The 45,900-nt window shown below is 74.0% G+C and carries 31 protein-coding genes (1 of these 31 cut by a window edge); 13 read left to right on the top strand and 18 right to left on the bottom strand.

Features of this window, described 5'->3' with window-relative positions:
* Positions 1 to 384 precede the first annotated feature (384 nt).
* Positions 385 to 1,026, top strand: a complete 642-nt coding sequence (locus CLV28_RS12900) for a GNAT family N-acetyltransferase (RefSeq protein ID WP_100423719.1) — start codon at positions 385 to 387, stop codon at positions 1,024 to 1,026.
* Here CLV28_RS12900 and CLV28_RS12895 read toward each other — a convergent pair.
* The 5 genes from CLV28_RS12895 to CLV28_RS12875 form a co-directional block, all read right to left on the bottom strand.
* A complete protein-coding gene (locus CLV28_RS12895; RefSeq protein WP_100423718.1) occupies positions 966 to 1,970 on the bottom strand; it encodes a sugar phosphate isomerase/epimerase family protein in 1,005 nt (334 codons plus the stop codon). The genes CLV28_RS12900 and CLV28_RS12895 overlap by 61 nt on opposite strands.
* Before the next feature lie 36 nt (positions 1,971 to 2,006).
* Complete coding sequence (locus CLV28_RS12890; RefSeq protein WP_239073328.1) at positions 2,007 to 3,179, bottom strand: Gfo/Idh/MocA family protein; 1,173 nt, start codon at positions 3,177 to 3,179, stop codon at positions 2,007 to 2,009.
* A 91-nt stretch (positions 3,180 to 3,270) separates the two neighbouring features.
* Positions 3,271 to 4,335, bottom strand: a complete 1,065-nt coding sequence (locus CLV28_RS12885) for a substrate-binding domain-containing protein (RefSeq protein WP_100423717.1) — start codon at positions 4,333 to 4,335, stop codon at positions 3,271 to 3,273.
* Between the two features lie 50 nt (positions 4,336 to 4,385).
* A complete protein-coding gene (locus tag CLV28_RS12880; RefSeq protein WP_100423716.1) occupies positions 4,386 to 5,432 on the bottom strand; it encodes an ABC transporter permease in 1,047 nt (348 codons plus the stop codon).
* Complete coding sequence (locus CLV28_RS12875; RefSeq protein ID WP_203968252.1) at positions 5,429 to 6,952, bottom strand: sugar ABC transporter ATP-binding protein; 1,524 nt, start codon at positions 6,950 to 6,952, stop codon at positions 5,429 to 5,431. The genes CLV28_RS12880 and CLV28_RS12875 overlap by 4 nt, the downstream gene beginning before the upstream one ends.
* Positions 6,953 to 7,128: 176 nt before the next feature.
* Between CLV28_RS12875 and CLV28_RS12870 the strand changes: the two genes are divergently transcribed.
* Positions 7,129 to 8,331 (top strand): ROK family protein, encoded by a 1,203-nt coding sequence (locus CLV28_RS12870; protein ID WP_100423715.1) that lies wholly within the window; start codon positions 7,129 to 7,131, stop codon positions 8,329 to 8,331.
* Positions 8,328 to 8,990, top strand: a complete 663-nt coding sequence (locus CLV28_RS12865; RefSeq protein ID WP_100423714.1) for a ThuA domain-containing protein — start codon at positions 8,328 to 8,330, stop codon at positions 8,988 to 8,990. Before CLV28_RS12870 ends, CLV28_RS12865 begins: the two co-directional genes overlap by 4 nt.
* A gap of 16 nt (positions 8,991 to 9,006) precedes the next feature.
* Here the strand turns inward: CLV28_RS12865 and ligA are convergent, their stop codons facing one another.
* Positions 9,007 to 11,442 (bottom strand): NAD-dependent DNA ligase LigA, encoded by a 2,436-nt coding sequence (gene ligA / locus CLV28_RS12860; protein WP_100423713.1) that lies wholly within the window; start codon positions 11,440 to 11,442, stop codon positions 9,007 to 9,009.
* 183 nt (positions 11,443 to 11,625) lie between these two features.
* A complete protein-coding gene (gene adhE / locus CLV28_RS12855; protein WP_100423712.1) occupies positions 11,626 to 14,328 on the bottom strand; it encodes a bifunctional acetaldehyde-CoA/alcohol dehydrogenase in 2,703 nt (900 codons plus the stop codon).
* A 137-nt stretch (positions 14,329 to 14,465) separates the two neighbouring features.
* Here adhE and CLV28_RS12850 point away from each other — a divergent pair, with 137 nt between their 5' ends.
* Complete coding sequence (locus CLV28_RS12850) at positions 14,466 to 16,532, top strand: prolyl oligopeptidase family serine peptidase (RefSeq protein WP_203968253.1); 2,067 nt, start codon at positions 14,466 to 14,468, stop codon at positions 16,530 to 16,532.
* A 19-nt stretch (positions 16,533 to 16,551) separates the two neighbouring features.
* On the opposite strand, the gene CLV28_RS12845 is transcribed toward CLV28_RS12850, so the two are convergent.
* On the bottom strand, positions 16,552 to 17,577 hold the full coding sequence (locus CLV28_RS12845) for a uroporphyrinogen decarboxylase/cobalamine-independent methonine synthase family protein (RefSeq protein WP_100423710.1): 1,026 nt from the start codon (positions 17,575 to 17,577) through the stop codon (positions 16,552 to 16,554).
* Positions 17,578 to 17,670: 93 nt separating this feature from the next.
* Between CLV28_RS12845 and CLV28_RS12840 the strand changes: the two genes are divergently transcribed.
* The gene (locus CLV28_RS12840; RefSeq protein ID WP_100423709.1) at positions 17,671 to 18,099 is read left to right on the top strand and encodes an ester cyclase; all 429 of its coding nucleotides are present in this window, start codon (positions 17,671 to 17,673) and stop codon (positions 18,097 to 18,099) included.
* Here the strand turns inward: CLV28_RS12840 and mnmA are convergent.
* Both mnmA and CLV28_RS12830 read right to left on the bottom strand, forming a co-directional pair.
* On the bottom strand, positions 18,090 to 19,244 hold the full coding sequence (gene mnmA / locus CLV28_RS12835) for a tRNA 2-thiouridine(34) synthase MnmA (protein ID WP_100423708.1): 1,155 nt from the start codon (positions 19,242 to 19,244) through the stop codon (positions 18,090 to 18,092). The two genes, CLV28_RS12840 and mnmA, sit on opposite strands and share 10 nt — an antisense overlap.
* Entirely contained in the window at positions 19,241 to 20,407 is a 1,167-nt protein-coding gene (locus CLV28_RS12830) for a cysteine desulfurase family protein (protein ID WP_100423762.1), read from the bottom strand. Before CLV28_RS12830 ends, mnmA begins: the two co-directional genes overlap by 4 nt.
* Positions 20,408 to 20,544: 137 nt before the next feature.
* Between CLV28_RS12830 and CLV28_RS12825 the strand changes: the two genes are divergently transcribed.
* Positions 20,545 to 21,693, top strand: coding sequence for a phosphotransferase family protein (locus tag CLV28_RS12825; RefSeq protein ID WP_100423761.1), 1,149 nt, complete (start codon positions 20,545 to 20,547; stop codon positions 21,691 to 21,693).
* Between the two features lie 3 nt (positions 21,694 to 21,696).
* Here the strand turns inward: CLV28_RS12825 and CLV28_RS12820 are convergent, their stop codons facing one another.
* Both CLV28_RS12820 and CLV28_RS12815 read right to left on the bottom strand, forming a co-directional pair.
* The gene (locus tag CLV28_RS12820) at positions 21,697 to 22,680 is read right to left on the bottom strand and encodes an electron transfer flavoprotein subunit alpha/FixB family protein (protein WP_239073329.1); all 984 of its coding nucleotides are present in this window, start codon (positions 22,678 to 22,680) and stop codon (positions 21,697 to 21,699) included.
* An 11-nt stretch (positions 22,681 to 22,691) separates the two neighbouring features.
* Positions 22,692 to 23,501, bottom strand: coding sequence for an electron transfer flavoprotein subunit beta/FixA family protein (locus CLV28_RS12815; RefSeq protein ID WP_100423707.1), 810 nt, complete (start codon positions 23,499 to 23,501; stop codon positions 22,692 to 22,694).
* A 98-nt stretch (positions 23,502 to 23,599) separates the two neighbouring features.
* On the opposite strand from CLV28_RS12815, the gene glgX reads away from it, so the two are divergent.
* Both glgX and CLV28_RS12805 read left to right on the top strand, forming a co-directional pair.
* On the top strand, positions 23,600 to 25,861 hold the full coding sequence (gene glgX, locus CLV28_RS12810; RefSeq protein ID WP_100423706.1) for a glycogen debranching protein GlgX: 2,262 nt from the start codon (positions 23,600 to 23,602) through the stop codon (positions 25,859 to 25,861).
* Positions 25,862 to 25,882: 21 nt separating this feature from the next.
* Positions 25,883 to 27,622 (top strand): FAD-binding dehydrogenase, encoded by a 1,740-nt coding sequence (locus CLV28_RS12805; RefSeq protein WP_100423705.1) that lies wholly within the window; start codon positions 25,883 to 25,885, stop codon positions 27,620 to 27,622.
* Positions 27,623 to 27,759: 137 nt separating this feature from the next.
* Here CLV28_RS12805 and CLV28_RS12800 read toward each other — a convergent pair whose 3' ends face one another.
* Together CLV28_RS12800 and glgP are read right to left on the bottom strand one after the other, a co-directional pair.
* On the bottom strand, positions 27,760 to 28,770 hold the full coding sequence (locus CLV28_RS12800) for a hypothetical protein (protein WP_157802641.1): 1,011 nt from the start codon (positions 28,768 to 28,770) through the stop codon (positions 27,760 to 27,762).
* Positions 28,771 to 29,000: 230 nt separating this feature from the next.
* Positions 29,001 to 31,598, bottom strand: a complete 2,598-nt coding sequence (gene glgP / locus CLV28_RS12795; protein ID WP_100423703.1) for an alpha-glucan family phosphorylase — start codon at positions 31,596 to 31,598, stop codon at positions 29,001 to 29,003.
* Positions 31,599 to 31,742: 144 nt separating this feature from the next.
* Between glgP and CLV28_RS12790 the strand changes: the two genes are divergently transcribed.
* Genes CLV28_RS12790 through CLV28_RS12780 form a run of 3 tightly spaced genes read left to right on the top strand, consistent with a single transcriptional unit; the run spans position 31,743 to position 36,959 of the window.
* Positions 31,743 to 33,761 carry an alpha-1,4-glucan--maltose-1-phosphate maltosyltransferase gene (locus CLV28_RS12790; RefSeq protein WP_239073330.1) on the top strand — a complete coding sequence of 673 codons (2,019 nt, stop codon included), beginning with the start codon at positions 31,743 to 31,745 and terminating at the stop codon, positions 33,759 to 33,761.
* A complete protein-coding gene (treS, locus tag CLV28_RS12785) occupies positions 33,758 to 35,500 on the top strand; it encodes a maltose alpha-D-glucosyltransferase (protein WP_100423701.1) in 1,743 nt (580 codons plus the stop codon). The genes CLV28_RS12790 and treS overlap by 4 nt, the downstream gene beginning before the upstream one ends.
* Positions 35,501 to 35,546: 46 nt before the next feature.
* Positions 35,547 to 36,959, top strand: a complete 1,413-nt coding sequence (locus CLV28_RS12780; RefSeq protein ID WP_100423700.1) for a maltokinase N-terminal cap-like domain-containing protein — start codon at positions 35,547 to 35,549, stop codon at positions 36,957 to 36,959.
* A gap of 73 nt (positions 36,960 to 37,032) precedes the next feature.
* Here CLV28_RS12780 and CLV28_RS12775 read toward each other — a convergent pair whose 3' ends face one another.
* Positions 37,033 to 39,717: a glycoside hydrolase family 2 protein gene (locus tag CLV28_RS12775; RefSeq protein WP_239073331.1), complete on the bottom strand. Its 2,685-nt coding sequence runs from the start codon at positions 39,715 to 39,717 to the stop codon at positions 37,033 to 37,035.
* 150 nt (positions 39,718 to 39,867) lie between these two features.
* Here CLV28_RS12775 and glgB point away from each other — a divergent pair, with 150 nt between their 5' ends.
* Positions 39,868 to 42,129 carry a 1,4-alpha-glucan branching protein GlgB gene (gene glgB, locus CLV28_RS12770; protein WP_100423699.1) on the top strand — a complete coding sequence of 754 codons (2,262 nt, stop codon included), beginning with the start codon at positions 39,868 to 39,870 and terminating at the stop codon, positions 42,127 to 42,129.
* 41 nt (positions 42,130 to 42,170) lie between these two features.
* Here glgB and CLV28_RS12765 read toward each other — a convergent pair whose 3' ends face one another.
* The 3 genes from CLV28_RS12765 to CLV28_RS12755 are packed head-to-tail and all read right to left on the bottom strand — an operon-like array spanning position 42,171 to position 45,492.
* Positions 42,171 to 43,115, bottom strand: coding sequence for a tetratricopeptide repeat protein (locus tag CLV28_RS12765; protein ID WP_100423698.1), 945 nt, complete (start codon positions 43,113 to 43,115; stop codon positions 42,171 to 42,173).
* A gap of 32 nt (positions 43,116 to 43,147) precedes the next feature.
* Complete coding sequence (locus CLV28_RS12760) at positions 43,148 to 44,155, bottom strand: DUF8094 domain-containing protein (RefSeq protein ID WP_100423697.1); 1,008 nt, start codon at positions 44,153 to 44,155, stop codon at positions 43,148 to 43,150.
* Positions 44,152 to 45,492 (bottom strand): hypothetical protein, encoded by a 1,341-nt coding sequence (locus tag CLV28_RS12755; RefSeq protein WP_100423696.1) that lies wholly within the window; start codon positions 45,490 to 45,492, stop codon positions 44,152 to 44,154. The genes CLV28_RS12760 and CLV28_RS12755 overlap by 4 nt, the downstream gene beginning before the upstream one ends.
* 308 nt (positions 45,493 to 45,800) lie before the next feature.
* Here CLV28_RS12755 and CLV28_RS12750 point away from each other — a divergent pair, with 308 nt between their 5' ends.
* Positions 45,801 to 45,900, top strand: the 5' end (the start) of a protein-coding gene (locus CLV28_RS12750) for a hypothetical protein (protein ID WP_100423695.1). It continues 1,379 nt past the right edge of the window; only the first 100 of its 1,479 coding nucleotides appear in the window; the start codon lies at positions 45,801 to 45,803; its stop codon lies off the right edge, out of view.

Raw genomic sequence — 45,900 nt, 5'->3', positions numbered from 1 at the left:
GCACCGTCCCGAACCGCCGAACCTCAGCGACCCGAACCCGGGGCAACTTCTCCAACTTACCAGACCCAGTCACCCAAGTCCAGCCCCACCCTCACGACCCCAGAAGGATCACAACCCAACCGGGCCCAGCTCAACCCACCAGAACCCGCACCAAAGCGCAGAAATCCCAGCAGAAGAAGAACCATGAGGGGGTGGTCACACCCACGGGACCGGCCACCCGTATCCGAACCGAAGTCCTTCGCGGTGTCCGTGCCTCCCTGTCGGGCTGACATCCAGAACATTACATGCCGCCAGCCCACGACACCAAATCCCCCCGACGTGACCGCGCACACGTCCCGCACCGACTCCCTCGCCGCGGCCCGCCGCGCGTCCTATCGTCGGAGGATGCCCCCCGTTCCCCGCCCTTCCGACCCTGCCCAGGTCGTCGTCCGCCCGGCGGTCGACGGTGACGTCGACGAGCTCGCTGCGCTCGCCGCTCTCACCTTCCCGCTCGCGTGCCCGCCCGGGACGGACCCGGAGGCCATCGCGCGCCATGTCGCGACCGAGCTCCCGCCGTCACGCTTCGTCGCGTGGCTCCACGACACGGACTCGCTCGTGCTGGTCGCGTCACGGGCCGGGTCGCCGGCGGTCCTCGGCTACACGCTCGTGCTGCGGGGCGTGGCGGCGTCCGCGGACGTCGCGCAGCTCGTAGGTGCCGGGACCACCGTCGAGCTCTCCAAGATCTACGTCCACCCCGACGAGCAGGGATCCGGGCTCGCGCGCGTGCTCCTGCACGAGTCGCTCGCCACCGCCGCGGACCGGTTCCGCACGTCGTCGGTGTGGCTCGGCACGAACGGCCAGAACCTTCGTGCGCAGGCGTTCTACCGCCGGCACGGGTTCGTCCTCGCGGGCCCGAGGACGTACCTCGTGGGCGGGCAGGCCCACGAGGACGTGGTCATGGTCGCCGACCTCGACCTCCCCGGTGCTCAGTCCGCGCCCGACGAGAACGCGGCGTCGAACGCCGCGCCCGGGGCGTCGAACGCCTGAGCACGCACGAACGCGAGTCCCTCGGGCGCACCCTGGAGCCGGTCCATGCCGGCGTCCTCCCACTCGACGGACAGGGGCCCGTCGTAGCCGATCGCGTTGAGCATGCGGAACGCGTCCTGCCACGGGACGTCACCGCGGCCCGTCGAGATGAAGTCCCAGCCGCGGCGGGGATCCGCCCAGGCCAGGTGCGAGCCGAGGCGTCCGCTGCGTCCGTCGAGCCTCCTGCGGGTGTCCTTGCAGTGCACGTGGAAGATGCGGTCCTGGAAGTCCCAGAGGAACCCGACCGGGTCGACGTCCTGCCAGACCATGTGGCTCGGGTCCCAGTTGAGGCCGAACGACGGACGGTGGCCGATGGCCTCCAAGGTGCGTCGGGCCGTCCAGTAGTCGTACGCGATCTCGCTCGGGTGCACCTCGAGCGCGAACCGGACGCCGACCTCCTCGAAGACGTCGAGGATCGGGTTCCACCGGTCGGCGAAGTCCTGGTAGCCGGCGTCGACCATGTCCTGCGGCACCGGCGGGAACATCGCGACGGTCTTCCAGATCGACGAGCCCGTGAACCCGACGACGGTGCGGACGCCGAGCTTCGCGGCCATGCGCGCCGTGTCCTTGATCGCCTCGGCCGCGCGCCGCCGCACGCCCTCCGGGTCGCCGTCGCCCCAGACCGCGGGTGCCAGGATCTCCTGGTGGCGGCGGTCGATCGGGTCGTCGCACACCGCCTGCCCCGTCAGGTGGTTGGAGATCGCCACGATCTCCAGTCCGTGCCTGGCCATGAGGTCCTTGCGGCCCTGGACGTACTCCGCGTCGTCCCAGCGGGAGACGTCCAGGTGGTCGCCCCAGCACGCAAGCTCGAGGCCGTCGAAGCCCCACCCGGCCGCGAGCGCCGCGACCTCCTCGAGCGGCAGATCGGCCCACTGGCCCGTGAACAGCGAGATCGTGCGTGTCATGTCGTTCCCTTCCCGGGGGTTGCGTCGTGGTGGAGTTCAGACGTCGAGCCAGGCGCCCTTCTCGGCGCTGCGCTCGACCGCGTCGAGCACCCGCTGGACCACCAGACCGTCGCGGAACGACGGTCGTGGCTGCTCGCCCGCGGCGATCGACCCGACGAGGTCGACGACCTGGTGCGTGAAGGCGTGCTCGTAGCCGAGCCCGTGGCCCGGGGGCCACCAGGCCGCGACGAAGGCGTGCTCGGCCTCGGTGACCACGATCCGCCGGAACCCGGCGATCGCCACCGGGTCCGTGCCGTCGTAGAAGTGCAGGACGTTCATGTCCTCGAAGTCGAACGCGAGCGAGCCCCGCGAGCCGTTGACCTCGAGGCGGATCGCGTTCTTGCGCCCGAGCGCGAAGCGCGTCGCCTCGAAGACCCCGAGACCACCGCCCGAGAGCCGGGCGACGAACGCCGCGGCGTCGTCGACCGTGACCGGTCCCCTGCCCTCGCCCGCCACGCCCGTGAGCCCGGCCCCGCCGGTCGCGACAGGACGCTCGCGCACGAAGGTCTCGAGCACGCCCGAGACGCCCGTCACGAGCTCGCCGGTCACGAACTGCGCGAGGTCGACGGCGTGCGCGGCGATGTCGCCGAGCGCCCCCGACCCGGCGCGCCCGCGGTCCAGGCGCCAGGTGAGCGGGGCCTCGGGGTCCACGAGCCAGTCCTGCAGGTACTGCACGCGCACGTGCCGCACCTCGCCGACCCGGCCCTCGGCGACGAGCTGCCGCGCGAGCTGGACCGCCGGGACCCGGCGGTAGGTGAAGCCGACCATCGCGAGCACGCCGCGCCGGGCGGCGTCGTCCGCCGCGAGCGTCATGGCCTCGGCCTCGGCGACGGAGTTGGCGAGCGGCTTCTCGCACAGCACGTGCTTGCCGGCCGCGAGCGCCGCGAGCGCGATCTCGGCGTGCGAGTCCCCCGGGGTGCAGATGTCGACGAGGTCGACGTCGGGGCGCTCGAGGGCCGTGCGCCAGTCGGTCGAGGACTCGTCCCAGCCCAGGCGGGACGCCGCCTCGCGCGTGCGTCCGGCGTCGCGTCCCACGAGCACGGCGCGCGCCGGGGTGAGCGGCAGGTCGAAGAAGCGGGGGGCCGTGCGCCACGCGTGGGAGTGCGCGGCGCCCATGAACGAGTGACCGACCATCGCGACGCCGAGGCGCGCGGGTTCCTGCTGGCCCATGTGGACCGTCCTTCCTGTGTCGTCGGTGGCCTGGGGCCACCTGCCGGACGCCGGAGGGTGCGTGACGTCGCGCCCTCCGGCGTCGGGCGTGTCAGGACTCGAACGCGGTCGGCAGGTACTGCTCGACGTTGTCGGCGGTCACGACCGGGGCGAACAGCTGGACGGTGCGCGGCACGCCGACCGAGACGAGGTCGCCCATCGACTTGTTCTGCACCACGAGGCGCGCGAGCTCGATCGCGTCGGCCGCCTGCGTCGAGGGGTAGATGACGGTGGCCTGGAGCACGGAGTCGCCGGACTGGATGTGCTCCATGACGTCCTTGGAGCCGGCACCGCCGACCATGAAGAACTCGTCGCGGCCGGCGTTCTCGATCGCAGCGAGCACGCCGACGCCCTGGTCGTCGTCGTGGTTCCAGATCGCGTCGATCTGGGGTGCCGACTGGAGCAGGTTGGACGTGGCCTGCTCGCCGCCCTGGACGGTGAAGTCGGCGGCGACGCGGTTGTCGACGTCGAGGCCGCAGTCGCCGAGCGCGTCGGCGAAGCCCTGGCTGCGGTCCTGGGTGAGCGGGAGGGAGTCGATGCCGGCGATCTCGGCGACGACGGCGTCCGGCGTGTCGCCGAGCTGCTCGCAGATGTACGTCCCGGCGCTGACGCCCATGCCGTAGTTGTCGCCGAGCACGGTGCTGCGGGCCGCGAACGGGCTCGAGAACTCGCGGTCGACGTTGATCACGGGGATGCCGGCCTCCATGGCCTTGGTCGCGACCTCGGTCAGGGCGGCGCCGTCGAACGGCAGGAGCACGATCGCGTCGACCCCGTCATTGATGAACGTCTCGATCTGGCTGATCTGGAGGCTGACGTCGTTGGTCGCCTCGGCCTGCCGGAGCTCGACGTCGTCGAACCGGTCGGCCTCGGCCACGGCGGCCTTGGTGATCGCGCCCATCCAGCCGTGGTCGGCGGCCGGGGCGGAGAAGCCGATGACGACGGTCTCTCCCGTCTCGTCGTTCTCGGAGCTGCCGGCGCCCTCGGCGGCGGCCGGGGCGTCGGCCGAGGAGTCGTCCGAGGTGTCCTCGGTGTTCGAGGTGCAGCCGGCCACGAGCAGCGCGGCGGCCGAGGCCGCGACCGTGAGCGTCACGAGGCGGCGTGAGGTGCGTGCAGACATGAGATCTCCTTTGACGTCTTTCTGCGGGGGGGGTGGGGGTGGTGGGTGCGTCAGGTGGACGACCGGCGCGCGAACCGCTGCTGCAGGAGCACGGCGACGACGATGATCACGCCCTTGGTCACGGCCTGCGCCGAGATGGACATGTTGTTCTGGGTGAAGACGTTGGTCAGGGTCATGAAGATCAGGACCCCGAGGACGGTGCCGACGATCGTGCCGCGTCCGCCGGCGAGCAGCGTGCCCCCCACGACGACCGCGGCGATCGCGTCGAGCTCGTAGAGCTGTCCGTGGGTCGAGCTGCCCGCGGTCGTGCGGGCGAGCATCATGACCGCCGCGATGCCGGCCGTGAGCCCGGCGAGGCCGTAGAGGTACATGAGGTGGCGCCGGACCTTGATCCCGGCGAGGCGCGACGCCTCGGGGTTGCCGCCCACCGCGATCGTGCGGCGGCCGAACGTCGTCCGGTTCAGCAGGATCCAGCCGAGCACCGCGACGACGAAGAACATCCACACGAGCACCGGGATGCCCAGGAGGTCCCCGCGGAACGCGTCGAGGAACCCGTCGACCTTGACGATCTGGGTCTGGCGGCCCGAGATGATCTCCGCGAGCCCGCGGGCGGCGACCATCATGGCGAGGGTCGCCATGAACGCGACCACGTTCCCGTAGGCGATGAGCACCCCGTTGACGAGGCCGGCGGCCGTGCCGACCGCGAGCGCCGTGAGGACCACGATCGACCAGTGGTAGTCCTCGGCCATGGTCTGGGTCGCGAGCGTGCTGGCCCAGACGGTCGCGAGGCCCATGACGGAGCCGACCGACAGGTCGATGCCGCCCGCGGTGATCACGAAGGTCATGCCGATGCTGAGCACGCCGACGACGGCGGCGAGCCGCAGGATCGTCATGACGTTGTCGAAGCTCGCGAACCGGTCCCCCGCGGTCACGACGCCCACGACGCACAGCGCGGCGAGGGCGAGGACCAGCCCGAGGTTGCGCCCCACGGCGCCGGACAGGAGCGCCGGACGCCGCGCGCGCGTCGCGCCGTCGCCGCGGCCCGGGGGCCGGTCTGGCTCGGCGACCGCCTCGGCGGTCGGGTTCTGCTGGCTCACGCGACACTTCCTTCCATGACGAGGTCGAGCACGCCGTGCTCGTCGATCTGGTCGGCCGGCCCCTGGTGCACGACCCGCCCGTCGGAGACGACGAGCACGCGGTCGGCGAGCCCGAGCACCTCCTCGATCTCGGACGACACGACGACGACGGCGTCGCCCGCGTCGGCGAGGCGCCGGACCAGGGCGTAGATCTCGGCCCGCGCCCCGACGTCGACGCCCCGCGTGGGCTCGTCGAGCAGCAGCACGCGGCATCCTTGGACGAGCCAGCGTCCGAGCAGGACCTTCTGCTGGTTGCCGCCCGAGAGCGTGCGTGCCGCTCGCCCGGTCCCTGCGGGGCGGACGTCGAGCGCGACCTCCTGCTCGTCGGCGGCCGCCCGCTCGGCGGCCTCGTCGAGCATCCCGGCGCGTGCGAAGCGGGCGAAGGACGGGAGCGTGACGTTGCGGTACACGGGTTCGTCGAGCACGAGGCCCTGGGACTTGCGCTCCTCGGGGCACAGGCCGAGGCCGGCCCGGACCGCCGCGGGGACCGACCCGGGCGCGATGCGTCGTCCCTCGACCTGCACGCTGCCGGACGTCGCGCGGCGCGCCCCGTAGACCGTCTCGAGGATCTCGGACCGGCCGGCGCCGACGAGGCCCGCGAGCCCGACGATCTCGCCCGCGCGCACCTCGAACGAGACGTCGGAGAAGACGCCCGCGAGGGCGAGGTCACGGACGGACAGGAGCACGGGTGCGTCGTCCGCCACCCCGGGCCGGGCGGGGAATGTGCTCTCGACCGCGCGGCCGGTCATGAGCTCGATGAGCGCGGGCGTCGGCGTGTCGCCCACGGCGAGGTCGGTCGCGACCGTGGCGCCGTCCTTGAGCACCGTGATGCGGTCGCCGATCTGGCGGATCTCGTCGAGGCGGTGCGAGATGTACACGATCGCGACGCCGGACGCGGTGAGCTGGCGCACGACCCGGAAGAGGTTCTCGACCTCGCCCGAGTCGAGCACCGCGGACGGCTCGTCCATGACGATGACCCGGGCGTCGCGCGAGAGGGCGCGAGCCATCGAGACGATCTGCTTGCCCGCGGCCGAGAGCCGGCCGACCTCGCGGTGCGGCGGGATCTCGCCGTGGCCGAGGCGCTCGAGCAGGGCGCGCGTGCGCCGGGCGATCTCGCGGCGCCGGGTGAACCCGGCGTTCGTGACCTCGTGCCCGAGGAAGACGTTCTCGGCGACCGAGAGTCCGTCGACGACGTCGAGCTCCTGGTACATCGTCGCGATGCCGTGCTCGAGCGCGGCGACCGGGTGGGCGATGGTCACGGGCTCCCCGTCGACGAGGATCTCGCCCTCGTCGGGCTGGTGCGCTCCGGCGAGCACCTTGATGAGGGTGGACTTGCCCGCCCCGTTCTGGCCGAGGAGGCAGTGCACCTCTCCCGCGCGGACGACGAGGTCGACGCCGTCGAGGGCGCGTGCGCCGGGGAACGTCTTGACGATGCCGCGCATCTGCAGCAGCGGCGTCGCGGATGCCTTGGTGGTGGCCATCAGTGCTGGCTCCTGTTCTGGCGCGGGTCGACGGTGACCATGTGACGAACGTAGAGCGACTTATGACTTCCGTCAATCAAAAGGTGCGGTACTTTTGCATCGTTACCTCAGTGTTACTTCGACTCGGGTAGCAGAAGAGCCCGGTATGTCGAGAGAAGGCGTGGTTCACTGTGCTCATGGAGGAGCTGCTCAAGTTCGCGCCCCGACCCACGGGCGCCGGCGAGATGTTCCAGCTGATGCGCGACGGCGCTCCCCGCACCCGCACCGCGCTCGTGCAGGTCACGGGCCACTCGCGCTCGACCGTCGCCGCCCGGCTCGACTCGCTCGTGGCGACCGGACTCATCGCCCCCGCAGGAGAGGCGACCTCGACCGGAGGCCGGCCGCCGTCGACCTACGCGTTCAACCCCGACGCCCGCGTGATCCTCGGCGTCGACCTCGGCGCGACCCACGCCCGGCTCGCCGTCACCGACCTCGCCTCGACCGTCCTCGCCGAGCTCGACGCGCCCCTCGCGATCGCCGACGGCCCCGACCGCGTGCTCGACTGGGTCGCGGAGAACGGCGAGAAGCTCGTCGCGTCGGCAGGCCGGCCGCTCGCCGACCTCGCCGGCGTCGGCGTCGGCCTGCCCGGACCCGTCGACCACGCGAACGGGCGGCCCGTGAACCCGCCGATCATGCCCGGCTGGGACGGCGTCGACGTGCCCCACGCGCTCGAGGGGCGGCTCGGGGCGCAGGTGCTCGTCGACAACGACGTCAACATCATGGCGCTCGGCGAGCACCGCATCTCCTACCCCGCCGAGCGCGACCTGCTGTTCGTCAAGGTCGCGACCGGGATCGGCGCAGGGATCATCATGGACGGCGCGCTGCGCCGCGGCGCCCAGGGCGCCGCCGGCGACCTCGGGCACGTCGCCGTGCCCCACGCGACCGACATCCCGTGCCGCTGCGGCAACACCGGGTGCCTCGAGGCCGTCGCCGGCGGGCACGCGCTCGCCGCAGCGCTGCGCACGCTCGGCACGCAGGTCGGCACGAGCGCGGACGTCGTCGCCCTCGTCCGCGCGGGCGACGTGCCCGCGACCCAGGCGGTGCGCCAGGCCGGCCGGGACATCGGCGCCGTGCTCGCCGCGAGCGTGAGCCTGCTCAACCCCGCACGGATCGTGATCGGCGGCGTGCTGGCCGAGGCGGGCGAGCACCTCATCGCCGGGATCCGCGAGACCGTCTACCAGCGCTCGCTGCCGCTGGCCACGCAGCACCTGCGCATCATGACCGCGACGACCGGGGCCCGTGCCGGCGTCCTCGGGGCCGGCGTCATGGTCATCGACCAGCTCCTGTCGGCCGCATCGGTCGACGCCCTCGTCGAACGCACCCTCCAGGAGGACGCATGACCACGCACGGTCGCCGGGCGCTCGTCGTCCGCGGCGGATGGGACGGACACTCCCCCGTGGAGGTCACCGACCTGTTCGTCCCGCACCTCGAGGCCCACGGCTTCGACGTCGTCGTCGAGTCCTCGCTCGAGGTCTACACCGACCCGGACCTGGGCCGGAACGACCTGATCGTGCAGTGCTGGACCATGGGCGAGATCCTCGCCGACGAGCTGCGCGGCCTGCGCGCGGCGGTCGCCGCGGGCACCGGGTTCGCCGGCTGGCACGGAGGCCTGCTCGACTCGTTCCGGATGGCGACCGACTACCTGCAGATGGTCGGCGCGCAGTTCGCCGCGCACCCGCGTGACGCGGTGCCCCACACCGTCGACGTGCTGCCCGCGCGCGCCGACCACCCCGTCGTCGCCGGCATCGACCGCATCGAGCTCGACTCCGAGCAGTACTGGGTGCTCACCGACACCATGAACGACGTGCTCGCGACCACGGCCGTCGCCGCGGGCGACGACGTCCCGTGGGCCGAGCCCGTGGTCTCCCCCGCCATCTGGACCCGCCGGTGGGGGCTCGGGAAGATCTTCGCGTGCACCATGGGGCACTCGGTGCAGGACCTCACGGTCCCCGAGGTGCGGACCGTCGTCGAGCGCGGCCTGCTCTGGGCGGCGCGCTGACGCCACCGCCCGGCCGTCATTCGGCGTCGTCCGCCGGGCCCTCTTGGGCCGCCGGACCCGACGCGAGGAGCTCGGCGAAGCCGGCCTCGTCGAGGATCGTCAGCCCGAGCTCTCGCGCCTTCGTCTCCTTCGAGCCGGCGTTCTCGCCCACCACCACGTAGTCCGTCTTCTTCGACACCGACCCCGAGGCCTTGCCGCCGCGCGCGAGGATCGCCTCCTTCGCGCCGTCACGCGTGAACCCCTCGAGCGAGCCGGTCACGACGATCGTCAGCCCGTCGAGCGTGCGGGGCGTCGAGTCGTCGGACTCCTGCGCCATGCGCACCCCTGCGGCCGCCCAGCGGTCCACGATCTCGCGGTGCCACTCGACCTCGAACCACGCGATCACCTGGTCCGCGATGGTCGGGCCGACGCCCTCGACGGCCGCGAGCTCGTCGCGCGTCGCCGCCCGGATCGCGTCGACCGAGCCGAACCAGCCCGCGAGCGCCCGCGCCGCGACCGGGCCGACGTGCCGGACGTTGAGGCTCACCAGGACCCGCCAGAGGTCCTTGCCCTTGGCCTTCTCGAGCTCGTCCAGGAGGGTCTGCGCCGCGCTCGAGGGCCCGTAGACCGGGAAGTCCTTGCGCACGCCCGCCGCACGCCGCTCGGCCGGGCTCGCGTCCTCGAAGCCAGGCGGGTACGTCTTGGCGACCACGCGCTGGAACGGTCGGGCGACCTTCGCGGTCATGGTCGACCCGTCCGCGAGCGTGACCTCGCCCGCCTCGCCGACGCCGTCGAACTCCTTGGGGATGCCCGTCTCGGCGTCGCGGACCACGACACGGATCGGCACGAGCTGCTCGATCGTCAGGTCGAACAGCCCGGCCTCGGTCCGTAGCGGTGCCTCGGCCGGCTCGAACGGCTGCGTGAGCGCGGCGGCCGTGACCTCGCCGAGCGCCTCGACGTCGAGGCCGCCGCGGGAGCCGATGTGCTCGACGCGGCCGCGCACCTGCGCGGGGCACGACTCGGCGTTGGGGCAGCGCAGGTCGACGTCGGCCTCCTTCATGGGCCGCAGCGGCGTGCCGCACTCAGGGCAGTCGGCGGGCATCACGAAGTCCTCGCGCGGGTACCCGTCGTCCGCGAGCGCCGCGACCGGCCCGAGGATCTCGGGGATCACGTCGCCCGCCTTGCGCAGCACGACGACGTCGCCGATGCGCACGCCCTTGGCGCGCACGACGTCCTGGTTGTGCAGCGTCGCCTGCCGCACGGTGCTGCCGGCGACGACAACGGGCTCCATGACGGCGTACGGCGTGGCCCGGCCCGTGCGACCGACCCCGACCTGGATCGCCAGGAGCCGGGTGTTGACCTCCTCGGGCGGGTACTTGAACGCGATCGCCCAGCGGGGCGCACGGCTCGTGGCGCCGAGCCGCCGCTGGTGCACGAGCTCGTCGACCTTGACCACGATCCCGTCGAGCTCGTGCTCGATGTCGTGCCGGTGCTCGCGGAAGTGCTCGATCATCTCCTCGACGCCGTCGAGCCCCTGGACGACCCGGTTGTGCGGCGAGACGGGCACGCCCCACGTCTCGAACAGCGCGTACGCGGCCGACTGCCGGTCGAGCTCGGTGTGCTCGCCCTCGTCCCACTGCAGCGCCCCGACCCCGTGCGCGTACATCTGCAGGTTGCGGCTCGCGGTGACCGTGGGATCCTTCTGCCGCAGCGAGCCCGCCGCGGTGTTGCGGGGGTTCGCGTAGGGCGCCTGGCCCGCCGCGACGAGCGAGGCGTTGAGGGCCGCGAAGTCCTCGACGCCGAGGAACACCTCGCCGCGGATCTCGATCAGGTGGGGGTGGTCGGCCGGGTCTCCCGCGAGCTCGTGCGGGATCGACGCGATGGTGCGCACGTTCGCCGTGACGTCCTCGCCCGTGCGTCCGTCGCCGCGGGTCACGCCGCGCACCAGGCGGCCACGCTCGTACGTGAGCGCGATCGCGAGGCCGTCGATCTTGACCTCGCACAGGTAGTCGACGCGCGCGTCGTCCGCGAGCGCGAGGTCACGGTGCACGCGCACGGCCCACGCCGCGAGGTCCTGCGAGGAGAACGCGTTGTCGAGCGAGAGCATGCGCTCACGGTGCTCGACGGTCGCGAAGCCCGCCGCGGCCCGCCCGCCCACGCGCTGCGTGGGCGACTCCGGGTTCCGCAGCCCGGGGTGCGCGGCCTCGAGGGCTTCGAGCTCGCGCATGCGCGCGTCGTACTCGGCGTCCGAGGAGCGCGGGCTGTCGTCCTCGTAGTAGGCGCGCTGGTCGGCCTCGACGAGGTCGCGCAGCGCCGTCCACCGCTCGAGGGCCTGCTGCTCGTCGAGGTCGGCGGCCGTCGTCACGTCGGACGACGCGGTGCTGGTCCCGTCTGACGACGCTGTGCTGGACGACGCCGTGTTGGTCCCGTCGGACGACGCGGCCTGCTCCGGGGCTGGGGTCTTCTCGCTCACGGCACCATCATGGCGTGCGCCACCCACGGCCGCCGCAGCGGGCCGTGGGTGGGTGCGCCAGAGGCCCGGCGCCGCGCGAGGGGGCACGCGGCGCCGGGCGGGCGCGGGCGGCTCTACCGAGGGGGAGCCAGTCCCGCGCTTCCCCGCCGGGCCCGCAGGGGCCGGGCCGGCGGGGCGTCCTGTTCAGGCCGTGGTCACGGCCTCGGTGTCGACGGCACGCGCCGCGGCGCGCCGGGCGTCGCGGACCTCCTCGCGCGACGTGCCGTCGTAGGCGGCCACGAGGATGTCCTTGATGTCCTCGATCAGGGGGATCCTCGGGTTGGCAGGCGCGCACTGGTCCTCGAAGGAGCGCAGCGCGAGCATGTCGAGCGAGCTCTTAAACGAGGTCTCGTCGACGCCCTGGTCCTTGAACCGGCGCTCGATCCCGACCTTCGTGCGCAGCTCCTCGACCGCCGAGGCGTAGGACTCGACGGCCTCGTCGGGCGTCGCCGCCGGGAGCCCGAGGTGCTGGGCGATCTGCTGGAAGCGCTCGGGCGCGACGTACCGGTCGGCCTTGGGCCACGCGGTCGCCTTGGCGGGCACCTGGCCGTTGTACCGGATCACGTGCGGGAGCAGGACGGCGTTCGTCCGGCCGTGCACGAGGTGGTAGGTCGAGCCCACGGTGTGCGCCATGGCGTGCACCATGCCGAGCATCGCGTTGGCGAACGCCATGCCGGCGATGGACGCCGCGTTGTGCATCTTCTCGCGCGCCACGGTCGCGTCGCCGCCCACGGTCACCGACGTCTCGATGTGCTCGAAGACCATCTTGATCGCCTGCAGGCACAGCCCGTCGGTGAAGTCGTTGGCGTAGACCGAGACGAACGCCTCGGTCGCGTGCGTGAGCGCGTCGAAGCCGGAGTCCGCGGCGAGCTTGGCCGGCATCGTGGAGGTGAGCACGGGGTCGACGATCGCGACCGACGGCGTGAGCGCGTAGTCCGCGAGCGGGTACTTGAAGCCCGTGGTCGGGTCGGAGATCACGGCGAACGGCGTGACCTCGGAGCCCGTGCCGGACGACGTCGGGATGCACACGAGCTTGGCGAGCTCGCCGAGCGGCGGGAACTTGAACGCGCGCTTGCGCACGTCGAAGAACTTCTCGCGCGTGTCGGCAAAGTCGATCTCGGGGTGCTCGTAGAGCAGCCACATGACCTTCGCGGCGTCCATGGGCGACCCGCCGCCGACGGCGACGATGGTGTCGGGCTGGAAGTGCCGCATGGCCTCCGCGCCCTTGGTCACGGTCGCGACCGTCGGCTCGGGCTCGACGTCGTCGATGATCTGCACCGACACGGCCTCGGAGCGCGCGTTGAGCTGCCCGAGCACGGTGTCGACGACGCCGATCTGCGTCATCACGGAGTCCGTGACGATCGTGACCTTGTGGACGTCGGGCATCTGGGAGAGGTACCGGATCGCGTTGGGCTCGAAGTACGTCTTGCCCGGGACCTTGAACCACTGCATGTTGTTGTTGCGGCGGGCGACGCGCTTGACGTTCACGAGGTTGACCGCCGAGACGTTGTTGGACACCGAGTTGCGGCCGTACGAGCCGCAGCCGAGCGTCAGGGACGGGATGAGCGCGTTGTAGATGTCGCCGATGCCGCCGAGCGCCGAGGGCTGGTTCCACAGCACGCGCACGGCCTTGACGCGACGGCCGAACTCCTCGACGAGCGCCTCGTCGGACGTGTGGATCGCGGCGGAGTGGCCGAGGCCGTCGAACTCGACCATCTGCTCGGCGAGGCGGATGCCCTCCTCGCGCGAGGTCGAGCGCAGCACCGCGAGCACGGGCGCGAGCTTCTCGCGCGACAGCGGCTCCTGCGGGCCGACCGAGCCGATCTCGGCGAGGATCACCGAGGTCTCCTCGGGCACCGAGAACCCGGCCTGCTCGGCGATCCACGCGGGGCTCTGCCCCACGACCTTCGCGTTGAGCTTTGCGCCGGCGCAGCTCGTGCCGTCCGCCTCGACGCCGAACACGAAGCGCTCGAGCATGGCCTTCTCGGCGGGGGTGGCGCGGTAGGCGTGCAGGCGCTCGAGCCCGGCCATGGCCTCGTCGTAGATCTCGTCGTCGATGATCGCTGCCTGCTCGGACGCGCAGACCATGCCGTTGTCGAACGACTTGGAGATCACGAGGTCGTGCACCGCACGGCCGACGTCGGCGGTCCGCTCGACCCAGGCGGGGACGTTGCCCGCGCCGACGCCGAGCGCGGGCTTGCCCGCGGAGTACGCGGCGCGGACCATCGCGTTGCCGCCGGTGGCGAGGATGAGCGCGACGCCGTCGTGGTTCATGAGCGCGCCGGTCGCCTCGATCGACGGGTGCTCGACCCACTGGATGCAGTCGACGGGCGCGCCGGCCGCGATCGCGGCGTCGCGCACGACGCGGGCCGCGGCGATCGAGCACTGCTGCGCCGAGGGGTGGAACGCGAAGATGATCGGGTTGCGCGTCTTGAGCGCGATGAGCGCCTTGAAGATGGCGGTCGAGGTCGGGTTGGTCACGGGCGTGATGCCGGCGACGACGCCGACGGGCTCGGCGATCTCGACGATGCCGTTGATCTCGTCGCGCCCGATGACCCCGACAGTCTTGAGGTTCGCCATCGAGTTCGGCACGTGCTCGCACGCGAAGATGTTCTTGGTGGCCTTGTCCTCGAAGACCCCGCGGCCGGTCTCGGCGACCGCCTGGAGCGCGAGCGACCCGTGCTCGTGCAGCGCCGCGATGGACGCCTTGGTCACGATGTGGTCGATCTGCTCCTGCGTGTAGCCCGCGTACGCGTCGAGCGCCTTGAGCCCGTTGGCTACGAGCCCGTCGATCTCGGCGGTCGTGGCGTTCGCGCCCGTCCCGCTCGGGGTCCCCTGGGTGGTCATCGTGTCTCCCTCGTCCGGTGTTCCCTGTCCGGTGCTTACCTTGTGAAGTCTTTCACAAGGTGCGGCGGATGCCAACACCAGGACGGTGTCTCCTCGCTCACAGGGCCCGCACGAGGCGTCGGACTAGGGTGTGCGCCATGACCGATCCCTACCTGTGGCTCGAGGACGTCGAGGGTGCCGAGGCGCTCGACTGGGTCCGCGCGCGCAACGCCGAGTCCGCCGTCGACATCGCCTCGACCCCGTCGTTCGGACGCACCCGCGACGCGATCCGCGAGGTCCTCGACGCCGACGACAAGATCGCCGCGGTCTCCAAGATCGGTGACCTCTACTACAACTTCTGGCGCGACGCCGAGCACCCGCGCGGGATCTGGCGCCGCACGACGCTCGAGCAGTACCGCACCGCGTCGCCCGCGTGGGAGACCGTGCTCGACCTCGACGCGCTGAGCGCCGCCGAGGGCGAGAGCTGGGTGTGGCACGGCGCGAGCGTGCGCCGCCCGGAGTTCCGGCGCGCGCTCGTCGACCTCTCCCCCGGCGGCTCGGATGCCGACGTGACGCGCGAGTTCGACCTCGTCGACCTGCGGTTCGTCCCCGCGGCCGAGGGCGGGTTCGAGCGTCCGCTCGGCAAGGGCGGGCTCGCCTGGGTCAACGACGACACCGTCTGGCTCTCGGCCGACCTCGGGCCCGGCACCACGACCGCGTCCGGGTACGCCCGGCTCGTCCGGCGGTGGCGGCGCGGCACCCCGATCGACGCCGCGACGACCGTGTTCGAGGCCGAGCACGACGACCTCGCGGTCTCGGGCTGGCACACGTCCACGCCCGGGTTCGAGCGCGACTGGGTGCGCCGCGCGACCGGCTTCTACTCCGCCGACCTGTACCTGGTGCGCGACGACGCCCTCGTGCGCGTCGACGTGCCCGCCTCGGCCTCGGCCGGCGCCCGGCGCGAGTGGCTGCTCGTCGACCTGCGCGACGACTGGACCGTGACCACGCCCGCCGGGGAGGTCACGCACCCCGCGGGCGCGCTCCTGGCGGTCGAGCTCGACGCGTTCCTCGCGGGCGAGCGCCGCCTGACCCCGCTGTTCGTGCCCACGCCCTCGACCTCGCTCGCCGACGCGACCTGGACCCGGCACCACCTCGTGCTCACGACGCTCGAGCACGTCGCGAACCGGCTCGAGGTGCTGACCCCGCCCGCGCCCGGCAGCGCCCCCGGGACCTCGTGGGACCGCCGCACCCCCGGCGGCGTGCCCTCGCTCGGCACGGTGAGCGTCGGCGCGGTCGACGTCGAGGAGTCCGACGCGGTGTGGCTCGTCACGACCGACTTCCTCACGCCGTCGACCCTCTCGCTGCTCGACGTCGGCACCGCCGACGCGGCGCCCGAGCCGCTCAAGTCGAGCCCCGCCCGGTTCGACGCGACCGGGATGGTCGCGCAGCAGCACTTCGCGGTGTCGGACGACGGGACCCGGGTCCCGTACTTCGTCGTGGGCCGCCAGGAGCTGGTCTCGGGCGACGCGGGCCCCGCCCCCGCCCTGCTCTACGGGTACGGCGGGTTCGAGGTCTCGCTGACCCCGTCGTACTCGGGCACGAGCGGGCGCGCGTGGCTCGCGCGCGGCGGCGTGCACGTCGTGGCGAACATCCGCGGCGGCGGCGAGTACGGCCCCGCCTGGCACCAGGCGGCGCTCACGCACCGGCGGCACCGCGCCTACGAGGACTTCGCGGCGGTCGCGCGCGACCTCGTGGACCGCGGGATCACGACGCCCGCACGCCTGGGCATGGAGGGCCGCAGCAACGGCGGCCTGCTCGCCGGGAACATGCTCACGCAGTACCCCGAGCTGTTCGGCGCGATCATCGTGGGCGTGCCGCTGCTCGACATGAAGCGCTACTCGCACCTGCTCGCCGGCGCCTCGTGGACGGCGGAGTACGGCGACCCCGACGACCCCGAGCAGTGGGAGTTCGTGCGTACGTTCTCGCCGTACCACCTCTTCGACGCCCGGCGCTCCTACCCGCCCGTGCTGTTCACGACCTCGACCAAGGACGACCGCGTGCACCCGGGCCACGCGCGCAAGATGGCCGCGCTCATGCTCGCCGCCGGCAAGGACGTGACCTACTACGAGAACGTCGAGGGCGGCCACGGCGGCGCGGCCGACAACGCCCAGGCCTCGTACATGGCGGCCGTGCACTACGAGTTCCTGCGCGAGCGGCTCGCCTGAGACGCGCTCGCCGCCCCGATCAGCCCTCGGCGCGCTCGGCGAGGATCGCGGCCGCCCGGCCGAGGTTGCCCGTGACGGCGCGCGCGGCGTCGAGCGACCCCCGCGCGATCTCGGCGCCCGACTCGCACAGCGTGACGTCGGCGAGCCCCGGGACGGGCAGCCCGATGCGGCGCCAGGGCACGGCGACGGCGTCCGCGAGCGCGACCACGTCGGGCCCGGCGCACTGCGAGACCTGCGCGGGCGGCAGGCCGGCCCACAGCGCGACACCGCGCTCGACGGCCCGCGCGAGGTGCTCCCAGAGCCGCTCGTCCCAGGTGCCCGTGCGCAGGTCGACGCCCACCGCGTCGACCCCGGCGAGCACCGCGGGCCCGACACCCGTCCACGACGAGCCGACGTGCACGACGACGCGCGCCCCGGCCGCCCGCAGCGCGTCGACGACCACCGCGAGGCCCTCGACGACGTCCGGCCCCGGCACAGCCCTCAGGCGCGAGAACCCGGAGAACGTGGGCAGGACGCCGGCGCCGACCTGCGCGAGCAGGTGCTCGTCGAGCTGGACCACGACCTCGGCACCCGGCACCTGCCGGCGCACGTGCGCGACGTGCTCGACCAGCCCGGCGGCGAGCGAGGCCGCGAGCTCGGCCCGCGCCCCGACGTCCGCCAGCACGCGGTCACCACGCGCCAGGTACAGCTCGGCGGCGAGGGACCACGGCCCCACGGCCGCGACCGCGAGCGGGCCGGCGTACCCGTAGGCGGCGATCGCGAGCGCCCCCAGGTCGTCGTCGACCAGCGACCGGGCGCGCCGCTCATCCATGCCCGGGCGGTCGGCGAGCTTCCATCCGTGCGGGCCGAGCTCGACCGCGAGCTCGGTGAGCAGCGCCGCGGTGCGCCCCAGCGGCCCGGCCTCGGGCCCGCGCGCGGGCAGCTGCACCGCGAACGGCAGCGCCCGGGCACCGCTCGCGAGCTCGGCGAGGTCGCCGAGCACGACCTGCTGCGCCTCGAGGGGGTCCGTCCCTGGTCGGGGGCCGCGCCCGCTCACCGTCGTCATGACCGCAAGGCTACCGAGCGTCACGAACGCCGGGCACCGTCCTCCCTCCACGCAGGGACGCCGTACCCCCGACGGCGTGCGGAGGAGGTCCGGATGAGCACGTCGACGAACAAGGCCGCGGCGATCGAGGTGCACACGCGCCTGCTGCCCGGGAACCTCGAGGCGCCGCTCGCGTCGGTCCTCGCGCCCGGGTTCCACGACCACGACCCGCTCACGCGCGGCACGGACGACGCGGTCGGCCTGGTCGCGACCATGCACTGGCTCTCGAACGCGTTCAGCGACCAGCGCGTCGAGGTGCTGCACGCGGTCGCCGAGGGCGAGCTCGTGGCGCTGCACGTCGCGTTCACCGCACGCCACACGGGGTACTTCCGCGGCATCGCGCCGACCGGTCGCACGTTCACGATCCACGAGATGCACATGCTGCGGTTCGCGCAGGGTCGCGAGGTCGAGCACTGGGCGGTGCGCGACGACGCGACGCTCGTCGCGCTGCTGACCGGGCCCGGGCCCGCGCGTCAGGGCTGAGGCGGACGCCGTCCGGCGCTCGCGACGGTCGACTGCCCGAGCACGCGCGTGCCCCGGTAGACCACGAGCGACTGCCCGGCCGCGACCCCGCGCAGGGGCGGGCCGACGAGCTCGACCTCGGTGCCCTCGCCGGGCGTCGCCCGCACGCGGGCCGCGACCGGCGCGCCGTGCGCGCGCACCTGGACCTGCGCGTCGAACCAGCCGCCGGCGGCGGCGTCGAGCACGTCGGGCGCGAGCCACACGCTGCGCTCCCCCACGACCCGGTCGACGCTCAGCAGCTCGGCCGCACCGATCACGACCCGGTTCGCGGCCGTGTCGACCTCGAGCACGTAGCGCGGGCGGCCGTCGGGTGCGGGGCGGTCCACGCCCAGGCCCTTGCGCTGGCCGACCGTGAACGCGTACGCGCCGTCGTGGGCGCCCACGACCTCGCCCGCGGCGTCGACGATCTCGCCGGGCCGCGCCCCGAGACGCTCGCGCAGGAACCCCTGCGTGTCGCCGTCGGCCACGAAGCAGATGTCGTACGAGTCCGGCTTGTTCGAGACCGACAGGCCCCGGCGCTCGGCCTCGGCGCGCACCTCGTCCTTCGACGCGAACCCGCCGAGCGGGAAGATCGAGCGCGCGAGCCGCTCGGGCCCCATGACCGCGAGCACGTACGACTGGTCCTTGGCCGCGTCGACCGCGCGGTGCAGCTCGTTCACGCGGCGGACGGCGCCCGGCGCCGCGTCGTCCGACACGTCGGGCACGTCCCGGGTCACGACCTGCGCGTAGTGGCCCGTCGCGACGGCGTCGAAGCCGAGCGCCGTCGCCTTGTCGAGCAGCGCCTCGAACTTGATGTGCTCGTTGCACCGCACGCACGGGTTGGGCGTGCGCCCGGCCGCGTACTCGTCGAGGAAGTCCGCCACGACGGTCTCCTCGAACCGCTCCGAGAGGTCCCACACGTAGTACGGGATGCCGAGCACGTCGGCCGCGCGGCGCGCGTCGCCCGCGTCCTCGATCGAGCAGCAGCCGCGCGACCCGGTGCGGAACTGGTCGCGCGAGCGCGAGAGCGCCATGTGCACGCCCACGACCTCGTGCCCGGCCTCGACCGCGAGCGCGGCCGCGACGGCCGAGTCGACGCCGCCCGACATCGCGGCGAGGACCTTCATCGCGCACCTCCACGGCGCGCGGGCGCGGACGCGAGCCCCGCGGCGGACGCCCGCTCGACCACGCCCGGCAGCACGCGCAGCAGGTGCGCGACGTCCTCGTGCGTCGACGTCGCGCCGAGCGAGAAGCGCAGCGCGCCGCGCGCGTCGGCCTCGTCGACACCCATCGCGAGCAGCACGTGCGACGGCTGCGGGACGCCCGCCTGGCACGCCGACCCCGTCGACGTCTGCACGCCCGCCGAGTCGAGCAGGTACAGCAGCGAGTCGCCCTCGCAGCCCGGGAACGTGAAGTGCGCGTTGCCGGGCAGGCGCTCCGGGCCGGGTGCGGGCCCGCGCAGCACCGCGGACGGCACGGCGGCACGCACGCCCGCGACGAGCTCGTCGCGCAGCGCGGCGAGGCGCGTCGCCGTCGCGTCGCGCGTCGCGACCGCGTCGGCGAGCGCGACCGCGAACGCGCGGATCGACGCCGTGTCGAGCGTGCCCGAGCGCACCGCGCGCTCCTGCCCGCCGCCGTGCAGCACGGGCGTGAGCGGCAGCCCGCGCGTCGCGACGAGCGCGCCGACGCCGACGGGACCGCCGACCTTGTGCCCGCTCACGGTCATCGCGTCGAGGCCGCTCGCGGCGAAGTCGAGCGCGAGCCGGCCCGCGGCCTGCACCGCGTCGCTGTGCACCGGCACCCCGTGCGCGTGCGCGGCCCGCACGGCCGCCTCGACCGGCTGGACGGTGCCGACCTCGTTGTTCGCCCACATGAGCGACACGAGCGCGGTCTCCTCGGGTGCCGCGGCGAGCTCGGACTCGAGCGCGGCGAGGTCCACGCGGCCCGCGGCGTCGACGGGCAGCAGCACGATCTCGGCGCCCGCGTGCTCGGCCATCCAGAACGCCGGGTCGAGCACCGCGTGGTGCTCGACGGCCGAGACCAGGATGCGACGGCGGGCCGGCTCCGTCGTCCGACGCCCCCAGAACAGGCCCTTGACCGCGAGGTTGTCGGACTCGGTCCCGCCCGCGGTGAACACGACCTCGCTCGGTCGTGCGCCGAGCGAGGCCGCGACCGACTCACGCGCCTCCTCGACCGTGCGGCGGGCCGCGCGCCCCGCGGAGTGCAGCGACGACGCGTTCCCGGTGCGCGAGAGCTCGGCGAGCATCGCCTCGACCGCGGCCGGCGACATGGGGGTCGTCGCCGCGTGGTCGAGGTACGCGATCGCGTCGGGAGTGGTCGTCACGGTCGACCAGTCTACGAACCCGGACCGCCCCGACACGACCGACGTGCTTCGCGCGCGGCCCCGCGCGGGTTAGTTTGGGGTCGATGCACGACGACGTCCCCACCACCGCCCAGATCCCGCGCGCCACCATCCGTGCCGGGATCGCCGCCGGGCGCGCCGGGACGGCCGCCGGCCCCGTGCCCGCCCCACCCCCCGCCGACGCACCCGCGCGACGCGGACTGCGGCCCGCGCCGCCCGAGGCCTCGGGCGGCGGACGGCTGTCGTGGCGCGACCTGCCGGCCGACCTGCGGGCCGAGATCGACGCGATCAACGGCGCGACCGTCGTGCACGAGAACGTCGCCAGCTCGGGGTTCAGCCCGGGACTCGCGTCGGTCGTCACGTTGTCCGACGGGCGCCGCATGTTCATCAAGGCCGCGTCGGTCGTCGCCGAGCCCTTCGCGGCCGAACTCCACCGCGCCGAGGCCGAGACGGCGGTCCGGCTACCCGAGGGCGTCCCGACCCCCGAGTTCCTGTGGACGTACTCGGACGACGACTGGATCGTGCTCGCGTTCGAGGCCGTCGACGGCCGCCATCCCGGGCTGCCGTGGGGTCGCTACGGGCTCGCGCGCGTGCTCTCCGCGATCGACGAGCTCGCCCGCGTCGAGGGCGCCCGCGACCTGCAGCTGCGCCCCACCGGCCCCGATCTCGCGTCGATGTGCACCGGGTGGGCGAGCCTCGCGGAGTTCCCCGACGACCGGCTCGCCGACGTGGTCCCGTGGGCCGTGGACAACCTCGAGAGCCTGTGCGAGCTCGAGCAGGGCGTGCTCGTCGCGAGCGAGGGCGAAGCGCTCGTGCACGGCGACCTGCGCGCCGACAACATGCTGCTCTCGCACGGCGACGTGTACCTGCTCGACTGGCCGTACGCCTCGCGCGGCGCGCCGTGGCTCGACCTCGCGCTGTTCCTGCCGAGCGTCGGGATGCAGGGGATCCTCGACGAGCTCGACCCGATCGACGCGCCCGCGACCGCCGACGAGCGGTGGGCCACCGGCTCCGAGCTCGCCCGGATCTTCAGCAGCCACCCGCTCGGCGGCACGGTGCACCCGGAGGACCTGCGCTCGGTCGTCGCCGGCGTCGCCGGGTACCTCGTGTCGTCGTCGCTGCAGCCCGCCCCGGCCTCGATCCCGAACCTGCGCGCGTTCCAGCGTGCGCAGGGCGTCGCGGCGACCGCGTGGATCGAGCGCCTGGGCTTCTGAGCGTCAGACGCCCTTGTGGGCGCGGATCGCGGCGGCAGCCTGCGGCAAGACGTCCGCGAGGTCACCGACGACCGCGAAGTCGCAGATCTCGAAGATCGGGCACTCCGGGTCGTTGTTGACGGCCACGATGACCTGCGACGCCTGCATGCCGCCCCGGTGGTGCGGGGCGCCCGAGATCCCGGCCCCGACGTACAGGCGCGGCGCGACCGTCACGCCGGTCTGCCCGACGAACGTGTCGAACCAGCCCTCGAAGACCGCGTCACGGCTCGCACCCACGGCCGCGCCCAGCGCGTCCGCGAGGTCGAGCACCGGGGTGAAGTCGCCGTCGGTACCGCGACCGCCCGCGACCACGATCGCGGCCTCCGCGAGCTCGGGTCGGCCGTCGCCGTCGGTCTCGTGCGTGGTGCGCGAGACGACGCGCGCCGCCGTGGCGGACGCGCTCGGCGCGACGTCGTGGGCCACGACCTCGGGCACGGCCGAGGCGTCGGCCGGCGTCGGGACGACGGCGTTCGCACGCACCGTCACCACGGCGACGTCGGTGCTCACGGCGCACTCGGTGTCCCAGGCGCCCGCGAACACGCGCTTGCCCGCGACGAGCGCGCCGTCGTCGGCCGTGCGCAGCGCCGCGGCGTCGATCACGAGCCCCGCGCCGAGGGTGTGCGCGGCCCGGGCCGCGACCTCCTTGTTCGGGAACGACGACGTGAGCAGCAGCACCTGGGCACCGGCCGCGCGCGCGACCGCGGCGAAGGCCTCGGCCACGACCGGGGTCAGGTGGCGCGCGTCGTCCGACAGGTCGGCGGGCAGGTCGACGCGGTGCACGCGCGCGACGCCGTGCGCCGCGAGCTGGTCGAGCGTCGCGGCGCTGGGCTCCTCGAGCGCGACCGCCTCGACGGTGCCGAGCGTGCGCGCGATGGTCAGGATCTCGAGCGCGGGCGAGCGCAGCTCGCTCGCCGGCGTGTCGAGGAGGACGAGAACGTTTCGGGTCACGGGACTGCCTCTCAGACCAGCTCGTTGCGGATCAGGTACTCGGCCAGGGCCTTGCCGCCCTCGCCCTTGTCGACGACGAGCTCGACCTCGGGCTTCTCGGGGCGCGGGGCCGCGCTGACGACGCGCGTGCGGGCCCCGGCGTCGCCGACCGTGGCCGGGTCGACGTCGAGGTCGGCGAGCGACCACGCCTCGACCTTCTTCGACCGCGCGGCCATGATGAGCTTGAAGTTCGGGAACCGCGGGTCGTTCGCGTGGTCCGTGACCGACACGACCGCGGGCAGCGGCGCCTCGAGCACCTCGGTCACGTGACCGAGCTCGCGCGTCACGGTCGCGGTGCGCGCCGCGGCGTCGACCTGCAGGTCGCCCGCGATCGCGAGCTGCGGCAGGTCGAGCTCGGCCGCGAGCAGGACCGGCACGACCGAGCCGAGCCCGTCGAGCGCCGCCATGCCCGTGATCACGAGGTCGACCGGGGCGTCGGCACCGAGCGCGCGCACCGCGGCCGCGAGCACGCGCGCCGTGCCGAAGTAGTCCGACCCCGCGATCGCGTCGTCGCTCACACGCACGCCACGGTCGACGCCGAGCTGGAACGCCTTGCGCAGCGCGGAGTCCGCGTCCTCGCCCGCGACCGTGAGCGCGACGACCTCGCTCGCGGCGCGCTCGTCCTCGGGCAGCGCCTCGACGATGCGCAGCGCCGCCTCGAGCGCGTGCTCGTCGAGCTCGTTGAGCGTGCCGTCGTCCGACGTGCGCTCGACGCGCCCGTCCACGAAGGCTCGGTCGGACTGGATGTCCGGGACGTACTTGACGGCGACGACGATCCGCATGAAGGTGACTCCTCCTCGGGGCTGGTTCGACTCGCAGCCTACCGCCGGGCGTCCGCGCGGATCCCCCCACGCCCACGCGTCGGACGCACAATGGACGGGTGAGCGACACCACCGGATCCCTCCCGCACCGCCCGACCGTCCGCCCGACCGACCGCCACGGCCACGTGCCCCCGCTCGGGGTGCACCTCGCGGGCGACGGCGTCGACGTCGCGGTCCTCGCGGCACGGGCCACCGCGGTCGACCTGTGCCTGGTGGACGACGACGGCGAGCGCCGCGTCCCGCTCGACGGGCCGACGTACGGCGTGTGGCACGCGCACGTGCCCGGCGTGACCGAGGGCCAGCGCTACGGGTTCCGCGTCGACGGGCCGTGGGTGCCCGCCGAGGGCCTGCGGCACAACCCCGCCAAGCTCCTCGTCGACCCGTACGCGCGCGGGATCGTGGGCGCGTTCGACCACTCGCCCGTGGGCTACGGGTACGTCGCCGAGGTCGACGACGACGGCCGCGTGGTCGGGGACCCCTTCGGGGAGCTGGACCCGCGCGACTCGCTCGGGCACGTGCCGCTCTCGGTCGTCGTCGCCCCGCGCACGGGCGACCAGGCGCCCCGCCCGCACGTGCCGTGGTCGCAGACCGTGGTCTACGAGGCGCACGTGCGCGGCCTGACGATCGGCCTCGACGCGCTGCCCGAGGAGCTGCGCGGCACCTACGCGGGCCTCGCGCACCCCGCCACGATCGAGCACCTGCGCTCGCTCGGCGTCACGACGCTCGAGCTGCTGCCCGTGCACGCGTTCGTCGACGAGCCCCACCTCGCGGTCAAGGGCCTGACCAACTACTGGGGCTACTCGACGCTCGGGTTCTTCACCCCCCACCCCGGGTACGCGACGGCGGCGGCGCGCGACGCCGGGCCGGGCGCCGTCCTCGAGGAGGTCCGCGGCATGGTGCACCTGCTCCACGAGGCCGGGATCGAGGTGATCCTCGACGTCGTGCACAACCACACCTGCGAGGCCGGGGACGACGGGCCGCAGCTGTCGTGGCGCGGGCTCGACGCGCGGGGCTACTACCTGCACGACGACGGCACGCCGGTCCGGTTCGCGGACGTGACCGGCACGGGCAACACGCTCGACCACCGTCGCCCCCGCGTGGTGCAGATGACGCTCGACTCCCTGCGGTACTGGGCGCAGGAGGTCGGTGTGGACGGGTTCCGGTTCGACCTCGCGGTGACGCTGGGGCGCGGCCACCACGGGTTCGACCCCGACCACCCGTTCCTCGTCGCGCTGCAGACCGACCCGGTGCTCAACGGGCTCAAGCTGATCGCCGAGCCCTGGGACGTGGGCCCCGGGGGCTGGCAGACCGGGAACTTCCCCGCGCCGATGGCCGAGTGGAACGACCGGTTCCGCGACGCCGCACGACAGTTCTGGCTCGCGGACGCGCGCGAGGCGTCGCACGGGCGTGCCGGGCACGGGGTGCGCGAGCTCGCGACCCGCCTGGCCGGCTCCGCCGACCTGTTCGGGCACAGCGACCCGCCGCTCGTGCGCGGTCCCGTCGCGTCGGTCAACCTCGTCACCGCGCACGACGGCTTCACGCTCGCCGACCTCGTCGCCTACGACCACAAGCACAACGAGGCCAACGGCGAGGACGGCCGCGACGGCTCGGGCGACAACCGCTCGTGGAACCACGGCCTCGAGGGCCGCGTCGAGACGGGCGACGCCGCGCTCGCGCCCGGCATCGAGATCGTCCCCCTGCGCCGTCGCTCGATGCGCAACCTGCTCGCCACGCTCGTGCTCGCGGCGGGCACCCCGATGCTGACCGCGGGCGACGAGATGGGCCGCACCCAGCGCGGCAACAACAACGCCTACTGCCAGGACACCCCGACCTCGTGGGTCTCGTGGGACCTGTCGCCGTGGCGGCAGGACTTCCTCGCGACCACGCGCCACCTGCTCGCGCTGCGGCGCGAGCACCGCGCCCTGCGCGCCGACGCGTTCTACCTCGGCCGACCCCGGCACGCGCTGCGCACGGCCGTGCCCGACCTCGCGTGGTTCGACGCGACCGGCGCCCCGCTCGACCACGGGGGCTGGGTCGCGCCCGACCGCCGAGTGCTGCAGATGCTGCGCACCGGCCCCGCGGACGGCGCGCACGACGTCCTGCTCGTGCTCAACGGGTCGCTCGACGAGGTCGAGGTCACGCTCCCCGCCGTCCCCGTGCCGGACGACGTCCCCGGCCCCCGCCCCGGGACGTGGGACCTCGCGTGGGACTCGGTGTGGGAGCACCCGGACGAGCGCGGCACGGCCGACGACGCGCACCTCGCGCCCGGTGCGCGCGCGCTGCTCGAACCGCTCAGCGTGCACGTGTACATCTCGGCCTGAGACGCGGCGTACTCTCTGCGCATGACAGTCACCGCCGACTCCGTCACCCGCCCCGGCGACCCCGCGCACCCCCGGCACGTCGCCACCGACGTCGTCGTCGTGGGCGCGGGACTCTCGGGCCTCGTGACCGCCGCCCAGCTCACCGCCGCCGGCCGCCGCGTCGTGCTGCTCGACCAGGAGCCGCCCGCGAGCCTCGGCGGGCAGGCGTTCTGGTCGTTCGGCGGGCTGTTCCTCGTCGACTCGCCCGAGCAGCGGCGGCTCGGCGTGCACGACTCGGTCGACCTCGCGTTCGCCGACTGGCTCGGCTCCGCCCGGTTCGCCGAGGGCGCCGCCGAGGGGCGCGGCCCCGACCGGCACGGCTACGCGTGGGCGCGCGGGTTCGTGGACTTCGCGGGCGGCGAGATGCGCTCGTGGCTGCACGGGCTCGGCGTGCGCTGGTTCCCGCTCGTGCAGTGGGCCGAGCGCGGCGGCTACCCCGCGGGCGGCCACGGGAACTCCGTGCCGCGGTTCCACGTCACCTGGGGCACGGGCCCCGGGATCCTCGAGCCGTTCGTGCGCGCCGCGCTCGACGCGCACCGCGACGGGCTGCTCGACCTGCGGTTCCGGCACCGCGTGACGTCGCTCGTGACGACCGACGGACGCGTCACGGGCGTGCGCGCCGAACGCCTCGCCCCCTCGCGCGCGGGGCGTGGCGAGCCGTCGTCGCGCGAGGTCGTCGGCGAGGTCGAGATCAGCGCGGGCGCGGTCGTGATCGCGTCCGGCGGCATCGGCGCGAACCACGAGCTCGTGCGCGAGCGCTGGCCCGCGAGCGCCGGGACGCTGCCCGCGCGCATGCTCTCCGGCGTGCCCGACTCGACCGACGGCCTCATGATCGGCCACGCGGCCGCGGCGGGTGCCGCGCTCGTGCACGAGGACCGCATGTGGCACTACCCCGAGGGCATCGCGAACCACTCGCCCGTGTGGACCGCGCACGGGATCCGGATCCTGCCCGGGCCGTCGTCGCTGTGGGTCGACGCGGACGGCGGCCGCCTGCCCGCTCCCCTCTTCCCGGGCTTCGACGCGCTCGGCGCGCTCGAGCACGTGACCGCGCGCGGCGACGACCACTCCTGGTTCGTGCTCAACCGGCGCATCATGGAGACCGAGTTCGCGCTGTCCGGCTCGGAGCAGAACCCCGACCTCACGGGGCGCGACGTGCGCCTGCTCCTGGACCGCGTGCGCCCCGGCGCCGTGGGCCCGGTCGCCCGGTTCGCCGAGCAGTCGCCCGAGTTCGTGTTCGCCGACGACGTCGCGGGGCTCGCGGCCGGCATGAACGCGCTGACCGAGGCCACGCCGGGCGCTCGCGGGCACGTCGACGCCGACGCGCTCGCGGCGCTCGTGGCCGCACGCGACGCGCAGGTGCTCTCGGGGCTCGGCAAGGACCCGCAGGTCACGGCCGTGGCCGCAGCGCGCAGGTTCTCGGTCGACCGGGTCATGCGCGTCGCTCCGCCCCGCGCGCTGACCGACCCGCAGGACGGCCCGCTGCTCGCGGTGCGTCTGTCCGTGCTCACGCGCAAGACCCTCGGCGGTCTGCACACCGACGCCGCCGGCCGCGCGCTCGACGCCGCGGGCGAGGTGCTGCCCGGCCTGTGGGCCGTGGGCGAGGCGGCCGGGTTCGGCGGCGGCGGCGTGCACGGCCACCGGGCCCTCGAGGGGACCTTCCTCGGCGGGTGCCTCTTCACGGGTCGGACGGCGGGACGGGCCCTGGCGCGCGAGCTGCGCTGACGCCGTCCGCCCTCGCCCGGGCCGCCGTAGGGCCCGCCGCGAGAGCCCGCCGTGGGGGCCCGCTGCGATGGCCCTCCGCGAGGTAGAACTGTGCGCGCGAGATAGAACGTGGGAGGTTCTATCTCGCGCGCTCGGTTCTATCTCGCGGCGGCCGCACCGCCCGTCGGCCGCCGCGGACGACCGAACGCCCGCGAGCGGGCCGAGCGGAGCCTGGACGCGAGCGACTCGGGGTCGGCGAGGTCCGCCCAGGTCACACGCAGCAGCGTCCAGCCGGCCTCGACGATCGCGTCGTGACGGGCCTTCTCGGCGAGCAGCCGCTCCTGCGGGTCCCCGTAGAGGCCCCCGCCGTACTTGACCTTGCCGTCGAACTCGATCCCGACGCGGACGTCGGGCCACCCGGCGTCGAGCCGGAAGGCACCCTGCCAGGTGTGCACCGCGACCTGTCCCACGAGCGGCGGGAGGCCCGCGTCGAGCGCCACCCACCGGACCAACGTCTCGCCCGGGGACTCCGACGTACCGTCCGCGAGCTCGACGACGCGCCGCGCCTGACGTACCCCGCGACGTCCGACGGCCTCGTCGACGAGCGTCGCGAGCAGCGCGGGCCGCGCGCCGAGCCGCAGCGCCGAGTCGGCCACCACGAGCGCGCCGGGCATCGGCAGCACGCGCGCGCAGTCGACGACGGTCCGTTCGAGGCTCGTGACCGGCACCCCGTCGACGCGCGAGCGGTCGCGGGGCGGGAGGCTCGTCCAGTGCCGGCGCACCGAGGTGTCGGCGGCGCGCACGCTCGGGTTGCCGAGCTGCGTCACGTGGACCCGGCCGCCGAGCCGGTACGTCCAGCACCCCCAGACCACGGCCGCGCTCTCGTGGCTGATCCAGTGGTCGGTCCCGAGCCGCGCGGTCAGCGCCACGACCTGCGCCCGGTGCTCGTCCGTGCGCCGGGTCGCGACGGAGTCGCCGGTCGCGGGCGGCAGGTACACGCCACGACGCACCCGCCGCAGCGTGCCCTCGCGCACGCGACGCTCGATCTGCGCCCGGCCGACGTCGTCGTACCGCACGGGCCGGGGCAGCCCGGCGCCGGGAGGTCGGTCGACGACGGGTGGTCGGTCGACGACGGGTGGTCGGTCGCTGCCGGGGACGCCTGAGGTCATGCGGCCAGCCTGCCGGGACACGCCCGCCACGGTGCGGTCCGGGTCCCATCTGTGGACGACGGCCCGCGAGATAGAACCGAGCGCGCGAGATAGAACGTGGGAGGTTCTATCTCGCGCGCTCGGTTCTACCTCGGCGGAAGGGTTTGCCTCGGCAGCGGGCCGGACGGCGGGTGATGCCCGACGTCGAAGGGTGCCCGACGGCGGGTGGTGCCCGACGACGCGTGGCGCCGTCAGGCGTTGGCCGTGAGCCCCATCTCGGCGGGGCTCACGAGACCCGCGTGGGTGGGCACGACGCGCACCGTGTACCCGAACGGGCCGGACGCGTCGAGCGTGACGGTGCCGACGAACGCGTGCCGCCCGGCCTCGTACGACTCGGCGAGCGCGATCGGCGCGGTCGCGTAGCTCGAGATCACGTCGTTCTCGCCCACGGCGCCGTGCACGACCTGCACCTCGACGTCCGACGGGTCGAGGTCGCCGAGGGTCACGTCGGCGCGCACCGTGAGCGTGTCGCCGACCTGCGGCACCTCGCCGATCCCGGCCGACTCGACGTGGTCGACGCGCACGCCCGACCAGCTGGCGCGCACGCGCGCCTTCCAGGCGGCGAGCTCGCGGGCGGGCTCGTGCCCCGCGGCGTCGAGCGCGCGCCCGGCCGTCGCGGCGGGTGCGTACAGCCGCTCGACGTACTCGGCGACCATGCGCGTGGCCTGGACCTTGGGCCCGAGCGACGCGAACGTGTGCCGCACCATCGCGAGCCAGCGCGGCGGTACGCCCCGCTCGTCGCGGTCGTAGAAGCGCGCGGCGACCTGCTGCTCGACGAGGTCGTACAGCGCCGCGGCCTCGAGGTCGTCGCGCCGGTCGGGGTCGTCGACGCCGTCCGCGGTCGGGATCGCCCAGCCGTTGTCGCCGTCGAACCACTCGTCCCACCACCCGTCGAGGATCGACAGGTTCAGGCCGCCGTTGAGCGCGGACTTCATGCCCGACGTGCCCGACGCCTCGAGCGGGCGCAGCGGGTTGTTGAGCCACACGTCGCAGCCCGGGTAGAGGTCCTGCGCCATCGCGATGTCGTAGTTGGGCAGGAACACGATGCGGTGCCGCACGTCGTGCTCGTCGGTGAACCGCACGAGCTGCTGGATCAGGCGCTTGCCCTGGTCGTCGGCCGGGTGCGACTTGCCCGCGACGACGAGCTGCACGGGACGCTGCGGGTCGGTCAGCAGCGCGCGCAGGCGCTCGGGGTCGCGGAGCATGAGCGTGAGGCGCTTGTACGTGGGCACGCGGCGCGCGAAGCCGATCGTCAGGACGTCGGGCGAGAGGGCCTCGTCGACCCAGCCGAGCTCGGCCGGGCTCGCCCCGCGGTCGCGCCACGAGCGCCGCAGCCGGGCGCGGGCCTCCTCGACGAGCCGGGTGCGCAGCGTGCGACGCAGCGCCCACAGCTCCTCGTCGCCGACGCCGTCGCCGAGCCACGCGTCGAAGCCCGCGGTCGGGGTGCCGACCGGGTCGATCCCGAGGCGCTCGCGCTGCAGGTCGAGGATCTCGGGCGCGACCCACGTGGGCGAGTGCACGCCGTTCGTGACCGACGTGATCGGCACCTCGGCCGGGTCGAATCCCGGCCACAGCCCGTTGAACATGCCGCGCGAGACCTCGCCGTGCAGCAGCGAGACGCCGTTGGAGCGCCCGCCGAGCCGCAGACCCATGAGCGCCATGTTGAACACGCCCGGGTCGCCGCCGTCGTAGCTCTCGGCACCGAGCGCGAGCACCCGGTCCACGGGCACGCCCGCGGCCTCGTTGTCGCCCCCGAAGTACTGCGCGACGAGGTCGCGCCCGAACCGGTCGATGCCCGCGGGCACGGGCGTGTGCGTCGTGAACACCGTCGCGGCGCGCACCACCTCGAGCGCCTCGTCGAACGCGAGCCCCTCGCCCACGAGCTCGGTGATCCGCTCGACGCCGAGGAACCCCGCGTGGCCCTCGTTGGTGTGGTAGACCTCGGGCGCGGGCGCACCGGTCAGGCGCGACCAGGTGCGCAGCGCGCGCACGCCGCCGACGCCGAGCAGGAGCTCCTGCTGGAGCCGGTGCTCGCCGCCGCCGCCGTAGAGGCGGTCGGTGACCTTGCGCGCGGCGTCGTCGTTCTCCGGCACGTCCGCGTCGAGCAGCAGCAGCGGCACGCGGCCGACCGTCGCGACGCGCACGTGCGCGTGCAGCACGCGCCCCGCGGGCAGGTCGATCGTGATGCGCGCGGGCGTGCCGTCGTCCTCGCGCAGCACCGTGAGCGGCAGGCCGTCCGGGTCGAGCACGGGGTAGGTCTCCGCCTGCCAGCCGTCCCGGGTGAGCGACTGCTTGAAGTACCCGGCGCCGTAGAGCAGGCCGACGCCGACGATCGGCACGCCCAGGTCGCTCGCGGACTTCAGGTGGTCGCCCGCGAGGATCCCGAGGCCCCCCGAGTACTGGGGCAGCACGGCCGTGATGCCGAACTCGGGCGAGAAGTAGGCGATCGACGCGGGCAGCGCCTCGCCGCCCGCGGCCTCGATCTCGCGCGAGCGCCACTGGTACCAGCGCTCACCCTCGCGGTACTCGCGCAGGTCGGCCGACGCCGCGCGCACGCGGTCGACGAACGCGCCGTCGCCCGCGAGCGCCGCGAGGCGCTCGGGCCCGAGCGCGCCGAGCATCGCGACGGGGTCGCGGTGGACCTCGTCCCACAGCGCCGGGTCGACGCCCGAGAAGAGGTCGGCGGTCGGGGTGTGCCACGACCAGCGCAGGTTGTGCGCGAGCTCGTCGAGGGGCGCGAGCGCGGCGGGCAGCAGGGTGCGGACGGTGAATCGTCGGATGGCTCTCACGGATCGACCTTACGCAGATCGACCTGGGAGCACACCCCTGAGCGCGTGCTCGTCGTGCAACGGTCGTGTGAACTCTGCGGTCGCCGACGCGCGGCGGGGCCCACCTGGTGCGTGGACCGGCCCCGGCTCGTTAGGTTGGGGCACGTGAGCAGCCCCACCGCACCCGTGCCCTCCCCCGCCCCGCGCGTCCCGATCGGACGCATCCCGGTCGTGGAGGTCTCCCCGACGATCGAGGACGGACGCTGGCCGACCAAGGCCGTGGTCGGCGAGGCCGTCCCCGTCGAGGCGACCGTGTTCCGCGAGGGTCACGACGCGGTCGGCGCGACCGCCGTGCTCGTCGGACCGGACGGCCGTGACCACTCGTGGGCCACGATGGCGGACGTCGCGCCCGGCCTCGACCGGTTCCGTGCCCTCGTGCGCCCCGACGCGCAGGGCGACTGGTCGTTCCGGGTCGAGGGGTGGTCCGACCCGTACGCGACGTGGGCGCACGACGCGAGCGTCAAGATCGCCGCGGGCGTCGACGTCGCGCTCATGCTCGCGGAGGGGGTGCGCCTGTTCGACCGCGTGCTCGCCGAGACGTCGCCCACGGCCGCGGACGGCGCGCTGCTGGCCCTGACCTGCGAGGCGCTCGACGACGTGTCGCGCCCGCCCGAGGCCCGCCTGGCCGCGGCCACGTCGCCCGAGGTGCGCGCGGCGCTCGGTCGCGCCCCGCTGCGGGACCACGTGTCGCCGTCCGCCACCTACCCGCTCGTGGTGCACCGGCCGCTCGCCCTGGCCGGGTCCTGGTACGAGATGTTCCCGCGGTCGGAGGGGGCGCGTCGGCTCAAGGACGGGTCGTGGCGCTCGGGCACGTTCACGAGCGCGGCGCGCCGGCTGCCCGCGATCGCGGCGATGGGCTTCGACGTCGTCTACCTCACGCCCGTGCACCCGATCGGCACGACCCACCGCAAGGGCCGCAACAACTCGCTCGAGGCGCGCCCGGACGACCCGGGGTCGCCGTACGCGATCGGGTCGAAGGACGGCGGGCACGACGCGATCCACCCCGAGCTCGGCAGCGAGCGGACGTTCAAGGCGTTCGTGCGCGAGGCTCGCCGGTGCGGTCTCGAGGTCGCGCTCGACCTCGCGCTGCAGTGCTCGCCCGACCACCCGTGGGTCGCCGAGCACCCCGAGTGGTTCACGACGCGCGCCGACGGCACGATCGCGTACGCCGAGAACCCGCCCAAGAAGTACCAGGACATCTACCCCCTGAACTTCGACAACGACCCCGAGGGCATCTACGCCGAGATCCTGCGGGTCGTGCGCGTGTGGATCGCGCGCGGCGTGACCGCGTTCCGGGTCGACAACCCGCACACCAAGCCGCTGAGCTTCTGGGAGCGGCTGCTCGCGGAGGTCCGCGCGAGCAACCCCGAGGTGCTGTTCCTCTCGGAGGCGTTCACGCGGCCCGCGATGATGCGCACGCTCGCGGCCGTCGGGTTCCACCAGTCGTACACGTACTTCACGTGGCGCAACACCAAGGCCGAGGTCGAGGAGTACCTCGCGACGGTCGCGGGTCCCGAGGGGGCCGTCATGCGCCCGAGCTTCTGGCCCACGACGCACGACATCCTGCCGCCGTACCTGCAGCACGGCGGCGTCGCCGGGTTCGCGGTGCGCGCGGTGCTCGCGGCGCTCGGGTCCCCCACGTGGGGCGTCTACTCGGGGTACGAGCTCGCGGAGAACGTCCCGCGCCCCGGCGTCGAGGAGCAGATCGACAACGAGAAGTACGAGCTCAAGCCGCGCGACTGGGCGGCGGCCGACGAGGTCGGGATCGCGACGCTCCTGACCCGGCTCAACGAGATCCGGCGCGCCCACCCGTCGTTGCAGCAGCTGCGCAACGTGACCGTGCACCCCACGTCGAACGACCAGGTCGTCGCGTTCTCGCGGCACCTGCCTGCGGCGCACCACCCCGAGGGCCGCGACGAGACCGTGATCGTCGTCGTCAACCTCGACCCCTGGAACACGCAGGAGGCGACGGTCGAGCTGGGCGACGTGCCATCGTTCGTCGCGCACGACGTGCTCTCGGGCGCCACCTACGGGTGGGGGTCGCGACCGTACGTGCGGCTCGACCCGCAGGTGCAGGTCGCGCACGTCATCGAGGTCGAACCGATCTCCGGAGGTGCCGCATGACGTCGCCCGAGCCGTCGCGCACGCCCGCGACCGCCCCCATCCCCGTCGGCGCGCTGCCCCCGCGACGCCAGCCGACACCGCCCGCACGCTCGCGGCGCGGCCTGTCCGACGACCCGCACTGGTACAAGACCGCGGTCTTCTACGAGGTCATGATCCGCTCGTTCTCGGACTCGACCGACAACGGGGCGGGCGACCTGCGCGGGTTGGTCGACCGCCTCGACTACCTCGAGTGGCTCGGCGTCGACTGCCTGTGGCTGCCGCCGTTCTTCCCGTCGCCGCTGCGCGACGGCGGGTACGACGTCGCCGACTACACGGCGGTCGCCGCCCAGTACGGGACCATGGCCGACTTCACGGACCTCGTGGAGGCCGCGCACGCGCGCGGGATCCGCGTCGTGATCGACCTCGTCATGAACCACACGAGCGACCAGCACCCCTGGTTCCAGGCGTCGCGCTCGGACCCGGAGGGCCCGTACGGCGACTTCTACGTGTGGTCGGACACCGACGAGCGGTACCGCGACGCGCGCATCATCTTCGTCGACACCGAGTCGTCGAACTGGACGTTCGACCCGGTGCGCCGGCAGTACTTCTGGCACCGGTTCTTCTCGCACCAGCCCGACCTGAACTTCGAGAACCCGCGCGTGGCCGAGGCCATGATCGACGTCGCCCGGTACTGGCTCCAGGTGGGCGTCGACGGGTTCCGCCTCGACGCCGTGCCGTACCTGTTCGAGGACGAGGGCACCAACTGCGAGAACCTGCCCGCGACGCACGAGTTCCTGCGGCGCGTGCGGCGCATGGTCGACACCGAGTTCCCGGGCCGGATCATGCTCGCCGAGGCGAACCAGTGGCCGAACGAGGTCGTCGACTACTTCGGCACCGACGACGACCCCGAGTGCCACATGTGCTTCCACTTCCCCGTGATGCCGCGCATCTTCTCGTCGCTGCGCGACCAGCGCGCGAGCGCGATCCTCGACATCCTCGCCGACACCCCTGCGATCCCCGCCGCCGGGCAGTGGTCGACGTTCCTGCGCAACCACGACGAGCTCACGCTCGAGATGGTCTCGACCGAGGAGCGCGCGGCGATGTACGGCTGGTACGCGCCCGACCCGCGCATGCGCGCCAACGTCGGGATCCGGCGTCGGCTCGCCCCGCTGCTCGACAACTCGCGCGCCGAGATCCAGCTCGCGCACGCGCTGCTGCTGTCGCTGCCGGGCTCCCCGTGCCTGTACTACGGCGACGAGATCGGCATGGGCGACAACATCTGGCTCCCCGACCGGGACGCTGTGCGCACCCCCATGCAGTGGACCCCCGACCGCAACGCCGGGTTCTCGACCGCCGACCCCGGCAAGCTCTACCTGCCGGTCGTGCAGTCCCTCGTGCACCACTACCAGCACACCAACGTCGAGGCGCAGCTCGCGCAACCCACGTCGCTGCTGCACTGGGTGCACGGCATGCTCACGGTCCGCCGCGAGCACCCCACGTTCGGCACCGGGGACTTCACGCCCGTGCGCGCCGACGACGAGGCGGTGCTCGCGTTCCTGCGACGCTCGCCCGAGGAGACGCTGCTGTGCGTCGCGAACCTGTCCACGACGGCGCGCGGCACGACCCTGCACCTGCCCGGGCTCGAGGGGGCGAAGATCTCCGACGTGTTCGGCGGCGCGTCGTTCCCCTCGGTGAGCGAGCAGGGCGAGGTCGTGATCACGTTGGGCTCCCGGGACTTCTACTGGCTCACCGTGTCCTGACCGGGAGGACCGCACGAGCCACCACCGACGAACGACGAGGCGATCCGTGGACGAGACCCCCCGTGTGCTCGGCGAGGCGCAGCGCGTGCCGCCGCCCGACGACGACCTGCTCGCGCTCCTCGACCCGTGGATGCGCGCACGTCGCTGGTACCCCGTCAAGGGCGTCGACGTCGCGCACGTGCCCTGGATCTCGTTCGCGCTGCCCGCCCCCGCCCCGCTGCGCATCGAGCTGCACCTGCTGCGGCTCGTCGGCGACGGCGTCGAGCTCGTCGTCCAGGTCCCGCTCATCCTCGCCCCCGCAGGGACCGCGCCCGACGCCGCGGACGACCCCCGCGTCGTCGGACACCTCGAGACCCCCGACGGCCCCGTCACGGTGCACGACGGCGCGACGCACCCCGCGCTCTGGACCGCCGTCCTCGCAGCGTCCCAGTGGGAGGACGGCGCAGGCGGCCCCGAGCCCGACCCCGACCTCACCGGCGGGCGGGCCCTGACCGTCGAGCAGTCCAACAGCTCGGTACTCCTGCCCGCCGTGGCCGGCGGCACGATGCTCAAGGTCGTGCGCGCCGTCGCGATCGGCCCCAACCCCGACGTCACGATCCCCCGGGCGCTCGCTGCCCACGGCTGGCGGGGCGTCCCGCGCCCCCTCGCCTGGCTCACCGCGACCTGGGCGGAGTCCGACGTGCCGGCCGAGCACGACTCGGTGACCGGGCTCGGCCCCGACCGCACGGCCCACCTCGCCGTGCTCACCGAGTTCGTCGCGGGCGGCCGCGACGGGTTCGACCTCGCGTGCTCCTACGCGCGCCAGGACCAGTCGTTCACCGAGCTCTCCGCCGACCTCGGCCGTGTCGTGGCCGACATGCACGCGGCGCTCGCGGGCGCGTTCGAGCCCGGCCCGCTGCTCGACGCCGGGTGGCTCGTCGACGACCTGCGCCGCCGCGCCGCCGAGGCCGTCGCGAAGGCGCCCGTGCTCTCGCGGCGCGCGGCCGAGATCGTCGGGTTCCTCGACGCGGCCGAGGGGCGTCTCGCCCGCATCGACGCCCCGATCCGGATGCAGCACGTGCACGGCGACCTGCACCTGGGCCAGGTCCTGCACTCGCGCGACCACGGCTGGAAGGTGCTCGACTTCGAGGGCGAACCGCTGCGCCCCGTCGCCGAGCGCACGCGCGCCGACCTCGCGCTCCGCGACGTCGCCGGGATGGTGCGCTCGTTCGACTACGCGGCCGCGGTCGGCCGCCCGGGCGATCCCACCTGGGACGTGCGCGCCCGCGACGCGTTCCTCGAGGCGTACCGCGTCGCGACCGGGGCCTCGGACGCCGAGGCCGAGGCCGCGCAGACCATCGTGCGCATCCTCGCGCTCGACAAGGCGCTCTACGAGGTCGTGTACGAGTCCCGCAACCGCCCCGACTGGACGTGGATCCCGCTCGACGCGGTCGACCGGATCCTCAGCGGCCGGACCTGACGCCGCGGCCGACGCCGCGCAGGCCGCGGCTCGTCAGCCGTGTCGACCCGTGGTCACCCCTGCTCGCCCCTGGTCACGGCCCGCACAGGTCGTTGGTCGAGCGCAGCACCAGCGGGTCCGTGAACGCCGCGGGGTCGACGTCGCCGGGCGCCGTCACGCGGAACGTGACCGACTCGCCCGGCAGGAGCGTCACGAGCATGTCGTCGACCGTCGCGTCCGGGTGCGCGCGGTCCACGAGCAGGCTCACGTCGCGCACCAGGTTCCGGGCGGTCACCGTGACCGCGAGCGTGACGTCGGCACCGGACGACGGACCGGACGCGGAGGTGTCAGGAGTCACCTCGACGTCGAGGTCGGCGGCCGCGAGCGCCGAGTCGCGGGGCTCGGCGACGAACCAGAGCCCGCGCACGCCGTCGAGCTCGGCCACGAGGAGCTCGGCGCCGGGGTCCCCGACCGCGGCGACGTCGTGGGGCACGGGGACGCTCACAACCCCGCGGTCCTCGACGGCGACGAGCACGCGCGCGCTGGCGAGCTCGGAGCCGTCGAACCCGAGACGGCGCAGCACGAGGTCACCCGACCACGGCGCGGACGTGTCGTTCACGACCACGACCTCGAGCCTCGTCGGTCCCCCGGGGACGACGGGCCCGCCGTCGCGGGACCGCGGCTGGAACGTCACGAGGCGGTCGGCGTGCGCGTGCGCGAGCGCGTGCAGCAGCGGCTTGGCACGGCCGTCGCCGTCGACCGCGGACCACGAGACCACCGGCCAGCAGTCGTTGAGCTGCCACATGATCGACCCGGCGCAGCGCGGCGACCACGAGCGCAGGTGCTCGACCGCGGCCTGGACGGCGACCGCCTGGTTGAGCTGCATCGCCCAGTGCCAGCCCGGCATGTCCTGCGGCAGCCGCAGGTGCGGCACGAGCCCGTCGGTGAGCTTGTCGTTGCCCTGCGCCGCCTTCTGGTGCACCTGCATGCCGGGCGACTCGGGCGTGAGCGGGTCGTCGCTCACGGCGCGCGTGAGCGTGGTCCACGCGGGCGGCGCCTGCCACCCGAACTCGGCGCAGAACCGGGGCACGACCTCGCGGTAGGTGGGCCAGTCCCGGCGGTTCCACTGCTCCCACAGGTGCACCGACCCGTGGTCGGGGTCGTTCGGGTGCCGGTCGAACGTGCCGGACCACGGCGACCCGGGCGTGTACGGGCGGTCCGGGTCGAGCTCGGCGACGATGCCGGGCAGCAGCTCGGTGTAGTACCCGAGGCCCCAGGTGCGGCCGTCGAGGCGCGCCTCCCAGCCCCAGTCCTGGTGGCCCCACAGGTTCTCGTTGTTGCCGTTCCACAGCACGAGGCACGGGTGCGCGGCCAGTCGGGCGACGTGCTCGCGGGCCTCTGCCTCGACCTCGGAGGCCAGCGGCTCCTCCTCGGCGTACGCGGCGCACGCGAACAGGAAGTCCTGCCACGTCATGAGGCCGCGCTCGTCGCACAGGTCGTAGAAGTCGTCGTCCTCGTAGATGCCGCCGCCCCACACGCGCAGCAGGTTGATCCCGGCCTGCTCAGCCTGCGCGATGCGCGCGGCGTACCGCTCGCGGGTCACGCGGTGCGGGAAGACGTCGTCCGGGATCCAGTTGGCGCCCTTGACGAAGACCGGCCGGCCGTTGACCACGAACCGGAACGACGTGCCGTGCTCGTCGGGCTCGATCTCGAGCGCGACCTGCCGGAACCCGACGCGCCCGGCCCAGGTCGCGAGCGACGCGCCCGTCGCCGCGTCGGTCCCGGCATGGGAGTCGGTCCCGGTGTCGGACGACGTCGCCGCCGCGCGCAGCCCGACCGTGACGTCGCTCAACGGCTGGTCCCCGTACCCGCGCGGCCACCAGAGCGCCGCGTCGGGGACGTCGACCACGACGACCACGGAGGACTCGTCCGGGGCCAGGGTCGCGGACGCCGTCCGCGACCCTGGCCCGGAACCCGCAGGGCCGACCAGGGAGACGTCCACCACGAGCGGCTCCGCGGCGGTGCCGACGGTGCTCGCGGGTTCCGCACGCTCGACCTCGACGTGCACCTCGACCCGGCCCGGAGCGCTCGTCGCGGGCGAGCCCGGCCCGGCTGCGTCGTCCGACAGCGTGACCGACGCGAGCGGACGCACCCCGGCGATGCGCGCGGTCGACCACGAGTGCAACGACACCGGGCGCCAGATGCCGACCGTCGCGGCGTCGATGCCCCAGTCCCACCCGAAGTTGCACGCGGACTTGCGCATCGCGTTGAACGGGTGGTGGTTGACCTGCGGGCGGTAGCCGAGCGCGAGCGACTGCGCGTCCGCGTACCGCACGGGCGACGCGAACCGGACGACGAGCTCGTTGGTGCCGTCGACGAGCCGACCCGCGACGGGCACCCGGTACGAGCGGTGCTGGTTCGCGGTGCGGGCGACGACCGCGCCGTTGAGCAGGACCGTCGCGACGGTGTCGAGGCCCTCGAGCACGAGGTCGTGGTGGTCGTGCCCGCACGCCGACCAGTCGAACGTCGTCCGGTACTCCCAGTCGCAGCTGCCGATCCAGGCGAGCAGCCGCTCGTTGTCGTCGAGGTACGGGTCGGGGATCAGCCCGGCCGCGTGCAGGTCGGTGTGGACTGTCCCGGGGACGGTCGCGGGGACCGTCACCCCCGCCACCGACTCGTGCACCCGCCCGCCCGTCGCGCGGACCGTCCACCCGTCGTGGAGCGGTCGCGTCCTCGGCGGCACGGTGCTGACCTCGGTCGACGTCGTTGTCGTGATCACGTGCTCTCCTGACTCTCGGAGCCTTGCGAGGGCGATCATCGCACCCGCGGCTGACAGCGAGGGCCGTTTCGGGGCGTCGAGACGAACCCGTGACCGCCCCGACACACGATCGTCACTGCGAGGCGACCGGTGACGTGGAAAGGTGAGCGCATGGCCCCGCTCCCCGACGACGCCCCCGACCTGCACCCCGTGCCGGCCGCACCCGAGGTCCTTGCCGCGGTCGCCGCCGGGCGGCACCACGACCCGCACGCGGTCCTCGGGCCGCACCTCGACCCGGACGCCGGGACCGCCACGGTCCGCGTGCTGCGACCGCTCGCCGACGAGGTCACGGTCCACGCGCAGGACGGCGACCACCCCGCCCGCCACGAGCAGGACGGGATCTGGGTCACCGTCCTCGAGGCCCCCGCCGACGACCTCGGCGTGCACGCGCCCGACTACCGGGTCAGCGCCCGCTACGGCGACGACGTCGTCCACGGCGACGACCCGTACCGGTTCCTGCCCACGCTCGGCGAGGTCGACGAGCACCTCGTGCGCGAGGGCCGCCACGAGGAGCTCTGGACCGTGCTCGGCGCGAACCCGCGCGAGTACCCGAGCGTCCTCGGCCGCGTGCACGGCACGTCGTTCGCCGTGTGGGCGCCCAACGCGCTCGCGGTCCGCGTGATCGGCGACTTCAACGGCTGGGGCGGCCCGAGCCACGCGATGCGCTCGCTCGGCTCGAGCGGGGTCTGGGAGATCTTCGCGCCGGGACTCGGGGCGGGCACGCGCTACAAGTTCGAGATCCTCACGCCCGACGGCTCGTGGGTGCAGAAGGCCGACCCGCTCGCCAAGGGCACCGAGGTGCCGCCCGCGACGGGCAGCGTCGTCGTCGCGAGCGACTTCACGTGGTCGGACGACGCGTGGCTGGCAGCCCGGGCCTCGACCGACCCGCACGCCGGACCCATGAGCGTGTACGAGGTGCACCTCGGGTCGTGGCGCCCGGGCCTGACGTACCGCGAGCTCGCGGAGCAGCTCACCGCGTACGTCGTCGAGAACGGGTTCACGCACGTCGAGCTCATGCCCGTGGCCGAGCACCCGTTCGGCGGCTCCTGGGGCTACCAGGTGACGGGGTACTACGCGCCGTCCTCCCGGTTCGGGCACCCCGACGACTTCCGTCACCTGGTCGACGCGCTGCACGCCGCGGGCGTGGGCGTGGTGCTCGACTGGGTGCCGGCGCACTTCCCCAAGGACTCGTGGGCGCTGGCCCGGTTCGACGGGCTCCCGCTGTACGAGCACCCCGACCCGCTGCGCGGCGAGCAGCCCGACTGGGGCACGTACGTGTTCGACTTCGGCCGCCCCGAGGTGCGCAACTTCCTCGTCGCGAACGCGACGTACTGGCTCGAGGAGTTCCACGTCGACGCGCTGCGCGTGGACGCGGTCGCCTCGATGCTCTACCTGGACTACTCGCGCGAGCCGGGCCAGTGGCACCCCAACGCCCAGGGCGGGCGCGAGAACCTCGAGGCGATCGCGTTCCTGCAGGAGGCCAACGCGACGGCCTACCGCCGCACCCCCGGCGTCATGATGATCGCCGAGGAGTCGACCGCGTGGCCGGGCGTGACGCGCCCCACGAACGCCGACGGCCTCGGGTTCGGGCTCAAGTGGAACATGGGCTGGATGAACGACACGCTGCGCTACCTCGCGCAGTCCCCCGTCAACCGGCGCTACCACCACCACCAGGCGACGTTCTCGCTCGTGTACGCCTACTCGGAGCAGTTCGTGCTGCCGCTGAGCCACGACGAGGTCGTGCACGGCAAGGGGTCGCTGTACGGCAAGATGCCCGGCGACGCATGGCAGAAGCGTGCGGGCGTGCGGGCGCTGCTCGCCTACCAGTGGTCGCACCCGGGCAAGCAGCTGCTGTTCATGGGCGGCGAGCTCGCGCAGCCGACCGAGTGGGACGAGGTCGCGGGGATCGACTGGGGCCTGCTGCAGGATCCCGCGCACGCGGGCGTGCAGCGGCTCGTGCGCGACCTCAACGCCGTGTACCGGTCGACCCCCGCGCTGTGGGAGCTCGACTTCGACCCCGCGGGCTTCGAGTGGCTCGCCTCGGACGACGCCGACCACAACGTGCTCGCCTACGTGCGCCGCGACCGCGCGGGCACCGAGGTCGCGGTCGTCGTGAACTTCGCGGGCGTCCCGCACGAGGGCTACCGCCTGGGGCTGCCCGCGCGCGGCCGCTGGCGCGAGGTGCTCAACAGCGACGCCGAGGTGTACGGCGGCTCGGGCGTCGGCAACCTCGGCCACGTCGAGGCGGAGGCGGTGCCGCACGCGGGCCGCGCGTTCTCCGCGCGGCTCCGCGTGCCCCCGTTGGGTGTGCTCTACCTCGTGCGCGAGCCCGGCGACGCCGCTCTCTCGAGCAACACCTCAGCCGCTCTCTAGAGCGACGCCTCGGTGGAGCGCTCACTCGGTAGGGCGACCAGTCAGTAGAGCGACACGGCGAGGCGCTGGCGCGCCTTGCCGACGCGCGGGTCCGTCGTGCCCACGACCTCGAAGTACTCGAGCAGGCGTACCCGCACGCTCTCCTTGGTGTCGGCGTCCGCGCCCGGCAGCAGGTCGAGCAGCCGCCCGAAGGCGTCCTCGACCTTGCCGCCCAGCAGGTCCATGTCGGCGACCGCGAGCTGGGCGTCGACGTCGGACGGCGCGTCGGCGGCGGCCGTGCGCACCGCCGCGAGGTCCGCACCCGCGGTGCGCTGCATGAGGTGGACCTGCGCGAGACCGGCCCGCGCCATGTCGTCCTTGGGGTCCTGCCTGGTCGCGGTGACGTAGGCGGCCTCGGCCGCGTCGAGGTCGCCGCGCTCGATCGCGTCGTACGCCTCCTGGTGCAGGGGCGGCAGCGGCTCCTCGACGGGTTCGGCGACCTCCGCGGTCGCGGCCGCCTCGCCCGCGAGCGGGGCGCGCCCCGTGACGCCGTTGGCCTCGGCGGCGGCGAGAACCTGGTCGATCACGTCGCGCATCTGCTCGACGGGCGCCCCGCCCTGGAACAGCGGGACCGGCTGACCGCCGAGCACCGCGACGACCGTGGGCACGCCCTGGACCTGGAACGCCGCGACGACCTGCGGGTACGCCTCAGCGTCGACGCGCGCGAGCAGGAACCTGCCCGCGTACTCGTCGGCGAGCGCACCGAGGTCGGCACCGACCTGCGCGTTGGCCTGGTCCGTCGGGATCCACAGCAGGACGATCACCGGGTAGGTGGTCGAGTCCTGGACCACCTGGGCGAACGTCTCGTCGGTGACGTCGACGACGTACCCGCCCGCCGACGGCGCGCCGCCGGGCTCGCCCGGGGGCGGGGACTTGGGGCGGTTCAGCGCGGCGAGGTCGACCGCGCCGCGCACGTCGAACGAGGACTGGGAGTTGGCTTCGCTCATGCGAGCATCCTAGGCGGGTGCCCGCCCCTCGCTCAGTTCGTGACCTTCGTGAGCACGAGCTGCGCGCCCAGGACGGTCGGCTTCGCGTCCGCACCCGCCGGCGGGACGTAGATCGCGACGGTCGCCAGGCCGGACAACTTGAGCGAGTTGGTCGGGTCCTTCGCGAGCAGCGCCTTCTCCGTGTCGGTCTGCGGCGTGATCTTCGCGCCCTCGGGAGCCTTCCACGTCTCCTGACCGGTCATCGCGCCGATGACGAGCGCGCCGCCGTCAGTCGTGGCGATCGCCCGGATGTCGTCGTCCACGGGCGAGAACTTCTCCGTCCACGTGCCCTCGACGTCGTCGAGGGCCTTGGTGGCCTTCGCCTTCTGCTCGGCACGGTCCTGCCGGAACCGGTCGTCCGCCCAGCTCTTCGCGAACTCGGAGTCCTTGCCGAGGTTGAGCACGTCGACGTACTGCGAGAACGCGTCCTGCGGGGAGAGCAGCAGCTCGTCCGAGTCGAGCGGTACGGCCGCGCTCCCGACGCTCGGCTCGGCGAACGGCGGCAGCTCGACCCCGGGGAACAGTCGGACCCAGGACCACAGCTTGTAGGGCGAGCGGGCCGAGGCCTGCTCGTAGGCCAGCAGCCGCGGCAGCTCGCCGTCGCCCGCCTCGACGGTGACCCCGAGGCTCGTGCGGGGCCACGTGACCGTCGTCGAGACGACGTTCTGCTGCATCTCGTCCGGGAGCACCGTGAGCAGCTCGTCGTTCTTCGCCCGCACCGCCGCCTTGAGCTGCGCGGAGCGCATCGTGAGGGCGGGCCCGGTCACGCGCTCGTCGAGTCCCCTGCTGTCCATGGCCTCGTCGGCGGCGTCGAGCACCGCACCGACCTCCGTGCTCACGGCCACGGTCTGCTCGACCGTGAGGTCGGGTCCGGGGACCGCGGGGACCGCGTCGGGGTCGGGCGTCGGGAGATCGGCGGCGCAGCCACCGAGCAGCAGCCCGAGGGTCAGGGTCGCGGCCGCGGCGGCGGCTCCGCGGCGTGCCGTCGCTCGCGTGGTCATCGGGTACCTCCGTCGTTGTCGTCGTTCGGCGCGGTGTAGCCCCACGCCCGGCGCCACTCGTCGGCCGGGGCGGCAGGGCCCCGGGGAGCGTCGGGCGCAGCGTCTCCCGCGTCGGGTGCCGCACCGGCCGCACGGCCCGGTGCGTTCGCCCCGTCGGCCGAGGCACCAGCGTCGGCCGCAGCGTCCGTGGCCCGCGGGCCGGCCGTCCCGGTGCCGGTCGCACCCGTCCGCCTCGCGGACCGCGTGCGCGCCGCCGAGACGTCGGCCCCGTCCGCGACGTCGGCGGACGCTGATCCAGACGGCACCGCGTCGGAGGAAGCCACCTCTGGGGACGCTGCGTCGGCCGCGCGGCCACGCCGTCCCCGGCGGCGTCCTTCGGGCTCGGTCCCGGCGCTCGTGCGCCGGGACGAGGCCTCGCTGCGGGCCCGGTCACGCTCGGCCTGCTCGCGCTCGGCCTGCTCACGCAGCTCACGTCGCGTCAGGACGACCGGGCCCGCCACGTCAGGGCCGGGGGCGCCCGGGGCGGACGGCCTCGCGGACGACGCGGGGCGGGCAGGACGTCGCCGGGCGCGTCCCAGCAGCAGGAGCGCGACGCCGAGGACGACGAGGACGATCCCGGCCACGACGCCCGGGACGAACCACGGCGCGCTCGTCTCACGCGGCCACGTGAGCTCGAGCGTCGGCGGGGTCACGTCCTCGCCGACGCCTGCCGCGATCAGGCTCCATCGCCCGTCCTGGTCGGTCCAGCGCAGACTCGCGCTGCCCTCGCCGGAGGCCTCGACGAGCCACATGTCACTGCCCGCCGGGTCCGGACCGGCGAGTGCGGACCCGGCGCCCTCCGCGGCGGCACCCTCCGTCGCGGCGTCGGTCGGAGTGTCGGTCGCAGCATCTGTCGCAGCGCCGGTCGCCGTCGCGGCGGGCGAGGTCGTCGCCTCCGGCGTCGGGGTCCCGTCCACGCCCTCCGTCGCCGCGGCCGATCCGGACGGCGTCGGCGCGGCCGTCGACGGCGCCTCCGTCGTGGTCGCGAGCGTCTCCCAGTCCTGCAGCCCCGTCACCCGGGTCGCGGGAGACTCGCCCACCCACCCGGCCACGTCGACGTCACGGCCGATCGCGAGGGTCACGGGCTGGCCCCCGGGGGCGGTCGCACGGATCGTGACGTCGCCCGCGACGAGGTCGAGCACGCCGGGGTCGGTGACGAGCATGGTCGTGGACGCGTCGGCGGTCGCGGTCGCGGTGACCGTGTCGCTCTCTCTCCAGATCGTGGCCGTCGCGGTCCCGAGCGCCGCGGCCGCGAGGCCGAGCACGATCAGGACGACTCCGAGGATTCGTTGCAGCACCGAGTTTCCCTTCGTGGCGGACTCCCCAGGATAGTGGGGACGGCGAGGGCCCACGACGCCGGACCCGTCGCGACCTCGACGAACGCCTTCCGGCAGACCCCGGCCGGCCTCGGCGGGGGTCGAACGGAAGGGTCGCTCACAAACATCCTCGCAGGTCGCAGCCTCGGCGCGAGTGCTTCGGGCAACCCCATCGAGGCTACGCAAGTCCGCGTCCGGGCACTAGGGTGGGTCGCGACAACGCCCCTGATCGGGGCGCCGCGCGCGGGGCGTCCCCCACGTGCCGTCCCGCAACCCTGGAGGTCGACCCGGTGTCCGACGAGCGCTCACTGTTCCCCATCACGATGCGCGGCTACGACCGCATCCAGGTGGACAACCAGATCGCACGGCTCGAGCACGCCCTCGACGAGG

It is taken from the genome of Sediminihabitans luteus (assembly GCF_002797595.1).
GTDB lineage: Bacteria > Actinomycetota > Actinomycetes > Actinomycetales > Cellulomonadaceae > Paraoerskovia > Paraoerskovia lutea.
The sequence above is the reverse complement of the archived record's forward strand: the minus strand, read 5'-3'. Positions and strand labels throughout refer to the sequence as shown.

Coding starts and splice junctions, on each gene's coding strand:
- CLV28_RS12900 (WP_100423719.1), top strand. CDS start 385: ATGCCCCCCGTTCCCCGCCCTTCCGACCCTGCCCAGGTCGTCGTCCGC.
- CLV28_RS12895 (WP_100423718.1), bottom strand. CDS start 1,970: ATGACACGCACGATCTCGCTGTTCACGGGCCAGTGGGCCGATCTGCCG.
- CLV28_RS12890 (WP_239073328.1), bottom strand. CDS start 3,179: ATGGGCCAGCAGGAACCCGCGCGCCTCGGCGTCGCGATGGTCGGTCAC.
- CLV28_RS12885 (WP_100423717.1), bottom strand. CDS start 4,335: ATGTCTGCACGCACCTCACGCCGCCTCGTGACGCTCACGGTCGCGGCC.
- CLV28_RS12875 (WP_203968252.1), bottom strand. CDS start 6,952: ATGGCCACCACCAAGGCATCCGCGACGCCGCTGCTGCAGATGCGCGGC.
- CLV28_RS12870 (WP_100423715.1), top strand. CDS start 7,129: ATGGAGGAGCTGCTCAAGTTCGCGCCCCGACCCACGGGCGCCGGCGAG.
- CLV28_RS12865 (WP_100423714.1), top strand. CDS start 8,328: ATGACCACGCACGGTCGCCGGGCGCTCGTCGTCCGCGGCGGATGGGAC.
- adhE (WP_100423712.1), bottom strand. CDS start 14,328: ATGACCACCCAGGGGACCCCGAGCGGGACGGGCGCGAACGCCACGACC.
- CLV28_RS12850 (WP_203968253.1), top strand. CDS start 14,466: ATGACCGATCCCTACCTGTGGCTCGAGGACGTCGAGGGTGCCGAGGCG.
- CLV28_RS12845 (WP_100423710.1), bottom strand. CDS start 17,577: ATGACGACGGTGAGCGGGCGCGGCCCCCGACCAGGGACGGACCCCCTC.
- CLV28_RS12840 (WP_100423709.1), top strand. CDS start 17,671: ATGAGCACGTCGACGAACAAGGCCGCGGCGATCGAGGTGCACACGCGC.
- mnmA (WP_100423708.1), bottom strand. CDS start 19,244: ATGAAGGTCCTCGCCGCGATGTCGGGCGGCGTCGACTCGGCCGTCGCG.
- CLV28_RS12830 (WP_100423762.1), bottom strand. CDS start 20,407: ATGTCGCCGGCCGCGGTCGAGGCGATGCTCGCCGAGCTCTCGCGCACC.
- CLV28_RS12825 (WP_100423761.1), top strand. CDS start 20,545: ATGCACGACGACGTCCCCACCACCGCCCAGATCCCGCGCGCCACCATC.
- CLV28_RS12815 (WP_100423707.1), bottom strand. CDS start 23,501: ATGCGGATCGTCGTCGCCGTCAAGTACGTCCCGGACATCCAGTCCGAC.
- CLV28_RS12805 (WP_100423705.1), top strand. CDS start 25,883: ATGACAGTCACCGCCGACTCCGTCACCCGCCCCGGCGACCCCGCGCAC.
- CLV28_RS12800 (WP_157802641.1), bottom strand. CDS start 28,770: ATGACCTCAGGCGTCCCCGGCAGCGACCGACCACCCGTCGTCGACCGA.
- treS (WP_100423701.1), top strand. CDS start 33,758: ATGACGTCGCCCGAGCCGTCGCGCACGCCCGCGACCGCCCCCATCCCC.
- glgB (WP_100423699.1), top strand. CDS start 39,868: ATGGCCCCGCTCCCCGACGACGCCCCCGACCTGCACCCCGTGCCGGCC.
- CLV28_RS12765 (WP_100423698.1), bottom strand. CDS start 43,115: ATGAGCGAAGCCAACTCCCAGTCCTCGTTCGACGTGCGCGGCGCGGTC.
- CLV28_RS12760 (WP_100423697.1), bottom strand. CDS start 44,155: ATGACCACGCGAGCGACGGCACGCCGCGGAGCCGCCGCCGCGGCCGCG.